General features: G+C 44.9%; 44 protein-coding genes and 3 tRNA genes (2 of these 47 only partly in view). 31 read left to right on the forward strand and 16 right to left on the reverse strand.

The window, feature by feature from the left end; genetic code table 11:
* The 6 genes from VC82_RS12115 to VC82_RS12140 form a co-directional block, all read left to right on the forward strand.
* Positions 1 to 749: the end of an ATP-binding protein gene (locus tag VC82_RS12115; RefSeq protein ID WP_045802600.1), read on the forward strand. The gene continues 1,036 nt to the left of window position 1, outside the view; only the last 749 of its 1,785 coding nucleotides appear in the window; the start codon falls outside the window, past its left edge; it ends in the stop codon at positions 747 to 749.
* A gap of 1 nt (position 750) precedes the next feature.
* Positions 751 to 1,653: an SANT/Myb-like DNA-binding domain-containing protein gene (locus VC82_RS12120; RefSeq protein ID WP_045802601.1), complete on the forward strand. Its 903-nt coding sequence runs from the start codon at positions 751 to 753 to the stop codon at positions 1,651 to 1,653.
* A 167-nt stretch (positions 1,654 to 1,820) separates the two neighbouring features.
* The gene (gene istA, locus VC82_RS12125; RefSeq protein WP_045800687.1) at positions 1,821 to 3,365 is read left to right on the forward strand and encodes an IS21 family transposase; all 1,545 of its coding nucleotides are present in this window, start codon (positions 1,821 to 1,823) and stop codon (positions 3,363 to 3,365) included.
* A 24-nt stretch (positions 3,366 to 3,389) separates the two neighbouring features.
* Entirely contained in the window at positions 3,390 to 4,127 is a 738-nt protein-coding gene (gene istB, locus VC82_RS12130) for an IS21-like element helper ATPase IstB (protein WP_045800686.1), read from the forward strand.
* Positions 4,128 to 4,220: 93 nt separating this feature from the next.
* Positions 4,221 to 4,841, forward strand: a complete 621-nt coding sequence (locus VC82_RS12135) for a nucleoid-associated protein (RefSeq protein WP_045802602.1) — start codon at positions 4,221 to 4,223, stop codon at positions 4,839 to 4,841.
* A complete protein-coding gene (locus tag VC82_RS12140; RefSeq protein WP_045802603.1) occupies positions 4,841 to 6,040 on the forward strand; it encodes a hypothetical protein in 1,200 nt (399 codons plus the stop codon). The genes VC82_RS12135 and VC82_RS12140 overlap by 1 nt, the downstream gene beginning before the upstream one ends.
* Positions 6,041 to 6,175: 135 nt before the next feature.
* Here VC82_RS12140 and VC82_RS12145 read toward each other — a convergent pair.
* The 5 genes from VC82_RS12145 to VC82_RS12165 all read right to left on the reverse strand — a co-directional run bounded on the left by VC82_RS12145 (position 6,176) and on the right by VC82_RS12165 (position 11,411).
* Positions 6,176 to 6,249 (reverse strand) — tRNA-Arg (locus tag VC82_RS12145).
* 44 nt (positions 6,250 to 6,293) lie between these two features.
* Positions 6,294 to 6,368 (reverse strand) — tRNA-Pro (locus VC82_RS12150).
* Positions 6,369 to 6,580: 212 nt separating this feature from the next.
* Positions 6,581 to 6,664: transfer RNA gene (locus tag VC82_RS12155), tRNA-Ser, on the reverse strand.
* A 229-nt stretch (positions 6,665 to 6,893) separates the two neighbouring features.
* Positions 6,894 to 9,242: a TonB-dependent receptor gene (locus tag VC82_RS12160; RefSeq protein ID WP_045802604.1), complete on the reverse strand. Its 2,349-nt coding sequence runs from the start codon at positions 9,240 to 9,242 to the stop codon at positions 6,894 to 6,896.
* A gap of 129 nt (positions 9,243 to 9,371) precedes the next feature.
* Complete coding sequence (locus tag VC82_RS12165; RefSeq protein ID WP_045802605.1) at positions 9,372 to 11,411, reverse strand: HD family phosphohydrolase; 2,040 nt, start codon at positions 11,409 to 11,411, stop codon at positions 9,372 to 9,374.
* A gap of 197 nt (positions 11,412 to 11,608) precedes the next feature.
* Between VC82_RS12165 and VC82_RS12170 the strand changes: the two genes are divergently transcribed.
* Entirely contained in the window at positions 11,609 to 12,790 is a 1,182-nt protein-coding gene (locus VC82_RS12170) for an acetyl-CoA C-acyltransferase (RefSeq protein WP_045802606.1), read from the forward strand.
* A 14-nt stretch (positions 12,791 to 12,804) separates the two neighbouring features.
* Positions 12,805 to 13,554: a C40 family peptidase gene (locus tag VC82_RS12175; RefSeq protein ID WP_045802607.1), complete on the forward strand. Its 750-nt coding sequence runs from the start codon at positions 12,805 to 12,807 to the stop codon at positions 13,552 to 13,554.
* Positions 13,555 to 13,616: 62 nt separating this feature from the next.
* Here the strand turns inward: VC82_RS12175 and VC82_RS12180 are convergent, their stop codons facing one another.
* Positions 13,617 to 14,882, reverse strand: coding sequence for a tetratricopeptide repeat protein (locus VC82_RS12180; protein WP_313777699.1), 1,266 nt, complete (start codon positions 14,880 to 14,882; stop codon positions 13,617 to 13,619).
* 29 nt (positions 14,883 to 14,911) lie between these two features.
* A complete protein-coding gene (gene gyrA, locus VC82_RS12185; RefSeq protein WP_045802608.1) occupies positions 14,912 to 17,443 on the reverse strand; it encodes a DNA gyrase subunit A in 2,532 nt (843 codons plus the stop codon).
* A 258-nt stretch (positions 17,444 to 17,701) separates the two neighbouring features.
* Here gyrA and VC82_RS12190 point away from each other — a divergent pair, with 258 nt between their 5' ends.
* Entirely contained in the window at positions 17,702 to 20,254 is a 2,553-nt protein-coding gene (locus VC82_RS12190) for an ATP-dependent Clp protease ATP-binding subunit (RefSeq protein ID WP_045802609.1), read from the forward strand.
* 196 nt (positions 20,255 to 20,450) lie between these two features.
* Entirely contained in the window at positions 20,451 to 20,864 is a 414-nt protein-coding gene (locus VC82_RS12195; RefSeq protein WP_045803430.1) for a hypothetical protein, read from the forward strand.
* 4 nt (positions 20,865 to 20,868) lie between these two features.
* Here VC82_RS12195 and VC82_RS12200 read toward each other — a convergent pair whose 3' ends face one another.
* Positions 20,869 to 22,407: a bifunctional ADP-dependent NAD(P)H-hydrate dehydratase/NAD(P)H-hydrate epimerase gene (locus VC82_RS12200; RefSeq protein ID WP_045802610.1), complete on the reverse strand. Its 1,539-nt coding sequence runs from the start codon at positions 22,405 to 22,407 to the stop codon at positions 20,869 to 20,871.
* A gap of 255 nt (positions 22,408 to 22,662) precedes the next feature.
* Between VC82_RS12200 and thrA the strand changes: the two genes are divergently transcribed.
* The 10 genes from thrA to VC82_RS12250 all read left to right on the forward strand — a co-directional run bounded on the left by thrA (position 22,663) and on the right by VC82_RS12250 (position 32,777).
* Positions 22,663 to 25,107, forward strand: a complete 2,445-nt coding sequence (gene thrA, locus VC82_RS12205) for a bifunctional aspartate kinase/homoserine dehydrogenase I (protein WP_045802611.1) — start codon at positions 22,663 to 22,665, stop codon at positions 25,105 to 25,107.
* 126 nt (positions 25,108 to 25,233) lie between these two features.
* Positions 25,234 to 26,166, forward strand: coding sequence for a homoserine kinase (locus VC82_RS12210; RefSeq protein WP_045802612.1), 933 nt, complete (start codon positions 25,234 to 25,236; stop codon positions 26,164 to 26,166).
* A 2-nt stretch (positions 26,167 to 26,168) separates the two neighbouring features.
* Positions 26,169 to 27,461 (forward strand): threonine synthase, encoded by a 1,293-nt coding sequence (thrC, locus tag VC82_RS12215; RefSeq protein ID WP_045802613.1) that lies wholly within the window; start codon positions 26,169 to 26,171, stop codon positions 27,459 to 27,461.
* Positions 27,462 to 27,556: 95 nt separating this feature from the next.
* Positions 27,557 to 28,642, forward strand: a complete 1,086-nt coding sequence (gene gcvT, locus VC82_RS12220; protein ID WP_045802614.1) for a glycine cleavage system aminomethyltransferase GcvT — start codon at positions 27,557 to 27,559, stop codon at positions 28,640 to 28,642.
* Positions 28,643 to 28,648: 6 nt separating this feature from the next.
* A complete protein-coding gene (locus VC82_RS12225) occupies positions 28,649 to 29,500 on the forward strand; it encodes a sugar nucleotide-binding protein (RefSeq protein ID WP_045802615.1) in 852 nt (283 codons plus the stop codon).
* 69 nt (positions 29,501 to 29,569) lie between these two features.
* On the forward strand, positions 29,570 to 30,283 hold the full coding sequence (locus VC82_RS12230) for a flavodoxin family protein (protein ID WP_045802616.1): 714 nt from the start codon (positions 29,570 to 29,572) through the stop codon (positions 30,281 to 30,283).
* 9 nt (positions 30,284 to 30,292) lie between these two features.
* Entirely contained in the window at positions 30,293 to 30,577 is a 285-nt protein-coding gene (locus VC82_RS12235) for a 4a-hydroxytetrahydrobiopterin dehydratase (protein WP_045802617.1), read from the forward strand.
* 57 nt (positions 30,578 to 30,634) lie between these two features.
* The gene (locus VC82_RS12240; RefSeq protein WP_045802618.1) at positions 30,635 to 31,345 is read left to right on the forward strand and encodes a YebC/PmpR family DNA-binding transcriptional regulator; all 711 of its coding nucleotides are present in this window, start codon (positions 30,635 to 30,637) and stop codon (positions 31,343 to 31,345) included.
* A gap of 2 nt (positions 31,346 to 31,347) precedes the next feature.
* Positions 31,348 to 32,064, forward strand: coding sequence for a carboxylesterase family protein (locus VC82_RS12245; RefSeq protein ID WP_045802619.1), 717 nt, complete (start codon positions 31,348 to 31,350; stop codon positions 32,062 to 32,064).
* Positions 32,064 to 32,777: a M15 family metallopeptidase gene (locus VC82_RS12250; RefSeq protein WP_045802620.1), complete on the forward strand. Its 714-nt coding sequence runs from the start codon at positions 32,064 to 32,066 to the stop codon at positions 32,775 to 32,777. Before VC82_RS12245 ends, VC82_RS12250 begins: the two co-directional genes overlap by 1 nt.
* Here the strand turns inward: VC82_RS12250 and VC82_RS12255 are convergent.
* From VC82_RS12255 to tsaD, 6 genes are all read right to left on the reverse strand, one after another.
* Entirely contained in the window at positions 32,774 to 33,952 is a 1,179-nt protein-coding gene (locus VC82_RS12255; RefSeq protein ID WP_045802621.1) for a THUMP-like domain-containing protein, read from the reverse strand. The genes VC82_RS12250 and VC82_RS12255 overlap by 4 nt on opposite strands.
* 7 nt (positions 33,953 to 33,959) lie before the next feature.
* Positions 33,960 to 35,072: an AI-2E family transporter gene (locus tag VC82_RS12260; protein WP_045802622.1), complete on the reverse strand. Its 1,113-nt coding sequence runs from the start codon at positions 35,070 to 35,072 to the stop codon at positions 33,960 to 33,962.
* On the reverse strand, positions 35,069 to 35,719 hold the full coding sequence (locus VC82_RS12265; RefSeq protein WP_045803431.1) for a DUF4159 domain-containing protein: 651 nt from the start codon (positions 35,717 to 35,719) through the stop codon (positions 35,069 to 35,071). Before VC82_RS12265 ends, VC82_RS12260 begins: the two co-directional genes overlap by 4 nt.
* Positions 35,720 to 35,785: 66 nt before the next feature.
* Positions 35,786 to 36,490, reverse strand: coding sequence for a 16S rRNA (uracil(1498)-N(3))-methyltransferase (locus VC82_RS12270; protein WP_045802623.1), 705 nt, complete (start codon positions 36,488 to 36,490; stop codon positions 35,786 to 35,788).
* A 3-nt stretch (positions 36,491 to 36,493) separates the two neighbouring features.
* Positions 36,494 to 36,826 carry a TfoX/Sxy family protein gene (locus VC82_RS12275; protein ID WP_045802624.1) on the reverse strand — a complete coding sequence of 111 codons (333 nt, stop codon included), beginning with the start codon at positions 36,824 to 36,826 and terminating at the stop codon, positions 36,494 to 36,496.
* Positions 36,827 to 36,963: 137 nt separating this feature from the next.
* Positions 36,964 to 37,992: a tRNA (adenosine(37)-N6)-threonylcarbamoyltransferase complex transferase subunit TsaD gene (gene tsaD, locus VC82_RS12280; RefSeq protein WP_045802625.1), complete on the reverse strand. Its 1,029-nt coding sequence runs from the start codon at positions 37,990 to 37,992 to the stop codon at positions 36,964 to 36,966.
* A gap of 84 nt (positions 37,993 to 38,076) precedes the next feature.
* Between tsaD and VC82_RS12285 the strand changes: the two genes are divergently transcribed.
* The 4 genes from VC82_RS12285 (at position 38,077) to VC82_RS12300 (ending at position 45,549) form a co-directional block, all read left to right on the forward strand.
* Entirely contained in the window at positions 38,077 to 42,513 is a 4,437-nt protein-coding gene (locus tag VC82_RS12285; protein ID WP_045802626.1) for a translocation/assembly module TamB domain-containing protein, read from the forward strand.
* A 143-nt stretch (positions 42,514 to 42,656) separates the two neighbouring features.
* On the forward strand, positions 42,657 to 43,643 hold the full coding sequence (gene pfkA, locus VC82_RS12290; RefSeq protein WP_045802627.1) for a 6-phosphofructokinase: 987 nt from the start codon (positions 42,657 to 42,659) through the stop codon (positions 43,641 to 43,643).
* Positions 43,644 to 43,668: 25 nt separating this feature from the next.
* A complete protein-coding gene (gap, locus tag VC82_RS12295; protein ID WP_045802628.1) occupies positions 43,669 to 44,670 on the forward strand; it encodes a type I glyceraldehyde-3-phosphate dehydrogenase in 1,002 nt (333 codons plus the stop codon).
* A gap of 27 nt (positions 44,671 to 44,697) precedes the next feature.
* Entirely contained in the window at positions 44,698 to 45,549 is an 852-nt protein-coding gene (locus VC82_RS12300) for an N-acetylglucosamine kinase (protein ID WP_045802629.1), read from the forward strand.
* Here VC82_RS12300 and VC82_RS12305 read toward each other — a convergent pair.
* Both VC82_RS12305 and VC82_RS12310 read right to left on the reverse strand, forming a co-directional pair.
* Positions 45,542 to 45,922 carry a RidA family protein gene (locus VC82_RS12305; protein WP_045802630.1) on the reverse strand — a complete coding sequence of 127 codons (381 nt, stop codon included), beginning with the start codon at positions 45,920 to 45,922 and terminating at the stop codon, positions 45,542 to 45,544. The genes VC82_RS12300 and VC82_RS12305 overlap by 8 nt on opposite strands.
* Positions 45,923 to 45,979: 57 nt before the next feature.
* Entirely contained in the window at positions 45,980 to 48,664 is a 2,685-nt protein-coding gene (locus tag VC82_RS12310) for a putative LPS assembly protein LptD (RefSeq protein ID WP_245615899.1), read from the reverse strand.
* A gap of 175 nt (positions 48,665 to 48,839) precedes the next feature.
* Between VC82_RS12310 and VC82_RS12315 the strand changes: the two genes are divergently transcribed.
* The 7 genes from VC82_RS12315 to bshA all read left to right on the forward strand — a co-directional run.
* Entirely contained in the window at positions 48,840 to 50,105 is a 1,266-nt protein-coding gene (locus tag VC82_RS12315) for an N-acetylmuramoyl-L-alanine amidase family protein (protein WP_045802631.1), read from the forward strand.
* Positions 50,106 to 50,157: 52 nt separating this feature from the next.
* Positions 50,158 to 51,126, forward strand: coding sequence for an MlaD family protein (locus tag VC82_RS12320; RefSeq protein ID WP_045802632.1), 969 nt, complete (start codon positions 50,158 to 50,160; stop codon positions 51,124 to 51,126).
* Entirely contained in the window at positions 51,127 to 52,452 is a 1,326-nt protein-coding gene (locus VC82_RS12325; protein ID WP_045802633.1) for a 4Fe-4S dicluster domain-containing protein, read from the forward strand. It begins immediately after the preceding gene.
* A 14-nt stretch (positions 52,453 to 52,466) separates the two neighbouring features.
* Positions 52,467 to 53,246 carry a (Fe-S)-binding protein gene (locus VC82_RS12330; RefSeq protein ID WP_045802634.1) on the forward strand — a complete coding sequence of 260 codons (780 nt, stop codon included), beginning with the start codon at positions 52,467 to 52,469 and terminating at the stop codon, positions 53,244 to 53,246.
* 5 nt (positions 53,247 to 53,251) lie between these two features.
* Positions 53,252 to 53,734 (forward strand): hypothetical protein, encoded by a 483-nt coding sequence (locus VC82_RS12335; protein ID WP_045802635.1) that lies wholly within the window; start codon positions 53,252 to 53,254, stop codon positions 53,732 to 53,734.
* A 102-nt stretch (positions 53,735 to 53,836) separates the two neighbouring features.
* On the forward strand, positions 53,837 to 56,749 hold the full coding sequence (locus VC82_RS12340; RefSeq protein ID WP_045802636.1) for a glycoside hydrolase family 3 N-terminal domain-containing protein: 2,913 nt from the start codon (positions 53,837 to 53,839) through the stop codon (positions 56,747 to 56,749).
* A gap of 40 nt (positions 56,750 to 56,789) precedes the next feature.
* Positions 56,790 to 57,671 carry the 5' portion of an N-acetyl-alpha-D-glucosaminyl L-malate synthase BshA gene (gene bshA, locus VC82_RS12345; RefSeq protein WP_045802637.1) on the forward strand. It continues 261 nt past the right edge of the window, so 882 of the gene's 1,143 nt are visible here — the first part of the coding sequence; its start codon is at positions 56,790 to 56,792; its stop codon lies beyond the right edge, outside the window.

Consider the following 57,671-nt stretch of genomic DNA (forward strand, 5'->3'; position numbering starts at 1 on the left):
GCAATCCGAATCCTGCCTCCATTGACAATCTAAGAAGAATGATTCAGCACTTGTTGAATAATAATGATTCAAGGCAAATTCCCTGCCATAATGGAACTTCGTACTATCAATCGACTTATTCTGCAGCTCTTAGAGCATTAAGGAGTTTGGGGCAATATTTTGATTATCATCAAAACTCCTTGAACAGTGACCAAATGCCGTTAAATTACTTCGACTTTGACGGAACTACGATACTTTATCTTGACGAACTTGATCAAGATGAGAGAATCATGTGGGAAATGCAGCTTGTCAAATGGCTATATGAAAATAAGAAGCAAGACTGGAATGCCTTTGTGTTTTTTGATGAAGCCCATCAAATTATACCTGCAAAGCCTTCTGGGATTGGAGCAGTCGGAACGTTTGAAAGACTGAGGATAAACTTTGAAAAACTTGCGAGAGAAGGTAGGAAATTTGGAATAAATTTAGTGCTTAGCACACAAAATCCTAAAGACTTACATCCAATTGTCCCAGAACAATGCCCTACTCGAATTGTTATGAAAATAAACCCAAGAAATGCAAAATACTCGTTTTTAGATGACAATTTGGCGATGATTGCCAATAGATTTCGTCATGGACAGTTTTGGATTCAAAGCCCTTTTAACGGAACCGCTGATTGGGTAAGAGTACATAGTGTAGCCCCCGCCATACCACATCAACCAATGACTGATTTTTGGAGAAAAGCAATTGATATAGCCTCTAAAACAAATTGATATGTTTGAAAGAAGAAGGGCATATAACCCAAAAAAGGCTTGGTCAAAAAATGAAGAGGAGAAACTTTTAAACCATCTTAAATCTAAGGGTTTTAATTCAAAGATATTACAGAAAATGTTTCCCGACAGAACAATGGCTTCGATTAGAAGTAAAACAAGAAAATTAAGAATAAAGCATGATATTTTCGGGGAATCATATCGGGAAACTAAAAAAGATTTTACTAAGAAACATGCGGAGATAATAAAGCCTGAAAGTGTTTTTGAAGCTTATTGTGGCACAGGTCATCAAACCATTATTTGGGAGAAATATTGCAATAATATTTTCGCAAGTGATAAGGATAAAAATAAAAGAACACCCTTTATTAATGCCATAAAAAGAATAGGATACATAGAAAGCTCAACTTATTCGGACTGGTTAGGATACAAAAAAGAAAAGAAAAATATATGCTTTTATAACGGAGATGTTTTAAACGCTGCAATTGAGATAAAGCAAGATAACATTAAAATTGATGTTCTAGATCTTGATACTTGTGGTTCCACGCTACCGATTCTACCCATGTTAATTAATCTGATTAAACCGAAATTTTTGTTTATAACTCATGGTGAGTTTCACTCGATGAGATTTAAAAGGGATGATGTATTGAGGCGTGTTCTTTTTCATAGAGACATAAATGACACGTGCTTGGACCTAACAGTAGATGAATTGTCTAAAGAACTTGACAAGGCAGTCAAAATATCAGCTCTCAGATCACACAATGAAACACAAGATTCGTATTGGGCGGAATTGATAGATGAGGTATGGCTAGGATCAAAATTTCACGGAATGCTCAGACGAGTGTATAAAATAATAAAGGCTCCTGCAACTTCTGATTGTCTAAATGAATTATTATATCAAAAATTTTGATTTGAAACCTAATTGGAAACGCCGGACATAGTATACCACCCTCGCCGGGTTAAAGTGACCATAGCTGGCCGGACGAAACTGACCCCCCCGCGCCGGGCCAAAGTGTACCACCTTTAGATTAGATCTATCTCTAAATGGCGAAGTGCTTTTTTTGCTAAAAAAGCACCATGGCGAACAAGCAGATAGATATGCGAAAAATAAAACTGATTTATAAGCTCTACACCTCTGGTGTAAGCAAGCGACGGATAAGCCAGCAATTGGGCATATCCCGCGTTACCATTAGAAAGTACATCGAATTCTTCAAGCGGTACCGTTTCACGGGGTACGAAGTGGAGAAGATGACCCTGGAGGAACTCCACAATCTTTTTAAGGACGGGCAAAGGCCGAAGAGCCAACGCCTGCTGACCCTAAGGCAGTACTTTCCCCACTTTGACAAGGAACTCCGCAAGACGGGCGTTACGCGACGATTGCTGTGGGAGGAATATTATGCGAAGCACCCCGATGGGTTCAGGCTCTCACAGTTCAAGTATTGGTACGCCGAATGGCGCAAGGAGACCTCGCCCGTGATGCACATGGAGCATAAGGCCGGCGACAAGCTCTTTATCGACTTCACGGGAAAGAAACTCCATATCGTCGACAGGGACACCGGCGAACTTCAGGAACTGGAAGTGTTCGTGTGCATACTGGGCAGCAGCCAGTATACCTATGTGGAGGCCTGCGCAAGCCAAAAACTGGAAGATTTTATACGTTGTACCGAGAACGCCCTATGGTTCTATGGCGGCGTGCCAAAGGCCTTGGTGCCCGATAACCTCAAATCGGCCGTGACAAAGAGCAGTCGTTACGAACCTAGTTTGAACAAGGTATTCGCGGACTTTGCCGAACATTACGAAACAGCCGTACTGCCCACACGTACCTACAGGCCAAGGGACAAGGCCATAGTGGAGAACGCCGTGAAGATAATCTACACTAGGGTGTTCGCCCCTTTACGGAACCGGACCTTCCATAACATCACAGATATCAACAAAGCGATATGGGAGCTGTTAGAGAAGCACAATGGAATGTCATTTAGGGGGAGGGAATACTCCCGTTGTTCATTGTTCCTTGAGATAGAGAGGCAAGAACTGATGCCCTTGCCCGAAAAACGCTATGAGATAAAAAGGTATGCCCGAGGTACCGTGCACAAGAACAGCCATATCTATTTTGGGAAGGACAAGCACTATTACAGTGTTCCCTATCGCCATATCGGCAAACAGGTCAAGCTGGTCTATACCGACAGCATCGTCGAGATTTACCATAAACACGAAAGGTTCGCGGTACATAAAAGGAACAAAAAGAAATATGGCTATACCACCCTGGCCGACCATATGCCATCGCACCACCGCTTTGTGAGCGAATGGAGCAGTGAGAGGTTCATTGGTTGGGCAGGCAATATCGGCGAACACTGCAAAGGGTACATCATCGCCATATTGGAAAAGAAACAGCACCCGGAACAATCCTATAAATCCTGTCTTGGCATATTGCACCTTGCCAAAAAGTATGGAAGGGAACGTCTTGAGAACGCCTGCAAACGTGCCTCGGAATATGGAGCGTACAATTACAATATGGTCGAGCGCATCTTAAAGAAGGGATGGGACCAAATTGATGAAGGTATCGACGGGGATCTGGAAATGCCCGAGCACAAGAACATAAGGGGCGGAAAATACTATGAATAAAAACAACACTTAAAAACAGAACATATGAACGAAAAAACAATGGAACTGATGAAACAAATGAGGTTCTTTGGAATGCACAGGGCCTTCGCCACAACAATGGAAACCGGAGGTGCCGATACCACCTACACCAATGACGAGCTCATCGCCTATCTCATCCAGAGCGAATGGGACGACCGCCGCAACCGCAGGATAGAGCGATTGACCAAGTCCGCAAGGTTCAGGTACACGGCCGTTATGGAGGCCTTGGACTACCGTCCATCGCGCCAACTGGACAAAAATCTTGTACAGCGGCTCGGCTCCTGCGGCTTTATCCGAAAAAGGGAGAACATACTTGTCACGGGCAGTACGGGCGTGGGCAAAAGTTATCTGGCCTCCGCCATTGGCCACCAGGCCTGCTCGATGGGGTATAGAACAATGTACTTCAACACCGCCAAACTATTCACCCTGCTAAAGACCTCCAAGGCCGACGGTTCCTACCTGAAACAGATAAACCGATTGGAAAGACAGGACTTGCTCATATTGGATGATTTTGGGCTGAAGCCCCTGGACAACATAAACCGCCACTCCCTGATGGAGATCATCGAGGACAGGCACGGCAAAAGATCCACCATAATAGCATCACAGCTACCTGTCGAAGTATGGCACGACATTATAGGTGAAAAAACACTGGCCGATGCCATCCTGGACCGTTTGGTGCACACGGCACACAGAATAGATATAAAAGGAGAATCAATGAGAAGAAAATTGAAAAATAAAAACTAAGTTTAACCCACGGATAGATCAAATCTGAGCAGTTCGTTTACACTGGTCACTTTCATCCGGCGAAGGTGGGTCACTTTACCCGGCTTATCCATTATGTTAGATAACTCCACTAGTTTTTCTGTCAACAATGCCAATTTAACCATTAAAAAACTTCAAAGTTTAGACATCGAACGCTTGGCCAGGGCCAACAGAATAAATTTTGAAAAATGGGAAAACGGTGATTCTCAATACCTTTCGTTCATAAAAGGAACAAGGGGTATTTCGCTTTATTTTCAAAAATTTATTGGAAGTACAGATTTAACATCTTCAAGGGAAAACACGAATAACCTGAAGAATGCTATGACAAAATACATGAGCGATGAAGGTTATACAAATGAAGAAAAAAGATTGACGTACCATAAAGTCAATGATTATGCGAGACAAAAATATGATTTGGATGAAGATTTGGAACTCAATGCCCTTGCAGTGTTGATTAACGAAATGAATCCTGAAGGCTTTACAAATTATATTCAAGAAAATGAAGATTTGGAAGTAAGTGGTAGTTTCAGGGTAACACAGAAAACGCATTTGAAATTTCTAACTTGGCAAACTGTGAAGGAGAAAGGATATTCCTTAGAATTTGATAGAGGATTGATAGGGAATAAAATTCGTAAAAATGGAAGTGATATAGTGATAAAGAATGTTCCGGCAGACGTTCTTAAAGAATTTAACTAATGAATCTAAAAGATTTTATAGCAATTAGAAAGTCTTTGATTCAAACTACGGTCGAAGAATCTAATATCTCAGGTATTATTGAGAATATACAGCCTCATCATACCACAGCCATTGAAAGCCTGGAAGAATGCATACTTGATTTGAAAGACGAAGAAGGAACAGCCCATATAGCTGCTAACGCAAAGGAATTAGAAGGACAGAACATTTCTATTGAACTCGCTCACGGTGAATTTCCTAATTATTTCGAAACATTCGCTGATCTAATCAACAAGCATCCCTATTCATTCGACCTATTGGATTATTATGTCCATGAAGGCAACATCAGTCCAGATAGTACGGAGGATGGATTAATGAGTTCTTATAAAAGCACATTGAAGCTTATTGAATTTCTTAAAGACAAATCCGACTACGATAGTAATACTGGCGGGGAGTTAACTCTGTATTTTCACATGATTGGCAAGAGTTTGATTCTGCCCGTAAAATATTCAACTGATGACCTAAAAACAACAAAAGTAGATGAAATAGAAGTCTTCGTTTCATCTTTCAGTGACGGTTTACATCAAGATGATAGAAAGAATTTGTTTAAACACGAACTGATTGATTTTTATGCGAAAAAGAATAAAAAATTTGGTTTTCTATTGAAGGATTGGAATGTGCTTAACGAAAACTATCTTCATAGCTTCGACTCTTATTTAGAAGGCTTTTCGTTCGAAAAAATAAAAACATCATCTTTATCGTACTTCCAAGAAATGTCGGATAAAATACATGAGACAATCAGGAAAGTATCCAACTATCTATTTGCCATCCCAATAGCATTTTTATTCTTGGTTAGCAGGCTTGATTTTGAAGAGCCATCAGCTACTAAAAATTTTGGATTATTATTTTTAGGTTATTTGTTTTTCATTTTGATATGGTGGATTTTCTTTAAAAATATCAAAGAGTCCTTAGACGCTGTCAAGAAAGAAATCCTCAGATATGAGGAAAAAATTAAAAACGTTCCAGATTTGGAAGAAATCAAGGGAGAACTTGAAAATCTTAGAGATAAGACACTTCAAAACCAGTATAGAAAACTTATCTTATTAAAAGTTATTTCTTTAACAATTATCCTAACCCTCACGGTTATAGTCTTAATAGTTCACAAACAGGAAATATTCTTTACTTGGGAATTTATTGCGACAAGATTTAAAAATACTTACTAAATTACTTCAAGAACAGAAGCAAATTCATCCCAAATTGAAACATAAGAAACCATTTAACACCATATTTTGAGTGCAAATTGAGTGCAAATAAAAAAGACTTCAAAGAAATTAATCTTTAAAGTCTTGATATTCAAGTGATCGCGGAAGGATTCGAACCTTCGACCGTCTGCTTAGAAGGCAGATGCTCTATCCAGCTGAGCTACGCGACCTTTTTTATAAAGTGAAAAAACCGAACTTGCGTCCGGTTTTTTTGTCGGGGTGGCAGGATTCGAACCTGCGACCTCCTGCTCCCAAAGCAGGCGCGATAACCGGGCTACGCTACACCCCGAGAACAGCTTTCGCTGTAAATTTCAATTTTCCAAATTCCAAAACCGAAAACAACTTTTTTCGGTGGCCCGGTTCCGGGCTGAGCCTGTACCGAGCAAAGTCGAGGTGCTCCACCCCGGACTGAGTACGTGACGTCTACGCCACATCTCAAGACAAAGTGCCCACTGGTTCGAAGGCCTTCATCATACCCAATCTTTCAATTTTTTTCTTTAGCGGAGAGACCGGGACTCGAACCCGGGCAGCACTTACGCGCTGACAGATTAGCAATCTGCTCCGTTACCACTCCGGCACCTCTCCCAATCCTCATCTTTTCACGCACCTAAATGAAGTGCGAACTGAACTGCCAAATACACATCGTATATTTAGCGGGTGCAAAAATACCTTTTCAACCTATAGAACGCAACTATTTTTTTAATTATTTGGATGACCTTAGAATCAAAACCCCGCCAAAAGACTTTGACGGGGTTCGAAAGCATTGCATAGGTTGTACAATACCGCTATGTCATATTATGCTCTGTTACCTTTTTTAAGGCAAGAGGGCTTTTTTGGTATAACCCTGCTTGCCATCTTGTGTTATGGTTTTTAGTTCAACGGCGGCACTTGTATAGCCATCGGGCAATGAAAACTGCACAAGTACCTCACCATTTTCATCGGTTTCCAATGAAGGATTCCAATAGAGGGTCTTTGGCAGATCGTTATCCTTTCTTTTTTTGGAGACCGTATCAGAATATTCTGAAAAAGCAATGGATTTATGAAACCCTTCATAGTTTAAAAGCGCCTCTTTTCGTGCAATGTACTCAGCAGTCTCGGCACCGGTGCGGGTATAGATGAGAATGGCCCCACCTGCAGCGCGAGTTCCATAGATGGCCGCCTGCGGGCCATACAAAATTTCAATTCTTTCTACATCCAACTGTGGCACCAAGTTCATAATCTCCACCAAATTAGTGGACTGTACCAAGGGTAGGCCATCCAATACCCAGAGAATTGGGCCTACACCTGACGATCTAGGCAGGCTTAGCCGTGGATTTATGCCGCCAAGCCCCACCACTTGAATTCCTGGAACACCCAAGAATAGTTCAGGTATGGTTTTCGGCCGCTTCGGGTCTTGGTGAACAACATGTCTTGGCTCTATATTGTACATCGATGGGCTTGTCTTTCGCAACTCTTTTTTCGCCACTAAGGTTACTTCGTCCAAGGCAATTATTTTATCTTCCCCAGTATCCGATTTAAAGGACACGGCTGTTTTTTTAGGGATAAATTGTCTAGACTTCGATTTTTTCAGACTGGCCTGTTGTTCAATAGTTGAAGTCACCATAGGAGGAACTTCATATTCATACGGTATCACCTTTACAAGTTTGGTCTTGGTGTCTTCTCCCTTGGTTCTGAACACCATATTGGCCTCGCCATCGAGTTGTAGTCCCGCTAGATTGAAAAGGCCCTCAGAGTTGGTTGTAACTTCTTTCGCGAGCACCTCTTTTTCCGTAGAAATCAATATTTGAATTTTAGTGTTGGGCAACAACGAATTGTTCAAGTCATATGCTTGGCCATAAAACTCCAAGCCGTTTTGAAAGGTATACCGAATCTCATCGGGTAACTCTTTTTTGCCCGCATGCAACGGCACTTCAGAAAACTGACCGGCCAAGACCATCAAATCGTTGATGAAACGTTGGTTTCTAATGTTGGAGTCAAAAATTTTTAAGTCGTCCATCTCGCCGTTAGGGGCTGCCTTTAAGCTCAGCGAAAGTTCCGTTTTGACTGGGTTGCCCTTGTTGTCGGTCACCTTTATCTTTAGTCCCTTTTCAGTGGTGGCACCTTCGACGGGCTCCACTTTGATTTGGAGCTCGTTTCGCTCTATGTACAGAGGTCTCTCGGCCCATACTTGATCGAAAGAATCAACTAAGGTAAGGTGCAAGAGCCCACTGGGGGTATCTTCTTTTGGAATATCTACCTCAGCCACACCTTTTTCGTCAAAATCTATCTTTTTTGTGAAGTAGGTCACTCCCCTTGATTGACCTTTAAGATACAGGTCTTCATTTAACAATTCTTTGGAAACCTCGATTCTGGTCTGGGCATATTCTTCGTTAAGGTTGTTGACCTGTATCGAACAGCCAATATCTTCAACCGTCGGTAGGGGAAGTTTGCTTCCATCAAAAAATCTCAAAAAATAACGCTTGCCCTGTCGGGGGACGAAAATTGAGGAGCCAATGCCTATGCCATAATCTTTGACCGATGAAACCACGTTGCCCTGCTCATCGATTATTTGCCCGTTAACCGGGGTGTTGTTCCCAGATGCCATGGCCAATCGATTGGTAAGGCCTGCAACGAGTTGGCCGCCCTCAGGAAAGAAATTGACTCTTTTCGAAGCATTATCAAAGGTTTCGGTTTTTTCAATTTCTCCAATCCTGATTTTTTTTGTGGTGAAGTGTTCGGGGCCGTAATTAAGCATCCAACGGGTATAGGCCCTGAAATAATAGTCACCCGGCTTGACCTTTTTTGGAATTTCAAATGAACCTTCACTGGTTCCATCATCGATTTTGTGGTACTGGCTTCTGACCAAATTTCCCTCGGCATCGAGCAACTCTACCTTTAGCACGTTATTGGGGCTTACCCTTACTTGTTGCGGCCCTGTTAGAATGTAGGCCTTGAAGAAAAGATGGTCTTTTGGTTGGGCAATTGTCTTGTCGGTATGGAGTACCACCTGCTCTTGCCACATCAACAATGAGTCCAGCGCATTTTGTTGTAGGTCAAAGGCCAACTTGTGGTTTGGCACGAGGTTTTGTTCAGCGAATGCCGGCCCAGAATTTTGGGCGTACAAAAGTCCATTGAACAAAAAGATAAGGAGAAAGATAGGAGTGTAAAGGTGTACTTTTTTCATAGTGTAGTTGTTTTAAGAACCAATATTTGTCGGTTGTGTCGACAATTTAATGGGCTAACAAATAGGCCGTTACCATTTTTATGGGGCACAAAAACTATACCATTTATTGTATGTGTACATACCCAGAAACTATTCTGGATACTCTACCCTCAAGTGATAAATGTTGGTCAGTTTTTTCTTGAGCACCTTTTTGACCGCTTCAATTTCTTGAAAGGTGATATTGGCATTTAAAAACTGGTTGGCATCTATTTGACCCTGCACAATTTTTTCGACAAAATCATCAATGATGGGGTAGGTGGGAGACTTCAAACTCTTAGAGGCAGCCTCAACAGAATCGGCCATCATCAATATGGCGGTCTCTTTTGAAAAGGGTATCGGCCCAGGGTACCGAAAGTCTGACAGCTCTACATCTTCGTCGATATCTAGCTGCTTTTTGTAAAAATAGTAGACCAGGGTAGTACCATGGTGTGTTCTGATAAAGTCTATCACCCTGTCGGGTATTTTATACTTTCTTGCCATTTCGATGCCTTCGATAACATGGTCGATAATGATTTTCGCACTTTCTTTCGGAGGAAGGTCATCGTGCGGATTTACATTGGTGGTCTGGTTTTCGGTAAAATAAGTGGGCCGGTTCATCTTGCCGATATCATGATAAAGGGCGCCCACTCTTACCAACATTGCGTTGGCCCCGATCTCATTTGCGGCAGCCTCTGATAGGTTGGCTACCTGTAAGGAATGATGAAACGTGCCCGGCGCCTTGTTGGCCAACTCTTTCAGCAACTTTGAATTGGTATCTGAAAGTTCGAGCAACGACACATCTGATACCAGGCCGAACAGTTTTTCATAAAGATAGATGAGCGGCATGGCAAAAAGGGTTATCATGCCGTTCAATAAAAAAATACCGAAAGTGCCCCATTCAATACCCAGCATATTGCCTTCATGGATTACGTGAAAAGCAAAATACCCGATAATATATATCAGCGTAATCTGGCCAACAGAAATAAAGAGGTTGGCCCGCTTATACAGCTCAGAGACCGTTAAAATGGTGACAATGCCCGCTATGATCTGTAAAAAGATGTACTCGAAACTATTGGGCACCACAAAACCCAAGATCAAAATCGTCAAAACATGGACGAACAGACCCAGCCGTGCGTCAAAAAAGTTTTTTAAAATAAGTGGAAGGATGCACAAGGGCACCACATATACATAGGTTTCATCTGTCTTTACCACCAAGGTGGTGCTGAACACCATTAAGATAACGTTGAAAAAAATAAAGGTGACCTTTTTGTTATTGGCATAAATTTCGGCCCGGTATTTTTTTAGGAACAAGAACAACATCATCAGTACCAAGGCAACCAATACGGCATAGCCAAGTATGATGTAATAGTAGTTGTCGCCTTTCCATAGTTCCGATTCAAATTCCTCTTTCAACGAGTTGAGCATTTTAAGGTTATCGGCTTCTACCACCTCGCCCTTGGCAATGATCAACGTGCCTTTGGATACGTGCCCCCTTGTCAATGAAATTTGGGAAAGCTCTTCATCCAAGGCTTTTTGGGTAAGTTCTTGGTCAAGATACGCATTGGGCCTTAACACATCGGCAAGCGTTTGGTACAATACGGCCGATGCGCCCCCCAAATTCAACTGGTCCAACTCCGTTTTGATAAACGCCTTCGCCCTTTCCAAATCTTGAACAAATGGCTTGCCAAGTGTCTTGGCCTCATTTGCTTTGATCAAGGTAATATTGCCGGCATTGGGTATTTCAGAAAAAACGCCATTTTCATACACTTTTTCGAGTAGACCGGTACCAATGCCCAAAAATCTATTGTACTGATTGCGGGTTAGGGTGCCTTGGTTGAGTCCTCCCCGTAAATTGGTTTCAAAAGTTGACCTGACCTCTTTGAAAATTGCCTCATCGTACGTGTAGTAAACAACACGATTGTCACGAATGTTCTGCTGTTCTTCGGCTATTTCTTCTTCGGTTTTTTTGACCGTAAAGTCAATAGGGGCGTACAGGGTTTCATATTGCCAAGGTTTTCCTTTTTGAAACTCATATTTGAACTTTCCTTCTCTCGGAAAAAAGAAGACGATCAATCCCGCCGAGATGACATAGAGAAAGTACTTGTAAATCACCGATTGATTTTTATAGAAGCCATCTAAAGTCTTTCCCATTTGTGCTGAGGTCTTTCCCAAAAATAGAAAAATATAAGTTACCCTTTCACTCTGGGAGCTAACCGTTGCACCGACTTTAATTTTTGTATTTTCGCACTAGTAAAAAAAAGAGGATCATCGGATAAACCACAGCAATTTTGATTGTCAATCGGAATGTTGGTGGGCAACCGTTTCCGACCCTAAAAAAATATCTACAAATGAAAGAAGTGGTAATCGTTTCCGCGGCCCGTACACCAATAGGGAGCTTTATGGGCGCGCTTTCGACTATTCCTGCACCCAAGCTAGGTGCCATAGCCATCAAAGGGGCACTTGAAAAGGCAGGTGTAAAACCAGAAATGGTAGAGGAGGTGCTTATGGGCAATGTGGTTCAGGCCGGTACCGGTCAGGCCCCTGCAAGACAGGCGGCCATATACGCGGGTATTCCTGATAAGGTGCCCTGTACAACGGTAAACAAGGTGTGTGCCTCTGGTATGAAGACGGTCATGCAGGCGGCCCAGTCCATCGCATTGGGCGATACCGAAATTGTTGTTGCGGGCGGTATGGAAAGTATGAGCCTTATACCTCACTATGTACATATGCGCAATGGCCAAAAGTTTGGCCCGGCCACTTTGGTCGATGGTATGCAGCGAGATGGCCTTGTGGATGTGTACGATCAAAATGCCATGGGTGTCTGTGCCGATGCCTGTGCGGTAGAGCACAATTTTTCTAGGGAAGACCAAGACGCTTTTGCCATTCAGTCGTATAAAAGGTCTGCCAAAGCATGGAAAGAAGGAAAGTTTGCCAATGAGGTGGTGCCCGTTGAGGTGCCGCAGCGAAGGGGTGAACCACTTGTTGTTTCAGAAGATGAAGAGTACAAGAACGTAAGGATGGAAAAGATTCCGGCCCTTCGACCTGCGTTTACAAAAGACGGCACGGTTACGGCAGCAAATGCCTCCACCATTAATGATGGTGCTGCGGCCATGGTTTTGATGAGTGCGGAAAAAGCAGCCGAACTATCGCTTAGGCCCATGGCCAAGATCGTTAGCTATGCCGATGCCGCAAAAGAACCAAAATGGTTTACCACGGCACCTGCCAAGGCCTTGCCAAAAGCATTGGCGAAAGCTGGACTCGAGATTGGCGATATCGATTATTTTGAGTTTAATGAGGCCTTTGCCGTAGTAGGATTGGCAAACATGAAGCTATTGGGGCTGACAGATGAAAATGTCAACGTCAATGGCGGGGCTGTTTCCCTGGGCCATCCACTGGGGTGCTCAGGTGCCCGTATTTTGGTGACCCTGCTGAACGTACTGGAACAGAACAATGCCAAATTGGGGGCCGCGGCCATTTGCAACGGTGGTGGTGGCGCTTCTGCACTGATTGTTGAACGCTATCAGCAATAGTAGCGGCATAGCTTATGAAGTATGGTATTTGCCCCTTGGGCGTCGTATCGGTAAGGGTCGATAAGCAACATGAAGCACCACAAAGCTCACAATTGCTTTACGGTGAAATTTTCAAGGTGCTCGAAAGGCACCGACATTGGTCAAAGATCCGTATGGCCCATGATGCCCACGAAGGGTGGATTGAAAATCTTCAGTATCATGAGATTTCTGAAGATGACCATCAACTTCTTACGGTACAACCCGAAGAACTTACCTATGACCTGGTTTCGCATGTTTCTCTCAAAAATCATATGCTAATGCCCATTGTTATGGGTTCCCGTGTCGATGGTTGCGCATTTTTGGGCCATGTTTTTGAAGGACATGCAAAGCAATCTGAAAAAAACCTTAAAGGTGTTGTTGATAGTGCACTACACTATTTGAACGCTCCGTTTCTTCATGGCGGAAGAACCCCCTTTGGCATAGATGCAGCCGGTTTTGTGCAAATGGCCTACCGAACCAATGGATTTGATTTGAAAAGAGATGTGGAGGCCCAATCACTGCAAGGATACCCACTTAGTTTTATCGAGGAAAGCGAACCGGGCGACCTGGCCTTTTTTGACAACAAAGACGGGGTAATAGACCATGTGGGAATCATTCTTCCTGAAAACCACATTATACACGTTTATGGCAAGGTGCAAATTGACCGTTTAGACCATACCGGCATTTTCAATTCTGAGACCAATCGTTATACCCATTCGCTTCGGGTCATTAAAAAAATGGCATAAAAAAACCCTGGCGACTGTAGTCAGCTGTCAGGGTTTTTCGTGTTGAAAAGTAGTGGATGGGTTTACTCGCCCATCAATTTTTTGATTCTCATGAAGTTCTCTGTATCACCCAAAGCCCCATATATATTCTTCAATTGCGCAAGAATACTTTCGTTGTCGGCATTGGTTTCAAGTGCCTTCTCTAAAATCTTGGCACCTTCTAAAAACAGCTCGTCTTTTTTCTTCTTCAGTTCTTCATATCGCTCGGTATCGGCCCTTGAAGTGCCCAATGTGTTCATTTCGTCGATAAGGGCGTTGCCTTCGTTCACATAGGTCGTTGAAAGGTTCAAAAGGGCGTTCACATAATTAGGGTCTACCTCTAGTGTTTTTTTATAGGCCTCCCGTGCCTCTTCAATATTGCCCTGCTCCATGTTGATTACACCAATGTTGTATAGCAGGTCCGGATTGTCTGGTGCCATTTCAGAGGCTTGGGCCATTAGTTCCTTGAACTTTTCTTTGTCGCCCATGGTGTAGTACAAGTTGGCCTTGTTCAATACCAAATTCACATCATTGGGATTGTCCCTAATTGCATCCTCATAAGCCTCAAGGGCTTTTTCGTTTTGCCCTTGCTGTTGGTAGATCAGCGCAATATTTTTTACTATCTCAGCCCTTTTCGAAGGGGTCTTTTCTTCTTTGAAATCCTTGTACGCATTTGATTTTCTGTAAAGCTCGTATTCTTGGGCACTCATCTCAACGGTTTCTCCGCTGGCAACTTCGGTGGCAGAGTATAGCGTTTCACTGCCATCGTAATTCAACTCTTTGAGCTCATTATAATAGGCCAAGGCCTCATCATAATGCCCACCACTTACGGCACTGCTGGCAGCGTAGTAGAGATAAACGGTGTCTTTAGGGCTAAGCTTGTAGCTCATATAGAGTTTTTCTGCAGCTTCCTTGTATTTTTCATTCTTGTTGTCGTCAACCGCGGCATTCACCAAATCACCGGTTATCTGGGCCAGTTTTTGCCTTGCCTCATTAGAATACTTGGCTTTTCCACTGGCTTCTTCCACAGCAATTGCTTTTTGGTACGATTCAATGGCAGGTTCAAATGCCCCTGCATCGCCTTTTTGCGCTAGGTCGAAATGGATATTGCCCTTTACAAAGTAGTACTGGGCCTGTACCCTTTCGTCGGCCCCTTCAATAGTTGATGCGGCACCTTTCAAGGCTGATTTTGCCGCGGCCGCATCACCGCTTTTCAAAGCCTTCTCCGCAGCTTTGATTTCGCTTTTTTGTGCAATACCCACCGTTGTGGCCAACAAAGTGAGCGCTATTAAAATTCGAGTTTTCATCATTAATTCAATTTATATTTAGTGTTTATCGATTATTTTTCTGATTCGCCCTTATCAGTATCAAGAGCCGTGCCATCTTCGCTTTGCACTTCTATATTGCGCAATTCGCTATCGTCAACCGCATCTTCATCTTTCATGACTTTTGCTACTGCGGCAATGGAATCTTTATCTTTTAGATTGATCAATTTAACGCCTTGCGTGGCGCGGCCCATTACCCTCAAGTCTTCGACACTCATACGAATGGCGATTCCAGATTTATTGATGATCATCAGATCATCAGAGTCGCTTACATTTTTAATGGCGACCAAGTTTCCGGTCTTTTCAGTGATGGATATGGTCTTCACGCCTTTGCCGCCCCTATTGGTAATGCGGTAATCGTCAATGTTCGAGCGTTTTCCATATCCGTTTTCAGAGACCACAAGAATATCGTCTTCGAAGTTGTTGACCGAGACCATGCCGATTACCTCGTCATCTTCATTGGCCAAGGTAATGCCCCGTACACCGGCTGCGTTTCTTCCCATCGGCCTTGTCTTGCTTTCTTCGAAACGTATGGCCTTGCCTGATTTCAGACCTAGGAGTATTTGGCTGGTTCCTGTTGTCAATTTGGCCTCTAGCAGTTCATCGTCTTCACGAATATTGATGGCGATGATGCCGTTTTGTCTTGGACGTGAATATTGCTCCAATGAGGTTTTCTTAACGGTACCCTTTTTGGTGGCCATGATAACGCAGTGCGAGTTCACGTAATCTTCGTCTTTCAGGTCACGGGTACAGATAAAGGCCTTGACCTTGTCATCTTGCTCGATGTTTATAAGGTTTTGGATGGCCCTTCCTTTAGATGTTCTGCTGCCCTCTGGAATTTCATAGACACGCATCCAGAAACACTTGCCCTTTTGTGTAAAAAAGAGCATGTACTGGTGATTGGTGCTGACGAAAAGATGCTCTAAAAAGTCTTCGTTTCGTGTTGAGGAAGCTTTTTGGCCCACCCCGCCACGGTTTTGTGTCTTGTATTCAGACAAGGGTGTTCTTTTGATATACCCTGCGTGCGATATGGTGATCACGACCTGCTCATCGGGAATCATATCTTCGATGCTCAAATCGCCACCTGCATAATTAATTTCTGAGCGGCGTGGGTCACCATACTTGTCCTTGACCTCGCGAAGTTCGTCTTTGATGATTTCCATTCGACGCTCTTTCTTCGCTAGAATGTCTTTTAAATCTTCTATGGTCTTTATAAGGTCATCGTATTCTTCGCGAAGTTTGTCTTGCTCAAGACCGGTCAATTGTCGCAAGCGCATTTCTACGATGGCCTTGGCCTGGACCTCGGTCAGCTTGAATCGTTCTATCAGATTGTTTCTGGCGTCCTCAACATTTGACGAAGCCTTTATGATTTCGATTACCTCGTCGATATTATCTGAGGCAATGATCAAGCCTTCTAGAATATGGGCGCGGTCTTCTGCTTTCTTAAGCTCGAATTTGGTTCGCCTGACCACCACTTGGTGACGGTGCTCTACAAAATGGTGGATGATTTCCTTTAGGTTCAGCAATTGTGGCCTACCGTTCACCAGCGCAATGTTGTTTACGCTAAATGACGATTGTAGGGCCGTATACTTGAACAAGGTGTTCAAAACAATGTTGGGTATGGCATCTCGCTTCAATACGTAGACAATGCGCATACCTTTTCTGTCAGACTCATCCCTGATGGTTGAAATACCATCGATTTTTTTATCGTTGACAAGGTCGGCCGTTTTCTTGATCATCTCGGCCTTGTTGACTTGATAAGGTATTTCGGTGACTATGATGCACTCCCTTCCCTGAATTTCTTCAAACGTGGCCTTGGCCCTCATTACAACCTTGCCGCGGCCGGTATGGAATGCCTCTTTGACCCCATCGTAGCCATAGATGATGCCCCCGGTCGGAAAATCAGGGGCCTTGATGTGCTGTATGAGTTCATCTATCTCAATATCGTTATTGTCGATATAGGCAATGGTACCATCGACCACCTCTGAAAGGTTGTGCGGGGGCATATTGGTGGCCATGCCTACGGCAATACCGGAAGCCCCGTTTACCAATAGGTTGGGTATTTTGGTGGGCAGTACCGTTGGCTCTTCGAGCGAATCGTCAAAGTTGAGTTGGTGATCGACCGTATCTTTGTCAATGTCTGCCAACATTTCATCGGCAATCTTTCGCATGCGGGCCTCGGTATATCGCATTGCGGCAGGACTATCGCCATCGATAGACCCAAAGTTACCTTGACCGTCGATGAGCATATAGCGTAGGCTCCATTCTTGGGCCATACGAACCATTGTGTCGTATACCGAGGTATCGCCATGTGGGTGGTACTTACCTAAGACCTCACCGACTATACGGGCCGATTTTTTATGGGAACTGCTTGAACGCACACCCAATTCGTGCATACCGTATAGTACCCTTCGGTGTACGGGTTTCAGTCCATCCCTGACATCTGGCAGGGCACGTGACACAATGACCGACATCGAATAGTCGATGTAGGCAGATTTCATCTCATCCTCAATGTTGATGGGTATCAATTTTTCTCCTTCAGCCATGTTTAAAATCCTATTGTTTTATGGGGTTAAAACATCGGGGCAATATACGCAAATTCGCCCCTTTAACAGAATTCGAAAAACACTTTATTCAAAATTTTATCAACACTTTTTTGAAAGTTTTTTGGCAACTTAACTTCGTTAAAAAATCATAAAAAGTTCCTTTTTTTCGTGATTTCGCCCAAGTTTGTCGAATAAGGGTACAGTATTTGTCTGACGTATGGTAAGTTTTATTAATTTTAATTGCTGAAAAGAAAATTTATGGATGACAATTTCTCACCAAGGGTAAAAGACGTTATTGCTTACAGCAAGGAAGAGGCGCTGAGGCTCGGCCACGACTTCATTGGAACCGAGCATTTGATGTTGGGCCTTCTGCGCGATGGAAATGGCAAGGCAATCAATATACTTGACGCTCTTGATGTGGATCTGGACCACCTTAGAAGAAAGGTGGAAATATTGAGTCCGGCGAATCCAAGTGCCGGTACCACACAAAAAGACAAAAAGAACCTTCATTTGACCAGGCAGGCTGAAAGGGCGTTGAAGACGACCTTTCTTGAGGCCAAGCTTTTTCAGAGTTCTTCCATCAATACAGCACATTTACTGCTTTGCATACTTCGCAACGAGAACGATCCGACCACAAAACTCTTGCATAAATTAAAGGTCGATTATGACAATGTCAAAGAGCAGTTCAAATCGATGATTACCAGCGAAGACGACTACGCAGATTCGCCCAAATCAGAATCCTTCCCAAGTGATCCTGATGATACGGGCGATTCTAGGGATGCTGGTTTTGGTGCGGGCAGTGCCCAAAAGGGAAACAAAAAATCAAAAACGCCGGTCCTCGACAATTTTGGCCGTGATTTGACCCAATTGGCCGAGGAGAACAAATTGGACCCAGTTGTTGGACGAGAGAAAGAGATTGAACGGGTTTCACAGATTCTGAGCCGAAGAAAGAAAAACAACCCTTTGTTGATTGGTGAGCCCGGCGTAGGCAAGAGTGCCATTGCCGAGGGGCTCGCGCTACGTATCATAAACAAAAAGGTATCCCGAATACTATACAACAAACGGGTGGTTACGTTGGATTTGGCCTCGTTGGTAGCGGGCACAAAGTACCGGGGCCAGTTCGAAGAGCGCATGAAAGCGGTCATGAACGAATTGGAGAAGAACGATGACATTATTTTGTTCATCGATGAGATACATACCATTGTTGGTGCCGGTGGTGCCACAGGAAGCCTTGATGCATCCAATATGTTCAAACCTGCATTGGCCCGGGGCGAGATCCAATGTATCGGTGCCACCACCCTTGACGAATATCGACAGTATATAGAAAAGGATGGGGCCCTGGAGCGTCGTTTCCAAAAGGTTATGGTCGAACCCACCACGGTCGAAGAGACCATAGAGATATTGATGAACATCAAGGGCAAATACGAAGACCATCATAATGTCAACTATACCGATGAGGCCATTGTGGCCTGTGTGAAGTTGACCAATCGTTATATGACCGATCGGTTTTTGCCAGACAAGGCCATCGATGCCCTTGACGAAGCTGGCTCACGGGTGCACATCGTCAACATGGATGTGCCCAAGCAGATTCTTGAGCTTGAGCAGAAGCTCGAGGAAGTCAGGGAGTTGAAGAACAGCGTGGTCAAGAAACAGAAATATGAGGAGGCCGCAAAGCTGAGGGATGACGAGAAGCGCTTGGAGAAAGATCTGGCCTTGGCACAAGAACGATGGGAGGAAGAAAGCAAATTACACCGTGAGACCGTAGATGAAGAAAATGTGGCCGATGTCGTATCGATGATGAGCGGCGTGCCCGTCAACAGAATTGCACAGACCGAAAGCAATAAGTTGGCCGAGTTGCCCGAATTGATAAAGGGCCATGTTATCGGCCAAGACGAGGCTGTCATTAAAGTAGCGAGGGCCATTCAACGAAACAGGGCCGGCCTTAAAGATCCCAACAAGCCTATCGGTTCCTTTATTTTCTTGGGCCAGACAGGTGTTGGTAAGACGCAGTTGGCCAAGATTTTGGCGAAAGAGCTTTTTGATTCAGAAGATGCGCTCATCCGTATCGATATGAGCGAGTACATGGAGAAATTTGCCATCTCGCGATTGGTCGGAGCGCCTCCGGGGTATGTGGGCTATGAAGAAGGTGGCCAGTTGACCGAGAAGGTGCGTAGAAAACCATATTCGGTAATATTGTTGGATGAGGTAGAGAAAGCCCACCCTGATGTGTTCAACATGCTCTTGCAGGTATTTGACGACGGTTACCTTACCGATAGTTTGGGTCGCAAGATCGATTTTAGAAACACAATAATTATCATGACCTCGAACATCGGGGCCAGACAATTAAAAGATTTCGGACAGGGAGTTGGTTTCGGTACTGCTGCCAAAAAAGCACAGGCCGATAGCCACCAAAAGAGCGTGATCGAGAATGCTTTGAAAAAAGCTTTTGCGCCAGAGTTCTTGAACCGAATAGATGATGTGATCGTGTTCAACCCATTGGAACGGGAAGACATACACAAAATCATCGATATCGAACTCAACAAGCTCTATAAACGGATCAAGGATATCGGCTATGATCTAAACTTGACCGAAAAGGCCAAAGATTATATCGCCGATAAGGGCTTCGACAAGCAGTACGGTGCGCGACCCCTAAAAAGGGCCATTCAAAAGTACATCGAAGATGCCCTGGCAGAAGAAATTGTAAATTCGAACCTACAAGAGGGCGATAGTATCTTTATGGATCTTGACGAAAAGAAAGACGAATTGACCATTAAGATAAAAAAGGCCAAGAAGTCTTCTAAAACAGAGTAAATAACAACAGTATAACGCCATGTAAAGCCCCAATTTTTTGGGGCTTTTTGTTTTCTTTTCTATGTCATTTGTAAGAATAATTGATGGTTTCTGTGTTTTCGGGGTAGCATATACGATTTTTTGGTTGTTGGTCTAAAATTTTTCGCCACCCACGGGCGCTCTCCTACATTCGCAAAGACACTATTAGCGTATGGGAATGAATGTGGGGTATAACAAGAAAACGATCATTGTAAAAGAATATCAGCTCGATATTGGAACCGTTCAGGTTTTTGATGATTACATAGTATCTACCTTTGATGATGGGGCCACCCTGACTTTGGAGCGGGCTTACCAAATAATTGGAATTTCAGAGATTCATTTTAGGGGCAGACCATTCGGTTATATTAGCTTGCGAAAAAACTCATATGCCCTAGACCCAATTATCTACACCTATTTGAGGGGTCTTGAAAACCTAAAGGCCTTTGCCATCGTTTCAAAAAAGGAAATAGACATGCACAACTTCAAGATAGAGAAGTTGTTTTACAAAAGACCTATGGAATTCTTCATTGAGTTTGAGAATGCCGTGGCTTGGGTCAAAAAGCGTGTCAAATCAAAAAAATCGAAGAAATAAAACCTTAGTCCCCAGATGGGGCCTCTTCTTCTTGTTTTGTGCTGAACAAAGCCATAAATGCATTGCCTATATTGTTTATGATACTTGAGGCGGTAACGGCTTCATACCCTTTTTGAGAGGCTTCGATGTCTCCAGCTAGCCCATGTATGAATACGCCAAAGATAGCCGCATGAAGCGCAGGATATCCCTGTGATAAGAGTCCTGTGAGCGTACCGGTCAAAACATCGCCACTGCCCGCGGTGGCTATACCGGGGTTGCCCGTGGAATTTATGTAGCCCTTGCCATTATAGATTACGATGGTATGTGCCCCTTTGACCACAACGATACAATCATGCTCTTTTGAAAAGGCCATGGTTTTCTTCAATTTGTCAAAATCATCCTTCCATGTGCCCAAAAGACGTTTTAACTCTCCTTCGTGGGGCGTCAAAATTGTTTGTGGGGGAAGTTTTTTCAACAGTCCCGGCTGTTTGGCCAAAATATTGATGCCATCGGCATCTATTACCAGTGGGGTCTTGTTTTTCTCTAAAAATTCAGAAATGGCATGTACGGTGCCGGTTTCGGTACCCAAACCCATTCCCAGGCCAATGACGGTAGGCTCAAACGGAATTTTTATTTTTTTTACATGGTCGTCTCCGTCATCGGTAACAACCATTGCTTCCGGAACGGCGGTTTGAAGCACTCCATAACCGCATTCTGGTATATATGCTGTTACAAGTCCGCTGCCGATGTTCAGACTGGCTTTGGTGGAAAGCACCACTGCCCCGATCTTGCCATAACTGCCCCCCATGATGACCGAGTGCCCAAAACTTCCTTTATGTGCAAATTTCTCTCGTGGAATATAGAGTGGTACTATATCAGACTTTGTAATAAACTGGTAGTCCGTTTCAGTTTCCTCAAGATATTGGGGATCCAGGCCGATATCGACAATTTCCCATTGGTTCACAAAAATACCCGTTTGTGGCAGAAAGAAAGACAGCTTGGGCGCCTGTATGGTGAGCACGTAGTTCGATTCGACCACCGCTTCAAGGTTTTCGGGCACCCTGTCTGAATAAAGTCCCGAAGGCACATCAACAGAAAGAGTAAAAGCCCCTGAGGAATTAATGTGTTTGATCAGATGGGCCACCCAACCCTCGGGCTCTCTGTTAAGCCCAATGCCGAAAATGGCATCGATGACAATATCGCTTTCGTGTATTTTGGGCAAAGTACTTTTTTCGCTGAGGAAATCTGGCCATATTTTTCGGTCTTTCAGACGTTCAAGATTGATCAGAAAATCTTTGGAACGCTTTTCACTATAGTTGACCACATGCACATGAACATTGTAGCCATGTTCGTGTAAGTGTCTGGCCAAGGCAATGCCGTCGCCACCATTGTTGCCGATACCGCAGAATAGGTGAATCTTGACCGATGTGCCCCGTAGGCGTTCGTGCAGCCATTGGAACAAGCCGGTAGCGGCACGCTCCATAAGGGCTTCGCTCGATATTTGCTGATTTTTGATTGTCAATTTATCAGCTTTATAGATTTGTGCTGCGCTAAAAATTTTCATTTATCAAATTAAAGGTGGCCTAAGTGCCGAATTCGTAAAAATACTTTGCATGGTTTGCCAAGGAGGTCAAAAATACTACATTTGGTACTTCAACGTAACCATGAACAGACTCTTCTCATATACAGGCCTATATTCAAAACAGGTGGTTGCCACGACCACCAAAGTCTTCTTTACTACCCCCTTGGGGTAGTCGTTTTATAGTTTTTCGTCCAAGATAAGCCTGTAGCGTATAATTTCCGTTCTAAAAAACACATCATGAAAGTATTGAAATTTGGGGGCACTTCAGTTGCCAACGCAGCCAACATACAACGTGTAAAATCGATTGTCGAAAACACCAAGTCAGATAGGGTGTTTGTGGTGGTGTCGGCATTGGGTGGTATCACAGATCTTTTAATGGAAGCCTTGAATCGGGCTTCAAAGAATGACAAAGGCTATGCCCAGGTATTGGAAGCCATAGAGAAAAGGCACCTTGAAACGGTCAAGGCGCTTTTTCCACCGCAGGCCCAAAGCGCTATTTTGGGTAAGGTAAAGACTGATTTAAATGCTCTTGAATCGATGGTAGAGGGTGCTTTGATGATAGGTGAGATTACCCCTGGTCTATCTGATAAAGTGGTGTCACATGGCGAGTTGTTGTCGTCTTTCATTATTGCTGAGTTTCTGAAAAAGGATGGTCTGGATGCTATTTTCAAAGATAGCCGCGAGCTTATCGTCACCGACGAAACACATGGCAGGGCCACTGTTTACTTTAATGAGACCCAAAAGAACTGCAAAGATTTTTTTAATGGCACATCACAAAAAATTGTGGTACTGCCGGGTTTTATTGCCGCCTCAAAGTCTGGAAAGATAACCACGTTGGGCCGAGGGGGTTCAGACTATACCGCGGCGATTTTGGCCGGGGCATTGGATGCAGAAGTGCTTGAGATTTGGACAGATGTCAGCGGTATGTTCACGGCTAATCCGAAACTGGTAAAGCAGGCCAAGTGCATCGAACATATTTCCTTTGAAGAAGCCATGGAACTTTCCCATTTTGGTGCCAAGGTACTCTATGCCCCGACCATACAGCCAGTGCTCGCGAAGGCAATTCCCATACACATAAAAAACACGTTTGCCCCAGAAGATACAGGTACCTTGATTTCAAAAAACCAAAACAGCGGTGGTAAAACCGTAAAGGGCATAAGCCATGTCGGTAATATCACATTGTTGTCTCTTGAGGGTCCGGGCATGGTGGGCATTCCGGGTATTTCCAAACGCTTTTTTGAAACCTTGTTTCTTGAGAACATCAGTGTGGTATTGATTACCCAAGCATCGTCTGAACATTCGATTTGTGTGGGCATTTCAGATATTGATGCCGAAAAGGCAGAAAAGGCAGTGAACGATGCATTTGAACTTGAAATTAGCGCCAAACGCATAAAACCTGCCATTGTTGAGAGCGATTTGGCCATCATCGCCTTGGTGGGCGATAACATGAAAAACCATCAAGGCCTGAGTGGAAAAATGTTCAGCGCCCTAGGCAAGAACAATGTGAATATTCGGGCCATTGCACAGGGGGCCTCAGAGCGAAATATCTCGGCCGTTATTGGTAAGGAAGATGTAAAAAAGGCACTCAACACACTTCACGAAGCGTTTTTTGAAGAGCAGGTCAAACAACTGAATCTGTTTATCATCGGGGTGGGAAATGTGGGTTCGCGCTTATTGCAACAGTTGCAGCAACAGAAAAAGTACCTTAAAAAGGAGTTGAAGTTGAACGTTCGTGTCATTGGCCTGTCCAATTCGAGCAAAATGGTCTTTGATGAGGACGGACTCGATCTAAGGCAATGGACCGAATTGCTAGATCATGGGCAACACGCCGACCCCAATCTTTTTTTCAAGGCCATTAAAAAGCTGAACTATCGCAACAGTATTTTAGTGGACAATACCGCTAGTGAAAGTGTGGCCAACAGTTATGGTGACTTTCTCAAAGAGAGTATTTCAGTGGTGACCTGCAACAAAATTGCTTGTTCATCAGACTACGCCCACTACAGTAAATTGAAGCAATTGTCGAAAGAATACAATGCACCCTTTTTGTTCGAGACCAATGTAGGTGCCGGCCTGCCTATCATAGATACCTTAAAGCATTTGATTGCTTCTGGTGACAAGGTACACAAGATCCAAGCGGTTCTTTCGGGCAGTCTAAACTTTGTGTTCAACAACTTCAGCAGTGATGTAACTTTCCATGATATTGTAAAAAAGGCGCAGGAAGGTGGATACACCGAGCCGGACCCAAAAATTGATTTAAGCGGAATCGATGTGATGCGAAAGATTCTGATTTTGGCCAGAGAAAGTGGGTATCAATTGGACATCGATGATATAGAGAACGAATCTTTTTTGCCTGAGGAAAGTCTTCGGACAAGTTCAAATGACGAATTTTTTGCCTCCTTGAAAAGGTACGAGTCACATTTTCAAAACATCTATCAACAGGCAACCTCGAAAAAATGCAGATTGAAATATGTGGCCCAATTTGAAGATGGCAAGGCCAGGGTCGGATTGCAGCACATTCCCGAAGGGCACGATTTCTATAATTTGGAGGGAAGTGACAACATCGTATTGTTCTATACCGATAGATATATCGACCAACCATTGATCATCAAAGGGGCAGGGGCAGGGGCTGATGTTACCGCTTCGGGTATTTTTGCCGATATTGTAAGGATAGGAAATTTCTAAAGATGTTTATCTGTTTAAGAGTTTATAAGTTAAAAGTGGCAATAACCCCTTTGAAGCCTGACCTGAACGCAGGCGAAGCGGGAGAGTAGTAAGGGGTATGTCTTACTTTGCAATTCACCTATAAAAATGAGTAAAGACGAAATCAAAATATTTTGTCCGGCAACCATCGCCAACGTCTCTTGCGGATTTGATGTGCTCGGTCTCGCTTTGGATGGAGTGGGTGACGAGATGGTTGTGCGAAAAACGGACCAAAGAGGTGTGTCAATCAAAAAGATTACTGGGCAAGACCTGCCCCTTGATCCCCAAAAAAATGTTGCGGGTGCTGCGGTACTCGCATTGCTCGATGCATATGATGGCGATGCAGGTTTCGAAATAGAAATCGATAAACGCATAAAACCGGGAAGTGGTATCGGCAGCAGTGCGGCCAGTGCGGCCGGGGCCGTTTGGGCCGTGAACCAATTATTGGGTAACCCGTTTACAAAACTTCAATTGGTGGCATTTGCCATGCAAGGTGAAAAAGTGGCCAGTGGGGTGGCCCATGCCGATAATGTGGCCCCGGCAATCTACGGCGGCTTTACCTTGGTTAGAAGTTACCACCCGTTGGATGTGGTGGCACTTCCGTCTCCCAAAGAATTGTATGCAATCGTGATCCATCCGCAGATAGAAATCAAGACGGCCGATTCACGAAAGGTTATCAAGGCCAACATATCCCTTGAAAAGGGCATCAAGCAATGGGGCAATTTGGCAGGTCTGGTAGCAGGGCTCTTCACAGAAGATTATGATTTAATCGGACGTTCTTTGGAAGACCATATCATAGAACCCATCAGGTCGATTTTGATTCCTGGGTTTGATGACATCAAGGCAGCTTCTATGGCTGCAGGGGCATTGGGATGCGGTATATCAGGGTCGGGCCCCTCTATTTTTGCCTTGAGCAAAAGGAGCGACAAAGCCCAAAACGTCGCAGCCGCTATGAAGGACACCTATCAAAAATTGAATGTTGATTTTGATGTACATGTTTCTAAAATTAATATAGAAGGCATCAAGGTTATCAAAAAATAGACATGCGATATTTCAGTCTAAACAACAAAAATCATACGGTAAGTTTCAAAGAGGCCGTGATAAAGGGTATAGCACCTGACAAAGGGCTGTATTTTCCAGCCCTTATTGAACCGCTGCCCGCTTCGTTTTTCAAGGGGATAGAAGGTCTTTCGAACCATGAAGTCGCCTTTCGTGCCATTGAACAATTTGTGGGTGAGGACATATCGGAACAGACACTTCAAGAGATAATCACCTCGACCTTGGATTTTGAATTCCCTTTGGCAGCTATAGCAGAGAATGTTGCAGCATTGGAACTTTTTCATGGCCCCACCATGGCCTTTAAAGATGTTGGTGCGCGATTTATGGCCAACTGTCTGGGGCACTTTTCAGAGCGCTCCAATAATGAAGTAACGGTTTTGGTGGCTACCTCGGGCGATACGGGCGGTGCCGTGGCCAATGGTTTTTTAGGGGTCGAAGGGGTTAAAGTGGTGATTCTTTACCCAAGTGGCAAGGTCAGCGACATTCAAGAACGCCAACTGACCACTTTGGGGCAAAACATTACGGCCATGGAGGTTTCAGGTACCTTTGATGATTGCCAGCGCATGGTAAAAGATGCCTTTTTGGATGAGGACATCACCAAAAGCACAAAGCTAACCTCGGCCAACAGCATCAACATAGCCCGTTGGCTGCCCCAAATGTTCTATTATTTATTTGCGTACCGGGATTCAAAAAAGTGGGGAAAGGATATTGTGTTTTCGGTGCCCAGTGGAAATTTTGGAAACATCTGTGCGGGCATGATGGCCCGGCACCTGGGCATGCTGGTCAAGCATTTTGTGGCCGCGACCAATGTCAACGATGTAGTGCCAAATTACATGAAGAATGCCAAATATGAGCCCAAGCCTTCGTTGGCGACTATTTCAAATGCGATGGATGTGGGCGACCCCAGTAACTTTGTTCGGATCCAGGAGTTGTTCGAAAATGACTTTGAGAGGCTGAAGCAAAATCTTTTTTCCTTTTCATTTACAGACAAAGAAACCAAGGACGCCATGTTAAAGGTGCACAAAAGCACAGGATATGTTATGGACCCACACGGAGCGGTGGGTTATTTGGGATTGAGAAAATATCAAGAAAAACATCCCAATGCCTACGGAATTTTCTTGGAAACGGCCCACCCCATCAAGTTTTTGGACGTGGTAAAGGATACCCTCAACGTTTCGCTGGGGCTTCCATCGCAAATTGAAAGGGTGATGGACAGAAAGAAGCATTCTATCCCAATAAGCAACTACGAAGAGTTGAAAGATTTTTTGGTGCCATAGGGTTTCGAATCTATCTGTAAAAATCTTCTAAAACGTTGTGGCCAATTCTTTCATACAACAATATTTCAATACATTTGCGCAGCTAATCAAAGTACATGAAAACGACTGCACTGAATGGGACACACAAGGCACTTGGGGCCAAAATGGTTGAATTTGCCGGTTATGAAATGCCAGTTTCTTACGAAGGGGTAAAGGCAGAGCACGATACGGTTCGAAAGGCCGTGGGGGTGTTCGATGTCTCGCATATGGGCGAGTTCTGGATCGAAGGCCCAAAGGCACTCGATTTGATCCAAAAGGTTACCTCCAACGATGCCTCGAAATTGACCATAGGCAAGGCGCAGTACAGCTGTCTACCGAATGAGGTGGGCGGTATTGTTGACGACCTGATCGTTTACAGGGTCAAAGAAGAGACGTATCTCTTGGTTGTCAATGCCTCGAACATTGAAAAGGATTGGAATCACATATCAAAATACAATAAGGATATAGGTGCAGAGATGCGCAACATCTCTGACGGATACTCACTTTTGGCCATTCAAGGCCCAAAAGCGGTGGAGGCCATGCAGTCGTTGTCATCCATCGACCTGTCGGATATCAAATTTTACAATTTTGTAGTAGGTGATTTTGCCGGTATTGAACACGTGATAATTTCCGCAACCGGCTACACCGGTTCAGGCGGATTTGAAATTTATTGCAAAAATCCAGAGGTCAAACAAGTTTGGGACAAGGTACTGGAAGCCGGTGCCGATTTTGGAATCAAACCCATTGGGTTGGCAGCCCGAGACACCTTGCGACTTGAAATGGGTTATTGCCTCTATGGAAACGATATCGACGACACAACGTCGCCATTGGAGGCCGGTTTGGGATGGATCACCAAGTTCACCAAAGATTTTGTGAATTCAGAAGCCTTGGCCAAACAAAAGGAAGCGGGCGTTAGCCGAAAACTTGTGGGGTTCGAAATGAAAGAAAAGGCCATTCCCAGACATGGGTATGATATTACCGATGCCCAAGGCAACAAAATAGGTAGGGTGACTTCGGGCACCATGTCGCCCTCATTGGAAAAGGGTATCGGGCTCGGGTATGTGCCTACAGCTTATTCCAAAGAAGGTGAAGAAATATTCGTGACCATTCGAAAAAAGTCGGTCCCTGCCGTTATTGTCAGACCTCCATTTTATAAAGGGTAACATTGAATGCCTGAAAAGAAGAAACGATTGGAGCGGGAGAAAGGCAAGAAAATACTGATTTTTGGGGGCAGCGGTTTTATTGGGCATGCCCTTTATAAAGAACTGTGCAATTACTTCGACACTTACGGCACATACTTTTCTAATAGGGCCTTTACTGAAAACCAGCAATTTTTCAGATATGACATGGCCGAGGATGACGTGTTCCGGATTCTACAAAAGGTAAGGCCACAATACATTATATCGGCTCTTAGGGGCGACTTTGCCGCACAGATTCAGGCACACCAACATTTGGTTGAATATGTGTCGAAATACCGATGTAAACTATATTTTTTGTCTTCTGCCAATGTGTTTGATGGCTACAGTAAATATCCATCTTACGAACATGACAAGACACTCTCTGAAAGTATTTACGGAAAACTCAAGATACGGATCGAGAATATGTTGTTGCGTTTGCCAGAACATAAGATGGCCATTTTGAGACTTCCCATGGTTTTTGGCAATACATCACCGCGCATCAAACAAATAAAAGATGCCGTTGAGAGCAATGAACCCGTTGAAGTGTTTCCCAACCTTATCTTGAATGTTACCAACGATGACCGGTTGGCCCAACAGGTACACTACATGGTCAATCGTAATAAAAGTGGCATTTTTCATTTGGGCAGTACAGATTTGATCCATCACGAAGAATTCGTAAAAGAGGTCATAAAACGTATGGGAAACTATCACCCTTTACTAAAAAGGGTTTTCACCACCAACGAAGACCGCTATATGGCGGTGCTGCCCAAGCACAATAAACTGCCGAAAAACCTTCAGTTCAATTGTCAAGAAATCATTGACCACCATTGGGCATTTGATTGACGGGGCACGGTTTCTTCCACATCTGTACTGTTCTATTTTTCTGTACCTTTATGAAAATACCTTGCCAACATGGGCAACAAGCCAGATTTTAGGGATCTATCGGCAGTTTACGTGAACTGTACGTTAAAAAAGTCGCCTCGAAAAAGCCATACCCAAGGCCTTATGGATGTCTCTATGGGAATAATGGAAAAAGAAGGTGTTTCGGTGAAGCATATCAGGGCCGTAGATCATGATATTGCTTTTGGGGTTTATCCAGACATGACCGAGCACGGTATCGAAAAGGATGAGTGGCCCATGTTGTTCGACACTATATTTGCAGCAGATATTTTGGTGTTGGGAACCCCCATTTGGTTGGGCGAGCGCTCATCTGTCTGTACACAAGTAATTGAAAGACTCTATGCCATGTCGGGCAAGCAGAACGAGAAAGGGCAGTATCTTTTTTATGGCAAGGTGGGCGGCACCGTTATAACAGGCAATGAAGACGGGGTAAAACACTGTGCCATGGGCATTTTGTATGCGCTGCAACACTTTGGCTACTCAATTCCACCACAAGCCGATTGTGGTTGGTTGGGTGAAATAGGCCCGGGACCCAGTTATTTGGATGAAGCGGCTGAGGCACATAAAAATGATTTTACCAATCGAAACACCACTTTTATGACTTACAATCTGATGCACTTGGCCAAATTATTGAAAGAGAACAACGGCTATCCCTCCTACGGAAACTCACGTGGCGATTGGGATACCGGTTCTCGGTGGGCATTTGAAAACCCTGAATATCGATAAACAAGAACCATGGAAAAACTTACCGATAGCCAAATTGAAGAAAAATTGGCAAGCCTTGAAGGATGGGCCTATGGGGATGGATACATCCAAAAATCCTATCAATTCAAAGATTTTAAAGAAGCGTTTTCAATAATGGTGCGCATTGCCTTTGAATGTGAGGCAATGAACCATCACCCTGACTGGTCGAACGTGTACAATTCTTTGACCATACAATTGAACACCCACGATGCCAATGGGGTAACCGGGAAAGATTTTGAACTTGCCCACGCCATTGAGGATATCGTGAATGCCTGAGCAATTAAGTTTTCCGCTTTTGTTAAATTTGCGGCCGTTACATGACGTCAAATAACCATGGGAAGAGCATTTGAATTTAGAAAAGCACGAAAATTGAAACGGTGGGCGGCCATGTCAAAGGCCTTTACCCGTATTGGCAAAGACATTGTGATGGCAGTTAAGGAAGGAGGCCCCGATCCAGACACCAATGCAAGACTTCGGGCCGTTATACAGAATGCCAAGGCAGTCAATATGCCCAAAGACAATATTGAACGGGCTATCAAGCGGGCATCAGACAAGACCCAGGGCGATTATAAAGAGGTATTGTTCGAGGGCTACGGTCCGCATGGTATCGCGATTCTGATAGAGACGGCCACCGATAACAATACGCGAACTGTGGCCAACATACGAAGCTATTTTAATAAGTATGGAGGCCATTTGGGCACCTCCGGTTCTGTGGAGTTTATGTTTGACCATACCTGTAACTTTCGCATCAATGCCGAAGGTATAGACCCCGAGGAACTGGAACTGGACATGATTGATTTTGGTGCCGAGGAAGTCTTTATTGATGATGATGGCATTTTGATCTATGCCCCATTTGAGTGCTTTGGGGCCATTCAAAAAGAGTTGGAATCACGGGGCATTGAAATACTTTCCTCAGGCTTTGAGCGCATCCCCCAGGTTACTAAAGAACTTACCCCCGAACAGGTGGAAGATGTTGAAAAGCTCCTTGAAAAGATAGAGGAAGACGATGATGTACAGAACGTGTACCACATGATGAAAGAGTAAATATGTTAAAAAATATCGGTGTTATCGGGTTATGGGCTATAGTTTTCTTGAACTGTACCACCCATGCCCAGCTCATTGAAGACCAGCAACAGGTTTCCGTCACTGAGAATCTTCGCTATTACCTATATTTTCCCGAGCCTTATGAGGCCGAGCCAGAAAAAGAATTCGGACTTTTGTTATTTCTACATGGTGGAGGTGAGTCTGGTGCCAACCTTGATGAGATAAAAAAGAACGGTCCGCCCAAACTGTTGGCCGAGGGCAAACAATTTCCGTTTTTGGTGTTGGCTCCGCAAAATCCGCATAAGAAAAAGTTTTGGAACATACAGGCCGTCAACCAGTTGCTTGATTCGGTGGTGTCACGTTATAGAATCGACCCCCAACGAATATACCTGAGCGGGCTCAGCCGTGGCGGCAGTGCGGCCTGGGATATGGCGGTGCAGTATCCAAACAAATTTGCGGCCCTGGCCGTAGTCTGCGGTATGGCGCCCGTACCCTATGCGCATTGGCTCGATAAGAACATGCCGATTTGGGTGTTCCATGGTGCGGATGACCCCATTATTTCTGTGTCAGAATCAGATGCCATGGTGGCCAAACTCAAAGAAATGGGATATGATGTGCAATACAACAGATATGAAGGGGTGGGCCACGATTCGTGGACGAAAGCCTTTACCACTGAGGCACTTTACAGCTGGTTGAACGAACAAAAACGAGCGGATTGATGTTTAGATTTTCTCTCTTTGTCATGTTGGTGCTTCTCTCTTCTTGTAGGCAGCAGGTTGAAAAGAAACCGACCGAAACAAGACCGCCCGAGGTGGCAGAAAAAGATACAAAAGGCTCTGTTGGTCAAGAAGTCCAAAAGTTAAAATCCTTTGAAGGGCTGGCCGATACCACTTTTGTGCGGCTGGCAGATTTTAGCGATGATTTTGTATATGATATACGCTATGCCACAGAAAACAATTTTTTAAAGGCTAAGGTCTATGACTGTGCCGAGTGCTATACCCGTGTTAAAACGGCCAAAGCATTGATCAAGGCAAACAAAGAGTTTATATCAAAAGGCTACAGAATCAAGTTTTTCGACTGTTACCGCCCCAATTCGGTGCAGTACAAGATGTGGCAACTGGTTCCGAATCCGCAGTATGTGGCCAATCCTGTAAAGGGATCCATTCATAACAAAGGCGGGGCGGTCGATATCACGTTGGTCGATATGCAAGGCAATGAGCTTGATATGGGCACCGATTTTGACTTCTTCGGAAAAAAGGCGCACCACGAATTCACCGAATTGCCCGATGAAGTTTTGCAGAACCGTAAATTGTTGAAAGAAACCATGGAAAAACACGGATTTTGGGCCATACGAACCGAATGGTGGCACTATAACCTTTCGGCAGGAAGCAATGACAAGGTAGCGAACTTCAAATGGCCCTGCCCTAACTAGATTTTAGTGCACTTCAGTACAATTAATTTTCCATGCATATTAGTTGTAAAAAACAAGAAGGTATCGCCCCCACCCTTGATTTTGTGCTTTTTTCGAATTGTCGCCACGGCTTCCGGGAAATTTCGCACCGTAACATTGGCCTTTTCACCCTCCAATTCTTTTAAGGTCTTTTTCCCGTAGGGAATAACGGATTGTATGGCAAAACATCTTCCGGGGAAATCAATCAACCTATTTGATGTATATAAATGCGAGTGTTCATGAAGCTTTTGAATGCCAAAACGATCTGCGATCAATTTAAAGGCCCCTGCCTTTAAAATAGCAGCATTGGGCTCGTATAGAAATTTAGATGGCGGGCCAATATTGACCTTCACATTCCTTTCTTCGGAAGGGAAAAAGGAAAAATGCTGGACACTGTCGCCCATAAGGTTTGCAGTGATTATTTGTGGTTCCTTTCGATATCCCTTTTTCAACACCCATAGCAGTTCCTTTACTTCGTTTTTTAAGGCCACCACATATATTTTGGCCACATGCTTCAATTCTTTGGTTCCCTGTGAAATATCGAGCAGGGGAGAGGTCTTGAGCAAAACATTTGCTGTCTTTTCGAGTATGGTATCAAGATTTCCGACGATGTCGGGCTCACAGTCCTTCAAAAGAAACACGCGACCTTTTTTGTCGTCCCTTCTAGATGGATCGGCATATACCCAATCGGCCTTGCCATTGCACTCTTTTAAAAATTCCATTCCGTCTTTAGTGTGGAAGGAAACATTTTCAATCCCGAAAAGCGAAAAATTGTGAGCCACGATTTCACTTAGTTCGGCATCGATTTCACAATGGTCTACCCGCGCTATTTTATTGGAAAAAAAATAGGTGTCCACACCGAAGCCACCGGTAAGGTCGACCAGCGATTTTCCACTTACCAGCGCTGCTTTATAGGCAGCCGTGATCTCTGAGGAAGTTTGTTCGAGATTCCGTTTTTTCGGATAGTAAATACCCATTGTATTGAACCAAGTGGGGAGCTTGTCCTTGCTCTTTTTCTTACCTTCGAGCTGCTGAACGAGCTCTTGTTGCAAAATATCCTCAAAAACGGGCTTTTTAAGCAAAACTGACATGATGTCAGCATTCCATTCTTTATCTATAAAGGTCTGTACGCCAGTTTTTAATATATTTTTATTCAAATCGATGCTATAAGTTTTTGGTAAACTTCCTCACGAAACTGTTTTCGGCCAAAAACTCCTTCAAAATGACCTTTATGGCGGTGTATCCTGGTACGGCAACGATCATTCCCACAATACCGAAGAGCAGGCCGGCGATGATGATGATCAAAAAGATTTCAAGCGGATGGGAGCGAACACTATTTGAAAAAATAAACGGTTGCGAAAAGAAGTTGTCCACCAGTTGTCCGATGACCAATCCTATTAAAGCATAACCCGCTTTTGGTAAGATGACGCTCTTGAAATCCATACCCAAATTACTGGTCATGGTAAGGGTGAGCATGATCACCCCACCGATGATGGGCCCCACATATGGGATGATGTTGAAAAGGGCGCACAGAAATGCGATGACGATGGCATTTTCGATACCGACAATGAGCAGGGTTACCGTATAGATCACAAAGAGAATGAACAACTGTAGCAATATGCCCCCGAAATAGCGCGACAGCAGTCCGTTGATCTTGTCGATTGATTTTGTCAAGTTGCTCTCTTTGTTGTCGGGCACAAAGGTGAGTAGACCGTTTTGCATCAGTTTACTGTCTTTCAAAAAGAAAAACGAAATGAAGAGTACCGAAAAAAGGCCGATGCTCAAGGTGCTGAGCACGTTCATAAACGAATTCAAAAAGTCGGGTATAAACCCTAGGTTCAGTCCTTCAAGAATGTTTTTTTCAATATCGGATTCTTCGATCATTTCATTTACATTGGCCGCGCTGGTGCCAAAGTAGTCCGTAATCTGCAGGTACAGGGTGTTCACATCGGCTTTCAGGGCCTCGAGGTCGAGCAGTGAAAGGTTTCTGCTCTGTTCGTTGATCAGGGGAACAAATAGGGCTATAATGCCCACAAAGATTCCGAGAAAGAAGACTATGGTGGCAATCACGGCAATCGTATTCGGAAACTTCAGCCGTTGCCTAAGGAATATGACGATTGGCCGGCCCAACAGTGCCACTACTGCGGCAATGGCCAAATACGCCAAGACCGAACGGATTTTATAAAGAAACAAAAGGGCCAAGTAGATGGCGGCCAAAATGGCGACCGCCTTTACGATGCCGTTGGCAATGGTATTCGAAGAGGGTTTCACATTCATGATGAAAAGACATATTCTATAATGTTCGCTCCCATTTGAAGGGCCTTGGTGCGCACTTCTTCAGGGTCGTTGTGTACTGCAGGGTCTTCCCAGCCGTCGCCCAGATCACTTTCGTATGTGTAGAGCAGTAACAAGCGGCCTTCATGAAAAATGCCAAAGGCTTGGGGCCGCTTGGCATCGTGTTCATGGATCTTGGGCAGCCCATCTACAAATTGAAAGGTTTGGTCAAAGATCGGGTGGTCTGCACCCAATTCTTCCAGTTCCTTATCTGGAAACACTTTTTTGATTTCCCTTCTGAAGTAGGGGTCCATGCCATAACTGTCATCTACATGCAGGAACCCTCCCGAAAGTAGATAGGTGCGTAGGTTTTTGGCCTCTTCGGTTGAGAAAAATACATTGCCGTGCCCCGTCATGTGCAAAAATGGAAACTGGAAAATATTGACACTGCCCACCTTGACCGTTTCAATTTTGGGGTCGATATCTGTATTGATATTGGAATTGCAGAACGAAATCAAGTTTGGCAATGCGGTCGGATTTGAATACCAATCGCCACCGCCGCCATATTTAAGGATACCGATTTGTTGCGAATGCCCAATGGCCGTTGCCAAAAACAAAAGAACCAAAAGGTGTAGGGAAAGCTGCCGCATTTGCATTTGATTGAATACTTTCAAATTTACGGTATTTTTTGGTTTGCCCTGTTCAGAACAGGGCCCTCAATGGTTTATCATGGCCACTATGGTACAGGCCACCAAGGCCGCTGTTTCGGTCCTGAGACGATTGGGACCCAACGACACGGGAACAAAGCCATTTTTTACGGCCAACGAAATCTCTTCTTCAGAAAAATCGCCTTCTGGCCCTATCAATATTATGACATCTTTGTCGGGCGCAACGCTGCGCTTTAGCTCCATCTTGTCGCCTTCGGCGCAATGTGCGATGAATTTGAGTCCTTGATGGTCCTGCTCAACAAAGGTCTTGAAATCAACCAGTGGGTTCAATTTGGGCAAGAAAGTCTGAAGCGACTGTTTCATGGCCGATTGTATCACTTTTTGGTAGCGTTCGTGTTTGATGACCTTTCTTTCGGAATGGTCGCATCGAATGGGCGAAAATTCGTTTACCCCGATCTCGGTGGCTTTCTCCAAGAACCACTCATATCGGTCGTTCATCTTGGTGGGTGCCACGGCCATGTGAAGGCTGTGCAACCTGGGGATTGTTTTTTTTACCCTTACGATCTGTGCCCTGCATTTTTTGGGGTCGGCGGCCAAAATCTCAGCCTCGAACAAATATCCTTTTCCGTTCGTGATGGTAAGTAGGTCGCCTGCTCTTTTTCGTAAAACCTTCACAATATGTTTGCTCTCTTCAGATGAAAAGTTGAACTGTTTAGAGCTGTTGTCGAGGTCGGCATTGTAGAATAGCTGCATGGTTCAGTTTTTTAACTTGCTTTTGGCATGTTCGAGGCCTAGTTCGATATAGTAATGTAGTACCTGCTCTGTGGTGCATCCTTCTGGCGACACAAATACAAACTCTTTCATCGGACGCTTGGTAAAGTCCATGGGCCTTACATGTGGTTTTTGCAGTGCAGCTGGCATTTTTGCCTCTACAACACGAACCATCAGGTCATCTTTTACGATACCCACCGTCATTTTTCCTTTATAGAGATAGGCAATGCCGCCAAACATCTTTTTTTCCTCGAATTTTTCAGGAAAGCTTTTTAGGGCGGCACTGATGCGTCTGGCAAATTCTTGGTTGTAGCGCATGGTTCTAGTTGTCGTATCGGTTCACTGTTCTGTACTGTGCCACCCATTGAAATAGTTGTTGTACAACATTTCTCTGAGTAATAAGAATTTCTTAGGGGCAGGCTGCCCAAAATGAAAATCAGGTGCATATGTATGCATCAGCCATCAATGGCATACCGGGCTTTGGCGGCAATGGCCTGATTGCTGAAATCACCCTCAATATATTTTAAATAACCCACAATGCCAATCATCGCGGCATTATCGGTGCAATACTCGAATTTGGGGATAAAGGTTTTCCACCCTAGGTTTTCCTCCGCTTCTTTTAGGCGGGCCCTGATGCCTGAATTGGCCGCCACCCCGCCTCCGATGGCAATTTGTATGATGCCCGTTTGTTTTACGGCCATCGCGAGTTTTTCCATTAGAATCTCTAAAATGGTGTGCTGTATAGACGCACAGATGTCATAAAGGTTCTCTTTAATAAAACTGTCGTTTTTTTGGGTTTCCCGCTGCACAAAATATAGAATGCTGGTTTTTAAACCACTGAAGCTGAAATTGAGTCCGTCCACCTTTGGCTTCGGAAAATCGAATGCATTGGGATTCCCTTGTTGGGCATATTTATCGATCAATGGCCCGCCAGGATAGGGCAGCCCCAATAGCTTGGCACTTTTGTCAAAGGCCTCGCCGACGGCATCGTCAAGCGTTTCACCTAAAATTTCCAAATCGAAATACCCCTTCACCAAGACAATCTGTGTGTGCCCTCCACTAATGGTCATGGCCAAAAAGGGAAAGTTTGGTCGGGCACTGTTTTCGTCCGCTATAAAGTGTGCCAAAATATGTGCCTGCATATGGTTGACCTCGATCAAGGGTATGTTTAGTCCGAGGGCCATTGACTTGGCAAACGAAGTACCCACCAAAAGAGAACCGAGCAGGCCGGGCCCACGTGTAAAGGCTATGGCCGAAAGCTGTTTTTTGTCGATATTTGCCATGGCCAGTGCCTGGTGCACTACGGGAACGATGTTTTGTTGGTGTGCCCTTGATGCCAATTCAGGCACCACCCCCCCGTATTGCTCATGTATTTCTTGTGAGGCCACCACATTGCTCAGCACTTTGTCATTGAACAAAATAGCGGCTGAAGTGTCATCACAGGACGATTCAATGGCCAAGATGTATTTTTTTTCGGCAATCATTGGTATTTGGAACAAAAATTGGTCGTACAAAGATAAAAACAATGCCCTATCAAAAAGCTTCGTAAAATACTTGTCAGAACGGTTTTGGTTATTCTGCTGTTGGCAGTGTTGGGCTCGTTGGTATTGTCGCTTCCGGTGGTGCAGACCTCACTGGCCAAAAAAGTCACCGATAGGATCAACGAAGATTTTGGCACCAACATCGGTATAGAAAGGGTGCAGCTCTCGCTGCTATCATTGAACACAGGCCTCAAGGGTATTTATATTGAAGACTACAAAAAAGATACCCTTATCTATGTACAAAAGCTCTCCACCTCGATCTTAAACCTTCGGGGCATGGCCAATAACAAGATGGAATTTGGCGATATTGAGGTCAACGGCCTGTATTTGAACCTGAAAACATATCAGGATGAGGACTTTACCAATCTGGACGTCTTTATCGATAAGTTGGATGATGGCAAGCCCCGCGACCCGGGTACACCCCCATTTTTTCTGTCTTCCTCAGAAATCAATATTGCCGATAGCCGTTTTAAACTATCAGACGAGAATGCCGAGCCGGTTGAGCAATTGCATTTTAAGCAACTCGCCATATTGGCCCATGATTTTCAGATTTTGGGGCCAGATGTAACGACAAAAATCGAGGCTTTGTCTTTTTTGAGCAAGCGCGACATGCACCTTGAAAAACTTTCTGCCGAGTTTACCTACACCAAACAACAGATGCGTTTTGATTCGCTGTTCATAAAAACTCCCGAATCGGCATTGCAAGGCGGCCTGGTTTTCAAGTATGACCGCAAAGATTTAAAAGACTTTGTTGATAAGGTACAGGTCGAGGGCCATTTTGAGGAATCGACCGTGGCATTCAATGAAATCAATAAGTACTTTAACGAGTTTGGCACCAACAAGGTGGCCACTTTTACCATGCAAGTTTCAGGTGTTCTTAACAATCTGGATATTGATGGACTGATTCTTAGGTCTGACAATACCGGTATCCGCGGAAATTTCAATTTTCGCAACATGTTTACCGAACAGGCGCCCTTTGTTATGAATGCCGAGATGGAAAATGTAACCTCAAGTTATTATGAACTTAGAAGCTTGTTGCCCCAGATTTTGGGAGACAACACCCTGCCCAGCTCGTTTCGAAAATTTGGGCAGTTTACCATTCGGGGCGATGCAGAGGTGACCGAAAGTTCAATCGATGCCCAAGTAAACCTCCACACGGCAATCGGTAGCACCTATTCGAACCTGCAGATGACCAATATCGACAATATTGATGATGCCTCATATTTGGGGTTCATTTCATTGATGGATTTTGATTTGGGAGACTTTATAGATGACCCCAATTTTGGCAAAACAACTCTCGATGTGAATGTAGAGGGCAAGGGCTTTATCGCTGAATACCTGAATACTGAGGCCATTGGCGATATATACAGCCTCGAGTTCAATGGGTACAACTACCAGAACATAAAGGTTTCGGGAATTTTAAAAAATCAATTGTTTGACGGTACACTGCTGGTCAACGACAAAAATTTCAGGTTCGATTTTAAAGGTTTGGCTGATTTTAGCGAAGAGCAAAATACCTTCAACTTTACTGCCGATGCCGACTACGCCAATCTCAAGGCGATGAACTTTATCGATGACAGTGTGGCCATTTTCAAGGGCAATGTCAATATGGACATAACGGGCAACGATCTTGATAATATTGTAGGGGACATACGCTTTTCGAACACTACCTATCAAAACAAAAATGATATTTACTTTTTTGATGATTTTGCCGTATCGTCGACCTTTGAGAGTGATTCTGTTCGAAACATACAGATAATATCGCCAGATATCATCACGGGATATGTAAAGGGGAATTTTAGGGTACGTGAAATGGGCAAGTTGGTCCAGAATTCGATAGGAAGCATCTACACCAATTACAAACCCTATGAAATTTCAGGAGGCCAAACGGTTTCATTCAACCTAAAGATCTACAATAAGATTGTCGATGTTTTCTTTCCAGAGGTCAAGTTTGGCCCCGATACCTATATTCGAGGCAATATTGTGGCCGATGAGGGCGATTTCAAGCTAACCTTCAAATCGCCGAACATCGAGGCATTTAAAAATGAATTCAAGAACATTGAACTGAAGATAGACAATAAGAACCCCCTTTTCAACACCTTTTTATCGGTTGATGAAATGGCCACCGTATACTACGATATAAAAGACTTCAACCTCATCAACACCACTTTAAAAGACACGCTGTTCTTTAGAACGGAATTCACGGGTGGTAGTGAGTACAACGACAGTTATCGGCTGAATTTCTACCACACTTTCAACGAGGACAACAAGTCGGTTGTGGGCCTGAAAAAATCAGAAGTCAGCTTCAAGGGAAACACATGGACCCTCAATAAGGAAGGCAACAGCAAGAACAAGGTCATCTTCAACAAGACCCTCGACAGTATTAGGATCGAAGAGGTTGTAATGAACAATAACAATCAAGAACAGATCCGTCTAAGGGGTGAGTTGGCCGACTCTACCTATAAAGACCTCGAGCTTCAGTTCAAGATTGTATCGCTGCGCAAGATTACCCCGTCTATCGACAGCCTACGGTTAGATGGCTCGGTGAACGGGTCTTTGAACATTCTTCAGAAAGAAAAGAAGTACCTGCCCACTTCCAATATGTCAATCGATGATTTTAGTGTCAACGATATTCGTTTGGGTGATTTGGAAATTGGCATTTTTGGCAATAACGACCTAACCGAATTTGGGGTCAATACCTGGTTGTCTGACAAGGGGGTTGAGAAACTGGGCATTAACGGCAAGGTGTTCAACCACAACAATAAGGTAGAGTTCAACCTCAATTCATCTTTTAGCAACTTTGACCTTTTGCCCTTTAGCCCCTTGGGGGAGGATGTTATTTCGAACATTAGGGGCCTTGTTAACGGTAGTGCCACGATTACGGGCAGTGCCTCCAATCCTGAAATAAATGGAGAGCTTACGCTTACCGATGCAGGTCTGGGTATTCCCTACTTGAACGTCGATTACGATTTTGCGCCCCTTTCAAAGGTTCGACTTTTCGGGCAGACCTTTTATTTTGAGAACATCGGTTTGACCGATGTGGCAGAGGGCACCACGGCCATCTTAGATGGCACCATTAGCCACATGGCCTTTGATGATTGGACCCTTAACTTTGACCTGAACACCAACAATGGCCGCTTCTTGGTGCTGAACACTGATTTTGACGAGGAAGCCTTGTACTATGGAACGGGTTTCATTAATGGAACTGGGCGCATATTTGGCCCTACCGATGCCTTAAACATAACCATGGAGAATGCCAAAACCGCTAGGGGCACCTCTTTGAAAATACCGCTAAGTGATGTGACCAGTGTGGGCGACTATTCCTTCATCAATTTTATCGAAAAAAACGAAGAGAAGACGATTGAGGCCCAACGGGTACTCGATGAGTATAAGGGGCTTGAGATGGCCTTTGACCTAGAGGTAACACCAGATGCAGAGGTAGAGATTGTGGTAGACCGCAGTACGGGCAGTTCATTAAAAGGTACGGGTGAGGGTATTTTGCTGATCGAGATCAACACCAACGGAAAGTTCAACATGTATGGTGAGTTTGTCGTGGTGACCGGCGAATATAATTACCGTTTCGGTGGTATCATTGACAAAAAATTTAAGGTGCGCCCCGGAGGTACTATTCTTTGGGAGGGTGACCCACTTGCAGCTCAATTGAATATGGAGGCCGTTTATTCGCTTACGGCCAACCCGGCGCCCTTGTTGGCCAATACCGGATATAGGGGGAGAATCCCCACAGAGGTGGTGGTGAGGCTCGATGGCGAGCTTGAAAGTCCCAGTATTCAATTTAACATCGAGTTCCCGGGAACCAGTTCAGTGGTGAAGAGCGAATTGGAGTACCGTCTACAAGACCCCACTTTCGAAGAGCGAAATGCCTTTTTTCTTTTGGCACAGGGCACTTTTGTGAACGAGCAGACTGGGCTCAATCAGCAGGCCGTGACCGGTAACCTGATACAGACTGCATCGGGGCTTTTGAACCAGATCTTGGCGGGCAACAATGACAAGTTCAATTTTGGACTGTCGTATGAGCAAGGCCTTTTAAACCAAAGTGCCGAAATATCCTCAGAAGATAGGATTGGCGTCACCGTTTCCACCCAAATTTCAGACCGAATATTGGTAAACGGTCGGGTAGGGGTGCCGGTGGGCGGTGTTTCAGAGACCGTGGTGGCGGGTGATGTTGAAGTACAGGTATTGCTCAACGAAGAAGGCACCCTGAGTGCCAAAATCTTTAATAGAGAGAACCAAATACAACAGTTTTTGTCAGAGCGGCAGGGCTATACCCAAGGTCTGGGACTTTCCTATCAGGTAGATTTCAACAGTTTCAGAGACCTACTTCGAAGGGTCTTTCAAAAAAACAAAGATCCAGAGGCGAAAAAACCGTCTGCCAACGCACCATCAAATGTGATGGGCAAAGACAGTTTGGTGCGCTTCCGAACCAAGACCGACCCCCCAAAATAGAATGTGAAATCCGCAAAATTGATAAGGCAAAAAAACAGAAAATAAAACGAAAACGTTTGAGTTTTTTGTTGATTGCAAATAAGCCGTGGAACGTACAAGTTCTTTGAAATAAGTTTGCTAGTTTTGAAGTCGCAAAATTTCAAATGGCTTCAGAAATCAAGAAAATAGCGGTATTGACCTCTGGGGGGGATTCTCCCGGAATGAATGCTGCCATTCGTTCGGTGGTGCGTACATGTGCCTACATGGAGTTGGAATGTGTGGCCATATACAGAGGATATCAAGGAATGATAGAGGGCGATTTCAAAGAGATGGACGCCCGTAGCGTCAACAATATCATCAATAAGGGCGGCACGGTCTTGAAATCGGCCCGCTGTGAAGAGTTCAGAACAAAAGAGGGAAGGCAAAAGGCTTACGAACAGCTCAGAAAGCACAACATCGATGCGTTTGTGGTAATCGGTGGCAATGGCAGTTTTACCGGTGCATTATTGTTCAATAAGGAATTTGGCTTTCCGGTAATCGGTATTCCGGGTACCATAGACAACGATATCTTGGGCACCTCGTATACCATAGGTTTTGATACGGCCATTAATACAGTGGTCGAGGCCATTGACAAGATTCGTGATACCGCCAGTTCGCACAACAGGCTGTTCTTTGTTGAGGTGATGGGCCGCGATGTGGGCCACATCGCTTTGAACGCAGGGGTTGGCGCCGGTGCCGAAGAAATATTGATTCCCGAGCAGAACCTGGGACTTGAGCGACTGCTCGATTCGTTGAAAAGAAGTAAGAAATCAGGTAAATCATCGAGCATCGTGATTGTGGCCGAGGGCGATAAAACTGGAAAAAACGTATTTGAGCTAAAAGAATATGTTGAAGAACACCTGCCCATTTACGATGTTAGGGTCTCTGTACTGGGCCATATACAAAGAGGTGGCTCACCAACCTGCTTTGACAGGGTATTGGCCAGTAGAATGGGCGTAAAGGCGGTAGAGGCCCTTAGACAGGGTAAATCGAACTATATGGTAGGTATACGCGATACTAAATTGGTACTCGTTCCGATTGAAGAGGCCATTAGCGCACATACCGCCATTGATGAGGAACTCATCAGGGTTTCCGATATAATGACAACATAGGGTATAATCTTAAAAAAACAGTAACATGTCAACACTAAAAATAGGAATTAACGGATTTGGTAGGATTGGTAGATTGGTATTCAGGTCAACCGTGAAACGTGACAACGTAGAGGTGGTTGCCATCAACGATTTGTTGGATGTAGAGCACCTTGCATATCTATTGAAATACGATTCTGTACATGGCAAATTTGACGGTACCGTAGAGGTAAAAGACGGCCATTTGGTAGTAAACGGTAAAACAGTCCGTATCACAGCCGAAAGAGATCCCAAAAATTTAAAGTGGGATGAGGTCGGTGCCGAAATCGTCGCAGAATGCACCGGAATTTTTACCACCCTTGAAACGGCCCAGTACCACATTGATGGCGGAGCCAAGAAGGTCGTCATCTCAGCACCTTCAAAAGATGCCCCCATGTTTGTAATGGGTGTCAACCACGACAAGGTAAAGGCCAGCGACAAGATTATTTCCAATGCATCATGCACCACCAACTGCTTGGCGCCATTGGCCAAAGTGTTGAACGATGAGTTCGGTATCGAAGAAGGCTTGATGACCACGGTTCACGCCACCACGGCGACACAATTGACCGTCGACGGCCCATCTAAAAAAGATTATAGGGGAGGAAGAAGTGCCATGATCAATATCATTCCTGCTTCAACAGGCGCTGCAAAGGCGGTGACCAAGGTAATTCCTGAGCTGGAAGGAAAATTGACCGGAATGGCGTTCCGTGTGCCCACTGCAGACGTATCGGTGGTCGACTTGACCGTACGACTTGAAAAGGAAACCTCCTATGAAGAGATCAAGAAAGCATTCAAGAGGGCATCAGAAGGCAGCTTGAAAGGTATTTTGGGCTACACTGAAGAAGCGGTGGTCTCCCAAGACTTTGTGGGTGATGCCCGTACGAGTATTTTTGATGCCGGTGCCGGAATCGAATTGAATTCCAAGTTTTTCAAGGTGGTATCATGGTACGACAATGAGGCCGGTTATTCGAACAAGCTGGTCGATTTGGCCGAACACGTAGCCAGTCTGTAAACCAGGCGCACCTAACCAAGCAGACATATGATTTTGATTGTTGATAGTGGGGCCACCAAGTCAGATTGGATAGCCCTCGATGAGAAGGGCAACCAGCTTTTTAATACACAAACTTTGGGTCTGAGTCCCGAAGTATTGACCAAAGAGGTCATCGAAGATCGTTTGGCCAATAATTTTGAGCTTTCCAAGAATAGAGAAAAGGTTACCCAATTGTTTTTCTACGGTGCCGGTTGCGGTACCGATAGAATGAAACGGTTTTTAAAGGGCATTTTTGCTGATTTCTTTCCCAATGCCAAGATAGAGGTCAAAGAAGATACCTTTGCGGCGATCTATTCGACCACAAAAATAGGTGAGCCCGCCATTGTATGCATACTGGGCACAGGTTCAAATTGTAGTTATTACGATGGTCACCAGCTTTTTCAAAAGGTACTTTCGCTTGGCTATATATTGATGGATGACGGCAGTGGCAATTTCTTCGGAAGAAAGCTGCTGCGCGACTATTATTACCACAAGATGCCACAAGACTTGGGCATCAAATTCGCCAAAGAGTACAATTTGGATGCCGATGTCATCAAAGAGAACCTATACAAACAGCCGAACCCCAATACATACTTGGCAAAGTTTGCCAGGTTCATTGTCGAGAACAAAGAGCACCCGTATTGCAAAGGTGTGATACACAAGGGATTTCAGCAGTTTGTCAACAACCATATCATGCAGTTTGAGCTGGCGACAAAAGTGCCTATCAGTTTTGTGGGAAGCATTGCCCATTACCTAAGAGAAGAGCTGGAAACGGTTTTAAAGAACAACGACCTGATTTTAGGGGTCATTCACCAACGCCCCATAGACGGTCTTGTTGAGTTTCACAGGAAAACTATTTAACGGCGATCATTGAAATCTCGACATTGACGAACTTGGGCAGGTTGGCGACCTCCACGGTTTCCCTTGCCGGGGCCGTTTCTGCGTTGAAGAAAGAGGCGTAGACCTCGTTTACCGCGGCAAACTGGTGCATGTCACTTAAGAATATGGAGGTCTTTACCACATTTTCAAAGGTCATTCCTGCTTCGGCAAGAATGGCCTTTAGGTTTTTCATACATTGTTGGGCCTCCATTTTGATATCACCCTTGATCAATTCTCCCGTTGTGGGGTCCATGGGTATTTGCCCCGAAATGTACAGTGTGCCGTTGGAGAGTACCGCTTGGTTGTAGGGGCCGATGGGCGCTGGGGCATAGGGTGTGTTTATGATTTTCTTCACTGTTTTTCGTATTTACCGACAATTTAATTCATTTATCCAACATCCAACAATCCGATACTACCTTCTGCCCAGCCTGCGCTGGCTTCGTTGCTCCCATTTTACATCTTGTAAGATGGAACTGCTGATGCCGATGAAGAAATCCCACCGTTCATTTCTTCCGAAGGGAACCCAGTTAAAACGCAGGTCGAAGCTTCCCAGATTTCTGGCGAACCTGAACTGGGTCAAGGTAAAGCCCTTGTTTTTGAAATCGTAGCCCGACGAGAAGCCCAAACTCCATTTGGGCGTCAATTCAAGGTTGCCCGAAAACATCAGTGAATTATTGGTGATCTCACCTTGTCGATTGCTGTTGTTATATGTGGTGGCATAGGCTAGACGAAGGTCCCAGGGCAATTTCGAGTTGTATATGGGCACTTCTTCGTCGTCATCATCCTTTCGGCGATCATCAAAACCACGGTCGATGCCCGTGTCAAAACCTTCGCCGAACAGGTCATCGGCCCGCCCACCGCTACTAGCGCGGTAATAGTCATTGCTATCTGGGCCATCGTCTGCATCGCCTTTTTCTTTTTTCTTGAAGGTTTCGCTGTTGAGCTGGTAGCTGACATTGAGACCGGCCCTAGTCAAACGAAACAGCCCGCCTCCGCTGTTGATGTTGAAGGTATTGATCCGCCTACCGGTATTGTCTATAGCATAGGGATCTAGGCTTCCCGTAAAGTTGATGCTCATCTTCTCGTTCAAAATACGCGTGCCCCCGTTAAAACTGATAGGGGAAAGCTTTAGGGAATCGGCCTCAAAGTTATACGAGGTCGAGAAGTTGAGGTTGCTCAACAGAGATATTTTCTTGGGTTCAGTAGCGGTGGAATCTTTATCGCGCACCTTGGCCTCTAAGGTGTTCTGTAGCGAGAAACTTACCGAATTTGACTTGCCCAGACTGGGTGCGCCGTTCAGTGTGCCCTCAAAGCGACTGTATAGTACTTCTTCACCATCCAAATTGGTGTAGGTGTCATAGAACTGATCAAACGAAGGGGTGTAGCCCCAACCAATCGATGGTCGCATCACATGCCGAATGGCCTGTATTTTTTTGTCTTCCCCAAAATTCCATGTACCATAAAGGGTTGTGCCTATGCTGGCGTTGAGTCCATAACGGTTATATCGGTCAAAACCGTTAATGGTGTCCAAGACTACCTCCCGGTTGCTGTCAGGGTCATCAGGATCGAGCCCTCTTTCAAAGGTTTCGAGTGTCCAAACATCCTCATAGTTGGCCCCAAGGCTCACACTAAAATATTTGGCGACCTTAAAGTTGGTGCTCACCGGTATGGTGTGCCGGGCACCCACCTTGGCATTGTCGAACATTTTTGGGGTGAAAAAGAGCGAGTCTGTAGTGGTAAGGCGGTTTTCGGCTCTTAAATTGTACTGCAGGTTGATGTTTTGAATGATTCCTTTTTTGATGCCATCACGCTTTGCAAACGGAAAAATACGCTCCATACTTGCCTGCACTGTCGGCAATGTTAAATTAATGGCCTCGGTGTTCGTGTTTTGGTTATGGGTCGCCGTTATACTGACATTCACCGATGGGTAGGACGGAAATGTCTTTGAGTATGATATGGAGGAAGATAGGTTGTTGTTCTGCGTATTGGCCAGGTTTACTTGATTGGCCGATTCACGATAATAATTGCTGCTACCAAGGTTCACCGAAGCCGAAAACCGCGAGTTGGGGTTGGCCTTGGGGTCTTGGGTGTGGCTGATCTGTAAATTGTACAGTGTATTTCGACTAAAATCGGAAAAGCCCTTTTGACTGGTAATCAGATTCTCGAACCGAAAATTGATGTTGCCCCTAAACCGATACCGTTTCGCATAGATCGACTGTGCCCTAAAGCCGTAGCTGCCGTTGGTAAAAAAATCACCCAGAATGCTGAAATCGACGTATTCACTAATGGGAAAATAATAGCCGCCGTTTTGGATGAAATATCCCCGTTGCGGGTCGTTGCCAAAGGTGGGGAAAATAAGTCCGGCGGTTCTTCCCGTGGTTAACGGAAAATAGGCAAATGGCAGGGCAATGGGCGTGGGCACATCAACAATGTACATATTGCTGAAACCGGCGATTATTTTCTTGCCCGGCACAAACTTCGCCTTTCTGACACGTATATAATAATCGGGGTCTATGGTGTCTTTTGAGGTGGTCAGTTTGCCATCCTTTAAAAAATACACCGAGTCGTTCTCTTTTTTGGTGACCTGGGCCAATACCTTCATCGCATCGCTGCCCAATGCGCCCAAAGTTGGCTGCTGTTCGGTACGGGAGTTGAAGATCAGGGCTTTTTCGGTATCAAAATTGAACCGTATCGAGTCGGGAATCACCTCTTGGTCACCCTGCTTGAAATAGGGCAGTTGTGAGTATGTGCTATCGGCAGGGTTGTACATACGGCCGGCATAGACTTCGTTTTTGATATAATCGAGTACGATAATGCCCGCTTTCAGCTCGGTATCTTGATATTTGATCTCGGCCTCATCGTACAAATAGATTTTTTGTTCTTTTTGGCTGATGCGCACATAATCTTTGGCCTTATATGCTATTTTGTCCAACAAATAGCTCTTTTTTTTGGGCAGCGTATCGTTTTCAACGGCGTCAATGCCAGTGGAATCGTTAAGAATATTGGTCGTTAGCAAAGGGGCGGTTATGGTATCCTTAGTCGCTTTAATGGGTAACGGAACTAGGGTGTCTTCTTGCGCTGAAGCCACCATGCCCATTAACAACACAAATAGGAGAGGAAATAAATGTTTGTTTGCTTGCAACGCTATAAATCCTATTTTTGTGATAGCTTGGCTTGGTTTTTGGAGTCCAAACTTACGCATATTTTTCATTCTGTAAATTGGGCTTCACTTTATTTTAACCTGCTTGAAGCCTTATAAATCGAGGGCACCCATGACTAAAAACAAGTTGTTTCTTCTTTTCTGTTCGGTACTTGTTGCCGTACTGACATCCTTCACCAAAAATAATACCGAACTGCCCGCCAACGATACGTTTGTGGTGGTGTTGGATGCTGGCCATGGTGGCCACGACCCAGGTAATCTGGGCAACGGGTACCTTGAAAAGAACATTGCTTTGAACATTGTGCTGAAGGCCGGTGCAATTTTGGAAAAGAATACTGATGTCAAGGTCATCTATACCAGAAAAGACGATTCGTTCGTAGATCTTTACATAAGGGGCAAGATCGCCAACGATGCCAATGCAGATCTTTTTGTGTCGGTGCACTGTGATTCGCACAACTCCGATGCACATGGTGCCGGTACGTTCGTTCTTGGGCTCCATGCCAACAAGCAGAATTTTGAGGTGGCCAAAAAGGAAAACTCGGTTATCTATTTGGAGGATAATTATGAAGAAAAATATGCGCAGTACGACATCAACTCACCAGAGTCGGTAATAGGGCTTACCATCATGCAAGAGGAGTTCTTGGACCAAAGCATTCAATTGGCCAAGCTGCTACAGGACAACTTCACCAAAAAACTCAAACGAAAGGACAGAAAGGTCAAGCAGGCGGGGTTCATTGTGCTTCACCAGACCTTTATGCCCAGTGTTTTGATAGAGGCCGGTTTTTTGACCAACAAAAGTGAAGGCGCTTATTTGAACTCCACAAAGGGGCAGCAAGAAATGGCCAGGGCCATTGCCGATGCCATATTGACCTACAAAGAGAATGTGGTTCCCGACCTTGAAGAACCAAGTGGTACGCCACCGGTTGCCAAAGAAACGGTGGCAAAGGCCACTGAGCCGCCCAAGGCACCTGCGAAGCAGCCCGATGTAGAGGAAAAAGTAACGCACTCGACACCGCCACCTTCTACCATAGACAAGAAACCTGTTGAGGTAGTAGAAAACAAGAAAGAGGCAGAATCGCTCAAAAAAGCCGCTGAGGTAGAGGCCGCCCCCAATGTGGTGTTCAAGATACAATTGATGGCGAGCTCTAAGGTAATTCCTTTGGATGGCGATAACTTTAATGGGCTCAACACCTTGTCAAAAGAACCGTATAAAAACCTATATCGCTATATGTATGGCGAAACCAATTCGTACTTGAAGGCCAAGTTGTTGAAAAAGAACGCTGATGCCAAAGGCTATACCACTTCGTATATCGTGGCCTACAAAGATGGGGTTCGGGTGCCTTTGAAGGAAGCCTTGAAATACGCCCCTGAACAATAGCTGCTTTGAGAAAAATATTCCTAATTTTGTTTGAAACGGAAAACTAGAGTTCTTGAAACTATCCAGGGAAGTCAAAACCGCCATCATTGTATTAATAGGAATATTCCTTTTTATTCTGGGGTACAGTTACCTAAAGTCAAACTCCCTTTTTGATAAATCAAAGACATTCTACGCGGTGTATAGCCATGTTGGCGGCCTGCAAACAGGTACCCAGGTATCTATCAACGGGCTTACGGTGGGCAATGTCACCGACATCAAATTTAAAGATGGATCGGGCAAATTACTGGTCACCTTGACCGTTCAGAAAAACTTTGAATTTTCAAAAAACAGCAAAGCTGAACTGTACGATACCGGAATCATCGGTGGTAAGGGCATACAGATCATCCCAGTTTTTGACGGGGCACCGCCTGCGCGGTCGGGCGATACGCTCAAGACCAGCATTAGGCCCGGTATCACCGAGTTGGTGCAAGAAAAGCTCACCCCGTTGCAAATGAAGGTCGAAGGTGCTGTTTCACATGCCGATTCGTTGTTGATAAATGTCAATGATGTATTGGACGACCCCACCAAGCGAGAGCTTCAACAGAGTATCGTAGGCTTGAACCAATTGATACGAAGTTTTCAGGGCAGTGCCCAAAAGTTGGACCAGTTGTTGGCCACCAACCAACAAGAACTAGATAGCTCGATCAAGAATTTTAATACCATGACGGCCAATTTTTCAGAACTGTCGGAGTCTTTGGCCAATGCTGGATTGGAAGAAACCATTGTAAATCTTCAGCAATCACTCAATAATTTGAACACCATTCTGTCCAAGGTTGAAAAGGGTGAAGGTTCATTGGGCAAATTGGTGGCCGATGATGAACTCTACAACAATCTCTCAAACGCTTCAAAAGAGCTAGACCTGTTATTGCAAGACTTTAGGTTGAACCCCAAGCGGTACGTGAACGTTTCCATTTTTGGCAAAAAGCAGAAAGAATACACATTGCCCGAGAACGATCCCGCTGAAAAACTGGACGATAACTAAATGACCGTACTCCCCAACATTCTGTTTGCAATCGCCCTGATAGTGGGCATAGGCTACTTTGTTAGAAATGTCAAAAAACTGAAAAGGAACATTGCCCTTGGCAGAGGGGTCGACGTTAGCGACCACAAGGCCCAGCGATGGAAAAATATGGCCAGAATCGCCCTTGGTCAGTCGAAGATGGTCGTACGGCCCGTTGCAGGTCTCATGCACATAATCGTCTATGTAGGGTTCATTATCATCAATATTGAGGTGCTGGAAATCATTATCGACGGACTTTTGGGCACCCACCGGGTATTTGCCTCTTTGGGCGGTTTTTATGATTTTTTGATTGCCTCGTTTGAGATATTGGCCCTCTTGGTCATTATAGCGGTCATCGTTTTTTGGGCAAGGCGAAATATACTTAAGCTTCGTCGGTTTCTCAAACCTGAGATGAAAGGCTGGCCCAAGACCGATGCGAATTGGATTTTATACATTGAATTGATTCTGATGGTGCTCTTTCTTACCATGAACGCCACAGATGTTACATTGCAGCAAATGGGGGCGGCCCATTATAAAGAAGCCGGGACTTTTCCGGTAAGCCAGTTTTTGGTGCCGCTTTTTGAGGGTATGCCGATGCAGACCTTGATAATCATAGAGCGCAGTGCCTGGTGGTTGCATATTTTGGGTATTCTGTTCTTCTTGAACTACCTATATTACTCAAAGCATCTACATATTTTGTTGGCGTTTCCGAACACTTACTTTGGAAAGGTACGGCCCCAAGGACAGTTTGATAATCTTGAATCTGTCACCAAAGAGGTAAAACTGATGATGGATCCCAATGCCGATCCCTTTGCAGCTCCTGCAGACGATGCCCCACAGCCCGAAAAGTTCGGTGCATCCGATGTAATGGACCTCACCTGGGTGCAGCTATTGAACGCTTACACCTGTACCGAATGTGGGAGGTGTACCTCTGAATGCCCGGCCAATCAAACGGGCAAAAAGCTTTCTCCTAGAAAGATTATGATGGACACCCGCGACCGGTTGGAAGAGGTGGGCAAGAACATCGATGCCAATAAGGGCGAATTCAAACCTGATGGCAAGCAATTGCTCGACGATTATATAACCCGTGAAGAGCTTTGGGCCTGCACCACTTGCAATGCCTGTGTTGAGGCTTGTCCTGTAAGTATAGATCCATTGTCGATCATCATGTCGATGCGGCAATATTTGGTCATGGAGCAATCGGCTGCCCCGGCAGAGCTCAACAATATGATGGGCAATGTGGAGAACAATGGGGCCCCTTGGCCTTTCAATCAAATGGATCGTCTTAACTGGTCAAAAGAATCCTAAAAGTTAAAACAGCTATGAACGTACCGACAATGGCCCAACTTTTTGCGGAGAACAAACAGCCCGATGTATTATTTTGGGTGGGCTGTGCCGGAAGTTTTGATGACCGTGCAAAGAAGATCACCAAAGCTTTTGTCAAGATTTTGAACAAGGCCGGCGTTAGTTTTGCGGTATTGGGCACCGAAGAAAGCTGTACCGGAGACCCTGCCAAACGCGCAGGCAACGAATTCTTGTTTCAAATGCAGGCCATGACCAATATCGAGACCATGAACGGGTATGGTGTGAAAAAAGTGGTTACCGCCTGTCCGCACTGCTTCAACACCATTAAAAACGAATACCCCGGTCTTGGCGGAAATTACCAGGTGGTGCACCACACCCAGTTCTTGAAACAATTGCTGGACGAAGGAAAGATTACTTTGGAAGGGGGCACTTACAAGGGCAAGCGGATCACTTATCACGATCCCTGTTATCTGGGTAGGGCCAATGATGTTTTTGAAGCCCCTAGGGAATTGATCCAAAAGCTGGATGCCGAACTGGTTGAAATGAAAAATTGCCGCAAACGTGGGCTTTGCTGTGGTGCCGGTGGCGCCCAAATGTTCAAAGAACCCGAAAAGGGCGAGAAAGATATCAATGTAGAACGCACAGAACAGGCACTTGAGACCCAGCCAGAAATCATTGCAGCTGCCTGCCCCTTTTGCAATACCATGATGACCGATGGGGTAAAAAGTAAGGAAAAAGAGGCCAAGATCGCTGTATTGGATGTGGCCGAATTGATTGCGAACGCTGAAGACTTATAGGAATTATGCTGGTTGATTTTAAAGAACTTCCCGACCATTCAAGAATTTGGATCTATCAGGCCAATCGAAGCTTTACAGATGCCGAGCTTGAAGAGATAAGCGCTGACCTGTCTTTGTTCTTACAGCAATGGACGGCACATGGCAGCCAGCTGAAGGCCGGTTTTGAGATACGATACAAACGATTTTTGGTAATAGGCCTTGACCAATCGGCGGCAAGCGCTTCGGGCTGTTCCATCGATGCCTCTGTTCACTTCATTCAGCAATTGGAGAAAAAATATGGTGTTGACCTGCTCGACAAGATGAACGTCTCCTATAAACAGGGCGAGTACATTGCCTACAAACCGTTACAGGATTTTAAGAAGATGGCCAAAGAACGCGCTGTCTCAAAGAACACCGTTGTTTTCAATAATTTGGTGGCCACCAAGCAAGAGTATCTCGAAAACTGGGAAGTGCCCGCAGCCGAGAGCTGGCATGCCCGTTTCATGTGATTTTAACGAATCTTTGGCGTCAATGGCCTTGATTTTCTTGGTTATCTTCGATGAAATACAATAATTTTAACCGAAGAAAGTTGATGTCTTAGACTATAGTGTATGCGGACAAACTACTTGTTTCCCTTTTTCTTGTTGTTTTTCATTCTAGCAAGCGGCCAAAAGAACCCTTTGGTGGCTACAGACTCTTTGGCTCAGGCCGCGTGGGTGACCGCTACCTATGATGCCATGACACCGGAGGAGAAAATAGGCCAGTTGTTCATGGTAAGTGTGGCATCGAACCAAGGTAAGGCGGCGGCTGACCGAATTAAGCAATTGATACGGCAACATTATATAGGGGGTGTCATATTTTCGAGAGGAGGCCCTGTCAGGCAGGCCCGGTTGACAAATGAATTTCAAGCATTGTCCAAGATCCCCTTGCTAATAGGACAAGATGCTGAATGGGGGCTAGCCATGCGATTGGATTCTACCTATGCCTTTCCGTGGAACATGACGCTGGGGGCCATTCAAGACAGCACCATTGTTGAAGAGGTGGCCTATCAGATGGGCAGGCATGCCAAGAGACTTGGGGTACACATTAATTTTGCCCCTGTACTGGATGTCAACATCAACCCGAAAAATCCGATAATCGGCAACCGCTCTTTTGGTGAAGACCCTGCGAACGTAGCAAAAAAAGGGGCTGCTTTTGTAAGAGGATTTGAGAGAGCAGGAATTTTGTCATGCGGCAAGCACTTTCCCGGACACGGAGACACCGCCACAGATTCGCACCATGACCTGCCCCTGATAGATTTCACCAAAGAACGATTGGACAATGTAGAGCTGTACCCCTATAAAAGATTGCTTCAAAATGGCCTGAACAGTGTGATGGTGGCGCACTTGAATGTGCCCGCCCTTGAAAAGACGACGGATAAGCCATCATCCCTTTCAAAATCGATAATAACAGACTTGTTGAAGAAGAGATTGCAATACCAAGGGCTGGTGTTCACCGATGCGCTCAACATGAAAGCCGTTACCAAGACCACCGAACCTGGCGATGTGGGTCTTTCCGCATTTTTAGCAGGTAATGATATGCTGTTGATGCCCGAAGACCTAGAGGCGGCCAAGAAAAAACTTTTGGAGGCTTATAATTACGGTATCATAACAGAGACCAGACTGGCTGAGTCGGTTAAAAAGATTCTAATGGCCAAATATAAGGTAGGGCTGCATGGGTATGCCCCCATTGATGTCACCGACCTATTAGAAGATTTAAATGATCCAGACAGTGATGTAGTGTATGAAAAGGCCATTGAAAACGCCTTGACCGTGGTAAGGAACAACGTTTCATTATTGCCTATCAAGCGTCTTGACAACAAGAAAATCGCCTATGTCAAATTCGGTGATGTAGCGGGCGATGTCTTTTTCAACACCTTGAAAAAATATGCCAAGGCCACCCATGTACAGGGCAAAGACCTGGCCGACTATAGAAAAAAACTGGCTGATTACAACCTTGTAATAGTGGGTTACCATAAGAGTAACCAAAGCCCGTGGAAAGACCATTCCTTTTCCCAGAACCAACTTTTTTGGCTACAACAAATAGCACAACTGCGGTCGAGCAACATGGTTCTGGTCTCGTTTGCCAACCCGTATGCACTATCTGAAATAGTCAATTTCACCGGTATGGATGCTATTGTGGTCGCCTATCAAAATAGCCCTTTGGCCCAAGAAGGGGCGGCAGAGTTACTGTTCGGGGCTATTTCGGGCAAGGGCAGGCTTCCGGTGAGCATCAATGAAACCTTTCCGGTGAATACCGGGGTTCAGGTAAAGGGCATTGCCAGATTGGGCTATACCCTACCCGAAAGGGTGGGCATGAGTTCAACAAGGCTGGCCTTGGTCGACACCTTGGTACAGCATGGGCTGGACTCGCTCATGTTTCCCGGGGCACAGGTCTTGGTGGCCCGAAGGGGCAAGGTGGTATACCAAAAAAGCTTTGGGCACCCAACCTATGATTCCAAAGAAAAAATTACGGATGACCACATCTATGACCTGGCCTCATTGACAAAAATTTTGTCGACACTCCCCATCATCATGAAGATGGAAGAGGAAGGAAAAATTCGCCTCAACGACACCTTTCAAGATTTGGTGCCCGAATATGTCGATTCTGAGCTGAAGAACGTTACGGTGCTAAAATCGCTTTCGCATTACGGGCGGTTGCCTGCTTGGATTGCCTTTTATGTGGATACCCTGAACAAAAACCGGAAACCATCCCCTGAATTTTATCGAACCCGTCCAGAAGACGGGTTTTCAATCAAGGTGAGTGAAGGCTTGTACCTTATGGATGCCTTTCAAGATTCGATCTACAACCGTATCGGTAGGCAAGAGTTGAAGTCGAACCGCTATCGGTACAGTGACGTGGCCTACTATGTTTTCAAGAAGTACATAGAGGAAACCTACGGAAAGTCGTTGGATGTGCTGGCCAACGATTTTTTGTACAAGTCGTTGGGTGCCACAAACACTGGGTTCAACCCCGCAGAGAGGTTTGATAAAGCACGTATTGTACCCACAGAAGAGGATAATTATTTTAGGTACCAGACCGTTCATGGCTATGTGCACGACATGGGAGCCGCCATGCAGGGTGGGGTAGGGGGTCATGCGGGTCTTTTCAGCAATGCCAACGATGTTGCCAAAATCATGCAGATGTACCTGCAGGGGGGCTATTACGGTGGACAGCGCTACCTTAATGAGCGAACCGTTAAAAAATTCAATACCTGCTATTTTTGCCATAAAGAGGTGAGACGGGGCGTGGGCTTTGACAAGCCCCAGTTGGAAGACAAAGGCCCCACATGTGGCTGCGTGTCTCGTGAGAGTTTTGGACACAGCGGTTTTACGGGCACGTATACCTGGGCCGATCCCAAAGAAGAAATCGTGTATGTTTTTTTATCGAATCGTACCTACCCAAGTGCCCACAACAGATTGCTTGTAAAGTCGGGCCTGCGTACCCGAATACAGCGGGCTATTTATGATTCCATTATCAATTAGGGAGCAAATAATGCCCTAGATTTGTTTTAGAAATGTTTTTATGAAGATTGCTATTGTTTGTTACCCAACTTTCGGAGGCAGTGGTGTTGTGGCCACCGAGCTGGGTATTGCCCTTGCCGAAAGGGGACACGAGGTACATTTTATCACCTACAAGCAACCCGTTCGTTTAGAGCTTTTGGGCAACAACATCCATTTTCATGAGGTTCATGTGCCCGAATATCCGTTGTTCCACTACCAACCCTATGAGTTGGCGCTTTCGAGCAAATTGGTAGATACCATCAAGCTACACGATATTGAACTGTTGCACGTGCACTATGCCATTCCGCATGCATATGCAGGGTATATGGCCAAAAAGATGTTGCTGGAGAACGGGATTTACATACCCATGATAACCACGCTTCATGGTACCGATATTACGTTGGTGGGCCGGCATCCTTTTTATAAGCCGGCGGTCACATTCAGTATCAACAAGTCAGATATGGTGACGTCGGTCTCTGAGAACCTCAGGCAGCAGACCTTGAAAATATTTGATTTGGATAAGGAAATAGAGGTAATCCCGAATTTTATCGATTTCAAAAAGTATAGCTCAGAGTTCACTGACTGCCAGCGTACATTGATGGCAGAAGACAATGAGCGCATCATCACCCATATCAGCAACTTCAGAAAGGTGAAGCGCATACCTGATGTGATACGTATTTTTGAAAGGGTACAACGTGAGATTCCTGCAAAACTTATCATGGTCGGCGAGGGACCCGAAAAAGAATATGCAGAACAACTTTGTGATGATTTAAAAATCAAGGAAAAGGTGATCTTTTTGGGAAATAGCACCGAAATAGACCGCATTCTTTGTTTTTCTGACCTTTTCTTGTTGCCCTCGGAATCTGAAAGCTTTGGACTGGCCGCCTTGGAGGCCATGGCGAAT

Source organism: Flagellimonas lutaonensis (assembly GCF_000963865.1).
GTDB classification, from domain to species: domain Bacteria; phylum Bacteroidota; class Bacteroidia; order Flavobacteriales; family Flavobacteriaceae; genus Flagellimonas_A; species Flagellimonas_A lutaonensis.

What these genes read in the sequence shown, in the direction of transcription:
- VC82_RS12120 (WP_045802601.1), top strand. Translation starts at nt 751, where the DNA reads ATGTTTGAAAGAAGAAGGGCATATAACCCAAAAAAGGCTTGGTCAAAA.
- istA (WP_045800687.1), top strand. Translation starts at nt 1,821, where the DNA reads ATGGCGAACAAGCAGATAGATATGCGAAAAATAAAACTGATTTATAAG.
- istB (WP_045800686.1), top strand. Translation starts at nt 3,390, where the DNA reads ATGAACGAAAAAACAATGGAACTGATGAAACAAATGAGGTTCTTTGGA.
- VC82_RS12135 (WP_045802602.1), top strand. Translation starts at nt 4,221, where the DNA reads ATGTTAGATAACTCCACTAGTTTTTCTGTCAACAATGCCAATTTAACC.
- VC82_RS12140 (WP_045802603.1), top strand. Translation starts at nt 4,841, where the DNA reads ATGAATCTAAAAGATTTTATAGCAATTAGAAAGTCTTTGATTCAAACT.
- VC82_RS12160 (WP_045802604.1), bottom strand. Translation starts at nt 9,242, where the DNA reads ATGAAAAAAGTACACCTTTACACTCCTATCTTTCTCCTTATCTTTTTG.
- VC82_RS12165 (WP_045802605.1), bottom strand. Translation starts at nt 11,411, where the DNA reads ATGGGAAAGACTTTAGATGGCTTCTATAAAAATCAATCGGTGATTTAC.
- VC82_RS12170 (WP_045802606.1), top strand. Translation starts at nt 11,609, where the DNA reads ATGAAAGAAGTGGTAATCGTTTCCGCGGCCCGTACACCAATAGGGAGC.
- VC82_RS12175 (WP_045802607.1), top strand. Translation starts at nt 12,805, where the DNA reads ATGAAGTATGGTATTTGCCCCTTGGGCGTCGTATCGGTAAGGGTCGAT.
- VC82_RS12180 (WP_313777699.1), bottom strand. Translation starts at nt 14,882, where the DNA reads ATGATGAAAACTCGAATTTTAATAGCGCTCACTTTGTTGGCCACAACG.
- gyrA (WP_045802608.1), bottom strand. Translation starts at nt 17,443, where the DNA reads ATGGCTGAAGGAGAAAAATTGATACCCATCAACATTGAGGATGAGATG.
- VC82_RS12190 (WP_045802609.1), top strand. Translation starts at nt 17,702, where the DNA reads ATGGATGACAATTTCTCACCAAGGGTAAAAGACGTTATTGCTTACAGC.
- VC82_RS12195 (WP_045803430.1), top strand. Translation starts at nt 20,451, where the DNA reads ATGAATGTGGGGTATAACAAGAAAACGATCATTGTAAAAGAATATCAG.
- VC82_RS12200 (WP_045802610.1), bottom strand. Translation starts at nt 22,407, where the DNA reads ATGAAAATTTTTAGCGCAGCACAAATCTATAAAGCTGATAAATTGACA.
- thrA (WP_045802611.1), top strand. Translation starts at nt 22,663, where the DNA reads ATGAAAGTATTGAAATTTGGGGGCACTTCAGTTGCCAACGCAGCCAAC.
- VC82_RS12210 (WP_045802612.1), top strand. Translation starts at nt 25,234, where the DNA reads ATGAGTAAAGACGAAATCAAAATATTTTGTCCGGCAACCATCGCCAAC.
- thrC (WP_045802613.1), top strand. Translation starts at nt 26,169, where the DNA reads ATGCGATATTTCAGTCTAAACAACAAAAATCATACGGTAAGTTTCAAA.
- gcvT (WP_045802614.1), top strand. Translation starts at nt 27,557, where the DNA reads ATGAAAACGACTGCACTGAATGGGACACACAAGGCACTTGGGGCCAAA.
- VC82_RS12225 (WP_045802615.1), top strand. Translation starts at nt 28,649, where the DNA reads ATGCCTGAAAAGAAGAAACGATTGGAGCGGGAGAAAGGCAAGAAAATA.
- VC82_RS12230 (WP_045802616.1), top strand. Translation starts at nt 29,570, where the DNA reads ATGGGCAACAAGCCAGATTTTAGGGATCTATCGGCAGTTTACGTGAAC.
- VC82_RS12235 (WP_045802617.1), top strand. Translation starts at nt 30,293, where the DNA reads ATGGAAAAACTTACCGATAGCCAAATTGAAGAAAAATTGGCAAGCCTT.
- VC82_RS12240 (WP_045802618.1), top strand. Translation starts at nt 30,635, where the DNA reads ATGGGAAGAGCATTTGAATTTAGAAAAGCACGAAAATTGAAACGGTGG.
- VC82_RS12245 (WP_045802619.1), top strand. Translation starts at nt 31,348, where the DNA reads ATGTTAAAAAATATCGGTGTTATCGGGTTATGGGCTATAGTTTTCTTG.
- VC82_RS12250 (WP_045802620.1), top strand. Translation starts at nt 32,064, where the DNA reads ATGTTTAGATTTTCTCTCTTTGTCATGTTGGTGCTTCTCTCTTCTTGT.
- VC82_RS12260 (WP_045802622.1), bottom strand. Translation starts at nt 35,072, where the DNA reads ATGAATGTGAAACCCTCTTCGAATACCATTGCCAACGGCATCGTAAAG.
- VC82_RS12265 (WP_045803431.1), bottom strand. Translation starts at nt 35,719, where the DNA reads ATGCGGCAGCTTTCCCTACACCTTTTGGTTCTTTTGTTTTTGGCAACG.
- VC82_RS12270 (WP_045802623.1), bottom strand. Translation starts at nt 36,490, where the DNA reads ATGCAGCTATTCTACAATGCCGACCTCGACAACAGCTCTAAACAGTTC.
- VC82_RS12275 (WP_045802624.1), bottom strand. Translation starts at nt 36,826, where the DNA reads ATGCGCTACAACCAAGAATTTGCCAGACGCATCAGTGCCGCCCTAAAA.
- tsaD (WP_045802625.1), bottom strand. Translation starts at nt 37,992, where the DNA reads ATGATTGCCGAAAAAAAATACATCTTGGCCATTGAATCGTCCTGTGAT.
- pfkA (WP_045802627.1), top strand. Translation starts at nt 42,657, where the DNA reads ATGGCTTCAGAAATCAAGAAAATAGCGGTATTGACCTCTGGGGGGGAT.
- gap (WP_045802628.1), top strand. Translation starts at nt 43,669, where the DNA reads ATGTCAACACTAAAAATAGGAATTAACGGATTTGGTAGGATTGGTAGA.
- VC82_RS12300 (WP_045802629.1), top strand. Translation starts at nt 44,698, where the DNA reads ATGATTTTGATTGTTGATAGTGGGGCCACCAAGTCAGATTGGATAGCC.
- VC82_RS12310 (WP_245615899.1), bottom strand. Translation starts at nt 48,664, where the DNA reads ATGGGCATGGTGGCTTCAGCGCAAGAAGACACCCTAGTTCCGTTACCC.
- VC82_RS12315 (WP_045802631.1), top strand. Translation starts at nt 48,840, where the DNA reads ATGACTAAAAACAAGTTGTTTCTTCTTTTCTGTTCGGTACTTGTTGCC.
- VC82_RS12325 (WP_045802633.1), top strand. Translation starts at nt 51,127, where the DNA reads ATGACCGTACTCCCCAACATTCTGTTTGCAATCGCCCTGATAGTGGGC.
- VC82_RS12330 (WP_045802634.1), top strand. Translation starts at nt 52,467, where the DNA reads ATGAACGTACCGACAATGGCCCAACTTTTTGCGGAGAACAAACAGCCC.
- VC82_RS12335 (WP_045802635.1), top strand. Translation starts at nt 53,252, where the DNA reads ATGCTGGTTGATTTTAAAGAACTTCCCGACCATTCAAGAATTTGGATC.
- VC82_RS12340 (WP_045802636.1), top strand. Translation starts at nt 53,837, where the DNA reads ATGCGGACAAACTACTTGTTTCCCTTTTTCTTGTTGTTTTTCATTCTA.